This is a genomic window from Pseudomonas sp. CFBP2511, from assembly GCF_030209255.1.
GTDB classification, from domain to species: Bacteria; Pseudomonadota; Gammaproteobacteria; order Pseudomonadales; family Pseudomonadaceae; genus Aquipseudomonas; species Aquipseudomonas avellanae.
On the sequence record NZ_JARVSI010000003.1, the window covers coordinates 1 to 57,671 of the forward strand.

Below are 57,671 nucleotides of genomic sequence, written 5' to 3' on the forward strand. Positions count from 1 at the left end.
GCGAAGGGTTGCGAAGCGGCCCTAGAACAGGCCACCTTGATTTTACCGGGTGCACTGTGCTTACCTGTTTTGCTGCCGGTTCCCGGCAGTTCGCGGACAAGCGAAGCGTCGCCCGGTCCGCGGCAGAATCCGCACTTTCCGGGCTTCATAACTTACGTACCGAGCTGGAGCGAGAAGTGACGCACAACGCACCTACAGCTTCATCAACGGCTCCTGAAAGCGCAACAGACGCCCGGCATTGCCCAACACCAATAAGGTGCTGAGGTTGTGCAAAATGGCGGCGACCATCGCGCCAGCGGCGCCTAGCAGGCCAAAGGCGGCCAGGGCCACGATGGCCAGCGTCCAGCCCAGGCCGATGATCACGTTGACCTGCAAGGTCTGGCGGCACTGGCGGCTGAGTCGTACACAGGTGCCCAGGCGGCGCAGGTCGCTGCCGATCAGGACGATGTCGGCAGACGCCAGCGCGATGTCGGCCCCGCCCGCCCCCATCGCGACGCCGACCACACCGGCCTTGAGGGCCAGCGAATCGTTGACCCCGTCGCCGACCACCATCGGCCGGAAGCCGCTGGCGATTTCGCCCATCACCCGGTTGAGTTTGTCTTCCGGCAACGCCTGCGCATGCACATCAGCGATGCCGATATCACGCGCCAGGTTATCGGCCACGCTTTGCCGATCACCGGTCAGCAATAACTGCCGCCCCATGCCCAGCTCGCGCAGTTCAAGCAGCGCGGCCTGGGCTTCGGGCTTGACGCTGTCGGCCAGCAGCAGCCAGGCCAGAAATACACCGTCCAGCGACAGCCCGGCCAGCGGGCCGTCGTGTGCCGGTACCTGCGGCGTGACAATCCCCAGTTGTTCAAACAACTCAGGTCGGCCCAGTGCGGCATCGCCGTGCTCAGTCGCCGCCAGCACTCCCAGCCCCTGGCGCTCACGAGTATCGGTCAACGGTAGCAGGCGGCTATTATCCACAAGCCCGGCCAATGCCCGACTGACCGGGTGACTGCTGGCCGAGCCCAGGCTTGCCGCCAACTCCAGCAGTTGTGGATGTTCTGCACCCTGGGCCTGTACCGACTGCAAACGCAGACGACCGTAGGTCAGCGTGCCGGTTTTATCCACAACCAGCGAGTTCAAGTCAGCCAGCTCTTCAAGAAACGCTGAACTGCGGATCAAGATGCCGTGCCGTGCCGCGACGGCAATGCCGGCGATGGCCGTTGCCGGAGCCGAGAGCACCAGCGCGCACGGACAGGCCGCAACCAGCACAGCGAGCATTGCCTGCGCATCCTGGGTGATGAACCAGGTCAGCGCCGCGATCAGCAACACAAGCACCATGTAACTGCCTGCGTAGCGTTCCAGCAGGCGGGTGATGGGCGGTTTGGAGCGTTCGGCGCTCTGCATCAGCGCGATGACCTTGCCCAGCGTGGACTGATCGCCGATGCGGGTCACTTCGATACGCAGCAGGCCATCCAGATTGATCGCACCGCCAAACACTTCAATGCCGACACTGGCTTCCAGCGGCACTGACTCGCCGGTAATCGACGACGTGTCCAGGCTGGCCTGACCGAACAGTACCCGACCGTCTGCCGGGACCCGATCACCGGCGCGCACTTCAACCTGGTCGCCGGGTTTCAGTGTGGTGTTGTCGACCTCAAGAATGCTCCCGTCCGCGCTCAGCAACCGAGCCTGACTGCGGGTCAGACGACCCAGCGCTTCGATGGCTTCCTGCGAGCCAATCACGCTGCGTTCTTCCAGCACGTGGCCGAAGATCATGATGATCGGCAGCAGTGCCGCGGTCATCAAGTCGCCGGTGGCCCAGGCACCGAGCATGGCCAGCGCAATCAACTGGTCGGTGATGCCGTGCAGGCTTGGATGCCGCAGGCTGTGCCAACCGGCGCTGATCACCGGGATGGCCACCAACAGTGAAGCCGCACCCAGCAGCAACTGACTGACGCCGTTCTGCTCCGGGGCGATGAAGCGCCAGATCAGGCCCAGCCCCAGCAGGCCCAATGCCAACATCGCCAGCGTCAGTTGCCGGGCCGCGCTGCGCTGTTCTGCGTTGCTCAACAGGCTGCCGGCCGCTTCTGAGTGAACAGCGTCGTGGGTGTGAACGGCTTCGCCACTCATTGCGGTGCTCCCTGGATAATCAGGCGGGAATCGTCTCGGGGATCGACGGTGGTGACCGAACCTGCCTGGTGCAGAATACCCGGCACACGTTCTCGATAAAGGCGTTGCATGAGGCCAGGATCGCTGCGGTTCTGCGCCGACTCTGACAGGCTGACGACCGTCGCCGTAGCGGCTTGGGCCTTGGCCAGCCGTTCAGAGGCCTGGGCATGCGCCACCTGCAGGGTTCGGTCGGCTTGTTGATTGGCGGTCTGGGTCAGCTTCTCGGCCTCAGTGCGTGCGTTGGCCACCGCTTGATCCGCTTGCTGGCTGGCAGTCAACACGGCATTGAACGCATCGACCGCGGCCTTCGGCAGACTCGACTGCACGTCCACCCGCGCCACCTCGACGCCAATGCCCATCCCCGTCGCGTTGAGCTCGGCCAGACGTTGATTGATGCCGCGCACCAGATCGCCACGCAGTCGCTCGCGGCGTTCGGCCGCCTGACTGTCTGCGCCGATCAGCTCGGGCCGGGCCACCAGAATAGTGTCCAGATCCCGCGCAGCGGTGAGTGCCACTGCGCTGCGATTGACCAGCCGGTCCAGCGCGGGCAACACATGATCGCCCTGCAACACGAAGGCATTGGGGTCAGTCACTTTGTAGAACACCGTGACGTCCAGCTGCACGACCCCGGCATCGCCGGTCAGCAGAAAACCGGAACCTGCCAGTGCATCGCTCATCGGTGCCGACAGGGTCACGATTTCATCCGCTTTCAACGCAGCGGGCGAGCGCAGCAGGGTTTCCACGCGCCGCTCGATCACTCGATCCGCCGAGGGCAGCAGCACCACGTGCTCGAAAGGTTGCGGCCAGGCGGTCAGCAAACCCGCGTTTTGAACCCGCTCGAGCGCACCGAAGCGCATCACCACGGCACGGTTCTGCGGATCGATCTGGCGCACGTTGGACGTTACCCAGCCAAGCGCGGCCAGCAGTGTCACGCCATACAACCCGATGAACGCCAGACGGCTGGCCTGCAGCCACGGGCTGTTCACAGGCGGTCGTTGCGCCACGGGTTGGTCAGCCGCTTCGCTCATGGTTGTGTTCCACCCTTGCCGTCCAGCGTCGGCGGGCCGTCCACCAGCACACGGAATGGCGCAGCGTCAGTGCGCAAAATCAGTCGGGTGCCCGGCGTCACGATGGTGCCCAGCGTGTCCAGCGAGCGCAGCAGGTTGTACAGCTGTGGCGAACCGGCGTAAGCGCGACCGTAGATCTGCGCGGCTTCGACACGCGACTGCGCTTCGATATCGGCGGCTTTGACCGTGGCATCGGCTTCGACGATACGCGCGTCACGCTCGGCGGCCGAACGTATCTGCGCCGCTTCACGCTTGCCCGCGGCGGTGCGCTCGGTGGCGATGGTTTCGCGCTCGGCACGCATGCGGTCCACGGTCGCGTTGAGCGTCACCGATGGCAGGGTCAGTCGCTCGACGCCGACTTGCAGAACACGAACGCCATACGTCGCCAGCAGTTGCTGATCGATCTGCTGACGCAGCTGGTTTTCGAACGCGGTGATGTTCACTTTGCTCGCGTCGGTGTTCACCAGGCTGGACAGGTCAAAGCTGCTCGCCGTGGTCTCCAGCGCAGAACCGACAAAGGTACGGATCTGCCGCGCCGCTTCGTCAGGCTGGTTTTGTACCGCACGCATGAAGCGCTGCACGTTGTCAGCATCGCCCTGCACCTGCCACGCCACGTAGGCTTGAACGATGATGCGCAGGCCGTCGCGGGTGCCGACATCCTGCAAGCCGCTGGAGGTGGTGCGCAGGCGCAGGTCCACCGGAATGGTCGCCTCGAACGGCGCAGGCCAGCGCCAGTTCAAGCCGGGGTCGAGCAGTACACGGGACGGATTGCCGAAACGGGTGACCACCGTTGCCTCGCCAGAACGCACCTGCACCAGGCTGGCCGCGGCGATGGCAAAGGCAATCAGCAGCGCAGCCAAGCTCGCTCGCCGCCAGGGGAACACCGACGGCCCGGTCGCTGCGTGATGGTGGTGATGATGACCATGACCGCCATGCCCATGACTGGCGTGACTATCGTGGTCGCTGTGATCGTGATGATGATGGAACAGACTCAAGGGACGACTCCTTACTGAACGGCTTTACGCGGCGCCGTTGGGTCTGCCGGTGGGGTGAACGAACGCAGGTCGATGGTTGGCGCGTTGTCGCCGCCCAGTCGGTGGTCGAGTATCAGCAACTTCGCATTGCCCAGGCCCTCGGTGAGGCGGGCCAGGTATTGCTCGAGCAGAAACGCCTGCCCTGCCTTGGCGTAAGCCTGGCGCTCGGCACTGAAACGCAGGTCTGCACCTTGTGCGGTGGCCAGCACTTCCCGGGCTCCGGCGCTGGCCTGATCGCGGGCAACGCTGGCGTTGAGCTGAGCCTGGTTGGCCTTGTCACTGGCGGCGCCGCGCTCGCGCGCAATCAACGCCTGAGCACCGATCTGCGCAGCCTGCACGGCGTGATAGGCGTTGGCGGCACCGGCCGGCGGGTGGATCGCTTCGACCACGGTGGCGAGCAGCTCGACACCGCTGTCCAGGCGCTGCAAGTCAGCCTGCACAGCCTTGCCGATATCGTCGGCCAGGCCGCTGCGTTGCTCGCCGAGCAGCTCATCAAGGGTACGTGAGGCAAAATCGTGCACCAGCACGCGGCTGGCGGTGCTGCGGATCAGCGCGGGAATGTCGGCGCTGTTGTAGGTCGAGGCCATGACTGCCGAATCCGTCAGACCGATGCGATAGACGAAGCGCACGTCCATGTTGACGATCTGAAAGCTCTGCTTGTCGCCTGCGCTGCTGGCGATCACTTGAGATTTTTCGTTGATGTGGCTGGCGTCCCACAGGCGGTTGGCGCTGTTGGGCGGCGGTCCTTCGGCAGGGTCCAGGCTCTGCTCGGCGGCGTCGGCAGCAGACACACTGGTCGCCAGCTCATGCACTACACCGTTTTCCACCGCCAGAACCCGGCCGAACGGCCAAGGCAATCCTGCATGCAAGCCTGGCCCGAACACCTCGACCGGTTTGCCGAAACGCTCGTAGATGCCGCGCCCCTGCATCGGCACTTCGTGCACGCCGCTCAACGCCCAGCCCAGCGCCGCGACGACTGCCAGCACCGGCAAAAAGGCGCGACGCATGTAGGTGAAGGCCCAGATCTGACGCAGGTCGATACCAAAACGATTGTGCAGTTCGTGCTGCAAGGCCAGCAGCGGACGTGGCGGCCAGCGCAGCAGGTCGGCGACGAAGCTGCTCGCCAGCAGGCGCGGCTCGACAAGCGCAGTGCGCGGGCTGAACACCGACAGGCCCGCACGCAACACAAACTCCAGCGCAACGCCCAGCGGCAGCAGGCCGATCAATACTGCCAGCCGTGCAGGCCAGACTCTGTCCGCACTGGAGAAGAACAGGCACAGCGCGCCGATCAGCAGAACGATGAGGGTCATGCGCACCAGTTGCGCGAGCGGGCCGGCTTCTGGCGACTGGCCTTCTGGCTCGCTGCTCAGTTGCCGCTCGATAACCAGCAGGCCGAACGCCAACAGCAGCATGATGCCACCGACCAGACTGCCCGGCGCCGAAAGGTCAGTGCCGAGCAGGGTCAGGTTCCAGAAGGCGCGGATGATGATCAGCGCCAGCAATGCCCACCCGCCAAGCCACAGGGTCGAGCTGCCGATGTAACTGACCATCGACTGGCCTGCGTCGCTTAACCGGGCGAGCAGACGCTCGTACCAGCCGGTTTCATCAGGCGTTGCTGCGGTTTCAGGAGACTCTCCGCGGACAGGTGCGCCCCATGCGCGAGCCCGCCAAAGCGCCACGTGCCGTGCCGACTGCAAGCCTGCGCTGAGCAACAGCAAGGCCGCCGCCGCATTACCCAGCACTGCCATCCACAATGAGCCTGGCGAAAACAGATCAATGGACAGCGCCAGCAGCAGCGCGAACGCCGCCAACCCGCCGGTCACATACATCAGTCGCCCGAGACGCCGAACCTGCTGCACTGCCATCTGAAAACGCGGCAGACCTTCGAGGTCTGCGTGCTCACCCAAATCAACCCGCATCACTACCCCGGAACCCGCTGAATATTGCCCTGTAGAGAGCCCGATATCGGCTTCTATCAATGCCGCCGCATCATAGCGTTACGATATAACACGCAGAGTGAAACTTTCGTCAGGTTTCGCATTGGTCCAGCGTAGGGGGTGCAGCGCAGATTTGCGACGTGGAGCGCCGCGAAATGTCCGTCCACTCAAGCATTTGGCGGCAGAATCGTCTGCGCATTGAGACCTGTCGCACAAACACTGTTACGTAGTACCGGTCACATTATGTTTCACTAGCGCCTCGGCCCGCGCCGCTGCAAAGGGCGTTGAGCGTTGTAGTTATCCACAGACACGGATGCTCTTGCGTTGATTTCTATCTACCAGCTCAAACCGCGCTTTCAAAATCTGTTGCGCCCGCTCGTTCAGCACCTGTACGAGCGCGGCATAACAGCCAATCAGGTCACGCTCGCGGCGTGCGCCATCTCAGTGCTGATCGGTGCCGTCGTGGCCATGGCGATCCCGCATTACTGGGTGTTTGCACTGATCCCTGCGTGGATGATCGTGCGCATGGCGCTCAATGCCATCGACGGCATGCTGGCCCGCGAGTTCGGCCAGAAGTCCCGGCTTGGCGCCTACCTCAACGAACTGACCGATGTCATCGCCGACAGCGCGCTGTTTCTGCCTTTTGCGCTGCTTGTCGATGTCAGCCCGGGCCTGGTGCTGCTGGTGACCCTGCTGGCGATTTTCAGCGAATACGCAGGCGTGCTCGGCCCGATGGTCGGTGCATCACGACGCTACGACGGCCCGATGGGCAAAAGCGACCGCGCACTGGTCTTCGGCGTGCTCGGCGCAGGCGTCGCCATTGGCTGGCTGCCCGCCCTGTGGATAAACGTGATTCTGCTCCTCGTCTGTGCGCTGCTGGTGTACACCCTGTTCAACCGCGTGCGGCGCGGCCTGAGTGAAGCACCCTCCTCCCAGCAATAATCAAAACATCGTACTGGCATAAGGAAGTCGCAATGCGTGATGTGAATGATCAGCGCTTCACCACCCACGATGGCGTGGAGCTGTTCTACCGCCACTGGCCTGCTACACACCCGACGCCTGATGCGCCACGGCAAGCGGTGTTGCTGTTCCATCGCGGCCACGAGCATTCCGGGCGAATTGCGCATCTGGTTGATGAACTGGACCTGCCAGGCTTTGATTTTTTCGCCTGGGATGCCCGCGGCCACGGCCAGTCGCCCGGGGCCCGAGGTGACAGCCCGAGCTTTGCGACCAGCGTTCGCGACGTGCAGACCTTCGTCGATCACCTGCGCGTCACGTTTGATATTGCCGAAGAGAACATGGCGGTGATCGCGCAAAGCGTAGGCGCCGTCATTGCAGCGACATGGGCGCACGACTACGCACCGAAGATCCGCGCACTGGTCCTCGCCTCCCCCGCCTTCAAGGTCAAGCTGTACGTACCTTTCGCCCGCACGGGGCTGGCGCTGCTGCGCAGGTTCAAGGGCAATTTCTTCGTCAACAGCTACGTCAAGGCGCGCTTCCTGAGCCACGATCCGCAACGTATCGCCTCCTACGACAGCGACCCGCTGATCACCAAGGCCATTTCAGTGAATGTACTGCTGGGCCTGTATGAAGCCGCCGACCGTGTGGTTGCCGATGCCCAGGCGATCCAGATCCCGACCCAATTGCTGATTTCCGGCTCGGATTTCGTCGTGCATCGCGCGCCGCAGGAGCGTTTTTTCGAACAACTGGGCAGCTTGCGCAAGGAGAAACACATCCTGCCAGGGTTCTTCCACGACACGTTGGGCGAGCGCGACCGTCACTTGGCGCTGAGCCGCGCGCGGCGCTTTGTTTTGCAGAGTTTTGAAACGCCGATGCACCGCCCGTCGTTGCTGGACGCTGACCGGCTGGGCGCAACCTGTGCGGAGTCCGAAGAGCTGGCCGCGCCGTTGCCGCACAATTCGTTGCGCGACCTGTACTGGCGCATGACCCGCGCCAGCATGCGCCTTGGCAGCAAGTTATCCACAGGGGTGAAACTGGGTTTCGACACTGGTTTCGATTCTGGCAGCACGCTTGATTACGTCTATCGCAACCGACCCGCCGGCAAAGGCGCGCTGGGTCGCATGATCGACAAGAACTACCTGCAATCGATCGGCTGGCGTGGCATTCGCCAACGCAAGCTGCATGCCGAAGAACTGCTGCGCCTGGCCATGGCGCATTTGCGCAATCAGGGCAAACCGGTACGCATCGTGGACATCGCCGCCGGGCACGGGCGCTACATTCTGGAGTCGTTGCGGGGCGTAGAGCCGCTGCCGGAATCCATCCTGCTGCGCGACTACAGCGATATCAATGTGCGCGACGGCAGCCTGCTGATAGAGCAGAAAGATCTGGAAGACATCGCGCGCTTCGTCAAGGGCGATGCCTTTGACCGCAACGACCTGGCAACGCTGGACCCCAAACCGACGCTGGCGGTGGTGTCGGGGCTGTACGAGTTGTTTTCCAGCAACCAGATGGTCGGCGATTCGCTGGCCGGGCTGGCGGCAGCCGTCGAACCGGGCGGGTATCTGGTGTACACCGGGCAGCCGTGGCACCCGCAACTGGAGCTGATCGCCCGCGCCCTGACCAGCCATCGGGAAGGCCAGGCCTGGGTCATGCGCCGTCGCAGTCAGTCAGAGATGGACCAACTGGTGGAAGCCGCAGGCTTTCGCAAGATCACCCAGCGTGTGGATGAATGGGGGATTTTCACTGTGTCCCTCGCGCAGCGCATCCAGTGAGTGCGGTACGCGAGCGCGGCCTGTGGAAAAGAGCGGTCGTCTGGCTGGCGTTACTCGCGCCGTTCTTTTTCGCCAGTTACGGCTTTGCCACCTGGTATACGGCGCAGCGCACCGACGTCGGCAGCCTGGTGTTCGACTGGGAAGCACACATGCCGTTCTGGGCCTGGACCATTGTGCCTTATTGGTCCATCGACCTGCTTTACGGTTTTTCCCTGCTGGCCTGCCTGACCCGTCGGCAACTGGACACGCATGCCTTGCGCCTGTTCAGCGCGCAACTCATCGCCGTTACCTGCTTTTTGCTCTGGCCGCTGCGCTTTACCTTCGAGCGTCCGGAACTGGACGGCATCTTCGGCTGGCTGTTCGCGGTGCTGGCAGGCTTCGACAAGCCGTTCAATCAGGCACCGTCCCTGCACATCGCCCTGCTGGTGGTGCTGTGGGTCTGTTACGACCGCTACGCTCGGCACTTTCATGTCGCGTGGCGCTGGCTGCTGCACAGCTGGTTTGCCCTGATCGGCCTGTCGGTGCTGACCACCTGGCAGCATCACTTCGTCGACTTACCCACAGGCGCACTGGCCGGCTGGTTCTGTGTCTGGCTGTGGCCGGATGAGGGCCGTAGCCCATTGCTGGCGGCGCGCCTGACGCGACATCCCAAACGGCTCAGGCTGGCGTTGTACTACAGCACTGGCGCTGCGTTGCTGGCGATCCCGGCATTTGCGCTGGCTGGCGGCTGGTTGTGGTTGGCGTGGCCGGCACTGTCGTTGCTGCTGGTGGCGCTCAATTACCTGCTGTTCGATGCGGCCGGTTTTCAGAAACGTGCTGACGGACGCTTGTCTGCAGCCGCGTGCTGGTTGTTTGGCCCTTATATTCTCGGCGCGTGGATAAACTCGCGGCTGTGGACAAAAAAGCGGCCCGATCCGGATCAGGTTGTGGATAACGTATGGCTGGGTCGATTGCCCAGTGAGCAACAGATGCAGCCGTTTCAGGCGATTGTGGATATGTGCGCCGAGCTGCCAATCAATCCGGGCACGCGAAGTTATCAACAGGTCGCTGCAATCGACCTGATCCCGCCCGATATAGACAATTGCCTGCGCGCGGCAAAAGCCATCGAAAACCTGCGCCAGCATGGGCCTTTGCTGGTCTGCTGCGCACTGGGTTATTCGCGCAGTGCTACGGCGGTAGCGGCGTGGCTGCTTTATTCAGGCAGGGCAACGTCGGTGGATAACGCGGCGGCGCTGATCAGGGCAGCAAGGCCCGGCGTGGTTCTGCGTGAAGGGCATCTACAGGTTCTGGCTGATGTGCTGCGTAACCGCGAAGTCACTCGCACAGACACTCTGCCTATTGGCGCGCGATAGTTTATCCACAGGACGGACGGCTTATGTCACCTCACATGCACCTCTTGGTCACCGCCAGCCTGCTGCGTCGGGGTAAATCGCTGGATTATCTGTCCACAGGGCTGTTGCTGCTGAGCCTTGCGGCAGGTCTCGCGCAACTGTGGATAACGCCACTCAGCGCTTTGTTGGCGGTGTGGATCGTGGTCATGGTGCTGACCGGGCTGCTGGCAAAATCCAAGGCATTCCGGGTCGCTTTCGACGCAGACCTGTTTCAGATCATGGCCAGTCAGCCCAGCCAACTGGCTGATCGCACTCTGGAACTTGACCAGACCCTCAGCGAGCTGGGTTTGCAGCCTGTGGATAAAGGCGGTCGCGACTGGACGCTGCGCAGGCAGGGCGCGCTGCGGCAACTGCGCGTTCAGGTCGGGTACATCGCGCTTCAGTTGTTCTGGCTGGTCGGTTTCATCTTTCTCTTTCCCTGGCTGTCCTTTGCCCTATAGGAATTGTCATGTTCGAACCTCTGGTCGCCACGATCATCACCGCAGGCGCGCGCAGCATCACCGGTGCACGCAGCTTATGGCTGGGTTGCACGCCTGAGCTGCGGCAACGGATCTACTTTGCCAATCACAGCAGCCACGGCGACTTCGTGCTGCTCTGGGCCTCGCTGCCACCTGCGCTGCGCAAGACCGCCAGGCCGGTTGCCGGCGCCGATTACTGGCAGACCAGCCCGTTGCGGCGCTACATCATCAACCGCGTGTTCAACGGTGTGCTGGTGGATCGCAAGCGCAGCACGCCGGAAAGCAACCCGCTGCAACCGATGCTCGAAGCACTGGAAAACGGCGACTCGCTGATTCTGTTCCCGGAGGGCACACGCAACCCGGAAGACGGTTTGCTGCCCTTCAAAAGCGGGCTGTATCACTTGGCGCAGAGTTATCCACAGGTGGACCTGGTGCCCGTGTGGATTGCCAACCTCAACCGGGTCATGCCCAAAGGCCGCATGTTGCCGTTGCCACTGTTATGCACCACCAGTTTCGGCGCGCCTCTGCGTCTGGACAGCGAAGAAAGCAAAGAGCAATTCCTCACCCGCAGCCGTGACGCGCTGCTGGCCCTGGCACCGGAGCCGCTGTAATGGATAACCAGACTCAACTGTTGTTCATGGGCATCGGCATGGTTCTGCTGCTCGCCTCGCTGATCGGCTATGTGCTCAAGCGCAGGGCTGGCGGACCCAACTCGGTTATCGACAACCTCAACGCGCGCATCAATGCATGGTGGGTGATGGTGCTGGTGATCGGCTTCGCCTTCTGGCTGGGTCAGGGCGCGGTCATCCTGCTGTTCTACGCTGTTTCGTTCTACGCCCTGCGCGAGTTCCTGACCCTGACGCCGACCCGGCGCAGCGATTACCCGGCCTTGGTGGCGGCGTTTTACCTGGCGCTGCCGTTGCAGTACGTGCTGATCGCGATTAACTGGTACGGGCTGTTCTCGATCTTCATTCCGGTCTATGTGTTCCTGCTGCTGCCGATTCTGGCCTCTCTGGGCGGCGACAGTAAGCACTTCCTGGAGCGCGCCTCGAAAGTGCAGTGGGGCTTGATGATCGCGGTGTTCTGCGTCTCCTACGTGCCCGCCCTGCTGACCCTGGAGATCGCCGGCTACGAGGGCCGCAACCTGTTGCTGATCGCCTGGCTGGTGATCGTGGTGCAGATCTCTGACGTGCTGCAATACGTGTGCGGCAAGTTGTTCGGCAAACGCAAGATCGCGCCCAACCTGTCGCCATCAAAGACCGTCGAAGGCTTTCTGGGCGGCATAGCCCTCGCCTCGTTGATTGGCGGCGCACTGTGGTGGATAACCCCGTTCAATGCCTGGCAGGGCGTTCTGATCGCAGTGCTGATCAACCTGCTGGGGTTTGCAGGCGGCATTGTCATGTCGGCCATCAAGCGTGACCGTGGCGTGAAAGACTGGGGCCACATGATCGAAGGCCACGGCGGCATGCTTGATCGGCTGGACTCGGTTTGTTTCGCCGCGCCGATTTTCTTCCATCTGGTGCGTTACTGGTGGACCTGACGGCGCTTGCGATCTGCAAAATCGGTCGCCTGTAGGGGGGCCGACAGGCATTTGCCACGAATACCCGCCAGCAAAATGATTGCTGAATATTGCGTGGCAAATGCAGCGCTCGACGGCCAGGCACGCTATTGCCCTGATGACTCTCGCGCACCCGACTCCCTCGCAGGCCTTGTGCCAAGCGGCCACGAGCGTGATCGGACAGCTGTAATACGTTTGAAAAACGTCAGTTTTCAAGGCCTGACGCCGAATTCATTGCGCATGATTCGTGTTTTTTTTTGGCCGATTTCCGAACGGGATCTCGTCTTTGTTATCTGTTGTGGGTAGTTTGCGTTCGGCAAGGAGTCGTTGGCGCGCCATTTTTTGTGCAGGACGCACAGAATTACTCAGAGGCTTCACCCTTATGAATCGCAGAAATCTCCTGAAAGCGTCCATGGCGTTGGCCGCTTACGGCAGCGTATCGGCCTCAGGTCTTTATGCTGCGCGAGCACTGGCCGCAGCAGCCGATGGCGAGATCGAACACTTCGATTTTGCAGAGCTGCAAGCCCATGCCAAGAAGCTCGCAGGCAAAGGCTATGTGAGCAACAAGCAAGTGCTGCCACCCGTCCTGGCGAACATGACGCCGCTGCAATTCAATGCCATTCGCTACGACCCCAATCATTCGCTGTGGAAAGACGTCAACGGTCAGCTCGACGTGCATTTCTTCCACGTTGGCATGGGTTTCAAGACGCCGGTACGCATGTACAGCGTCGACCCGCAGAACAAGCAGGCGCGGGAAGTGCATTTCCGTCATGACCTGTTCAATTACGAAAGCAGCGGCATCGACAAGAACCTGGTCAAAGGCGACCTGGGCTTTGCCGGCTTCAAGTTGTTCAAGGCGCCCGAAATCGCCATCAACGACGTCGTTTCGTTCCTCGGTGCCAGTTATTTCCGGGCCGTGGACAGCAACAAGCAATACGGCCTGTCGGCCCGAGGCCTGGCTATCGACAGTTATGCCAAGCGTCAGGAAGAATTCCCCGATTTCACCAAGTTCTGGTTTGAAACACCGGACAAGAATGCCACGCGCTTTGTGGTGTACGCGCTGCTCGACTCGCCCAGCGCCACCGGCGCCTACCGTTTCGACATCGACTGCCAGGCCGGTCAGGTGGTCATGGAAATCGATGCGCACATCAATGCGCGTACCGATATCCAGCAACTGGGTATTTCGCCGATGACGAGCATGTTCAGTTGCGGCACCCACGAACGGCGCATGTGCGACACCATCCACCCGCAAATTCACGACTCCGATCGCCTGTCGATGTGGCGCGGTAACGGCGAGTGGATCTGCCGCCCGTTGAACAACCCGGCCAAACCGCAATTCAGCGCGTTCGCCGACAAGGATCCGAAAGGCTTCGGTCTGGTGCAAAGCGATCACGAATTCTCCAGCTATCAGGACACCGTGGTCTGGTACAGCCGTCGTCCAAGCCTGTGGGTCGAACCGATCACGGCGTGGGGTGAAGGCGAAGTCAGCCTGCTGGAATTGCCGACCACCGGCGAGACGATGGACAACATCGTGGTGTTCTGGACACCGAAGACGCCGGTCAAGGCCGGGGATTCGTTGAATTACGGCTACAAGCTGTTCTGGAGCCCGCTGCCGCCGGTGAGCACGCCGCTGGCTCAGGTCCACGCCACACGTTCCGGCATGGGCGGTTTCCTCGAAGGCTGGGCACCGGGCGAGCATTACCCGAAAACCTGGGCACGCCGCTTTGCGGTGGACTTCAACGGCGGCGGTCTGGATCGCTTGCCGGAAGGCACGGGCATCGAGCCTATCGTCAGCGTTTCTCATGGCAAGGTGCAGGACTTCAACATCCTCGTGCTGCCGGACATCAAGGGTTATCGCATCACCTTTGACTGGGTGCCGGACAGCGACTCGGTCGATCCGGTGGAAATGCGCATGTTCATCCGTACCGGCGACCGGACGCTGAGCGAGACCTGGATGTACCAGTACTTCCCGCCAGCACTGGACAGGCGCAAATACCCGTAAGGCGGGGGTTCCTCCTGAGAGGCCCGGAGAACGGGCTTCTGCCCGCAGGGCAAGGAGCGGACTTGTCCGCGAAGGGCTGCGAAGCGGCCCTAAAACAGGCCGCCTCGGTTGTATCTGCTGCACCGCGGCGGTAGGTTTTACTGCCGGTTCCCGGCAGTTCGCGGACAAGTCCGCTCCCACAAAAGCGAAGCGCCGCCCGGCCCGCTGCCGCGCAAAGCGTTTCTGCCCGCAGGGCGTAGGAGCGGACTTGTCCGCGAAGGGCTGCGAAGCGGCCCCAAAACAGGCCGCATCGGTTGTATCTGGTGCATCGAGGCGGCTGGTTTTGCTACCGGTTCCCGGCAGATCGTGGACAAGCGAAACGTCGCCCGGTCCGCTTCTAGAAAAGCCGAGTGCTCTACCGGATATCCACTAATCCTGACTAATTAATTGACAGTTCCCCGATCTGCGACTGATATACGTCTTGTCACGCCGTTGCGAGCATTCGCTCCAGACTTCGCTTCACCTCCCAGGCTCATTCGTATCGACGCGTTTATCCACAGCGTCGGGCGGTAGCTTTGTCCGCGTAATTTCCCTGATGCATATCAGAAGGCAGCCAGCATGGCGTTCAATCCTGCGAGCAGTGCCGACGCCAGGTCGTCGATGATTTCCTTTGATACATCCACTGCAGTGACATGGGTCGCTATCAGCCTGATGCTGGTCGAGACGTTTTCAGGTGCCCTGCGCTTCTATTTCGATCAGGCCGGCATCAGCCCCCTGCTCTATCTGCCCAAAGCCGCCTGCATCCTGTTGTTCATCCTCGAACTGCGCACGTTCAAGGCCGGGCGGCTGTTCTGGGCGTACATGATTCTATGGCTGATCTCAGGCCTGCTGGCGATGCTCCATCGCGCCAGTATCCACAACCTGGCGTTCAGTCTGTTTGCCTTGAGCCCGCTGCTGTTCGGGCTGGTCTGCGGCAAGCACCTGCTGCATCGCCGCACGCTGTTGCAATGGGCGATCGGTTTTTGCCTGCTGGCCTCGCTGCTGGGCGTGGCTCTGGACACATTAACGTCAGTGCCGTGGAAAGGTTACAGCTACACCCTCGGTGAAACCGAGCTGAGCGCCAACACCACATGGAGCGACGACCAGGTGGACCGCATTGCCGGGTTTGCCAGGGTGTCCAACGTGCTGTCGATCATGATCGCCTTCTACGCGCTGTACCTGCTCATGTTCCTGCGCTCGCGTCTGCTGAGGGTATTGCTGAGCGTGGTGGCGCTTTACGCTATCGTGCTGACCACCAGTAAAGCGCCGGCCGCAGCATTTGCCCTGACCATCGGCCTGTTGCTGATCCAGCGAATGAGCTGGACCTGCAGGACGCTCTGCGTGCTGGTGGTGTGCATCGGTTTGCTGCTGCCGACGCTGGGTCTGATCTTGAGTCCTGATGCACACACCGTGAGCAGCGGCGGCTCGCTGGCCTCGCTTTACGACCGGCTGATCAACACTTGGCCCACGCTGATCGACGCCATGAGCCGTGAAGGCTGGATGATCAGCGGCGCAGGCTTCGGCATGGTCGGCAGCACGATGGCCATCTTCCCGGTACAAGGTAGCGGCGTATTTTTAGGCATGGACAGCTCCGCCCTGTACCTGTGGGCGATGCTGGGCGTGGTCGGACTGCTCTTGTATGGGCTGCAGATTCCGCTGCTTTTCAGACTGCTCGATGACCCGACCCGCGTCGGCCGCATGCTGCTGGCCATCAGTTTTTGCTGGTGCCTGATCAGTTGGACCACCGACATGTTCGAGGTTGCGGTCGCCAACCTGTTTGTCGGTCTGGCGATTGGCTATGCCATTGCCCGCAGTGAAGCAGTCGCCTCACAAGGCCACTCTCCCGCGCTGCAGTTGATCACGCATGCGGAGCCACGCTGAGATGGCCGCCCTGAACGCATTTTCGTGCCGCACCATAGCGTGCCTGGCACTGCTCGCTTGCCTGAGCAGTGCTCCGGCTGTCCATGCCGAACCTGCTTTCATCGTGGGCGTCGGTACGCACCTGATGAATTACAACCGCCCCTTGCACAAACCGCTGATGCTCACTGCCGAGGCCGGTTTCAACTCGGTCAGGGACGATATTTTCTGGTCCACCGCAGAGTTTGCTCCCTATCACCTGCGGATCACCCCGCAATGGCGCAATTACCTGCGAACCGCCCAGGAGCGCAACTTGAGCCGGGTGGCGATCCTCGGTTACAGCACGTACTTCCACGACAACGCCAAGCCCCGTACACAGAAGGTGATGAAACCCTTTCTGAGTTACGTCGATTACGTCACCCGGCAGTTGGGCAATCGGGTGAGTTTTTACGAAATCTGGAATGAGTGGGACCTCGAAGCCCCCAAGGACCGTCAACTTGCCCTGGACTACGTCAGGCTGGTACAGAAAACCGCGCCGGTGATTCGCAAGAACACGCGCAGTGCCATCGGTCCACGGGCGAAGATTCTGGCCGGTGCAGTGACGCCTGGCGGCATGGATTCCGGTTTCGCTGACCCGTTGATCGAAAGCGGCGCGCTGGATCTGGTCGATGGTCTTTCCGTACACCCTTATGCCCATTGTGCCGCCAACGATGGCAACACCCCGGAAGCCTGGGTGCGCTGGCTAGCCGGTTACGAGCAGCATATTCGCCAAAAGGCGCGCCGCGCCGTGCCGATCTATCTGACCGAAACAGGCTGGCCAAGCCATCAGGGTGCGTGTGGCAAGAGCGAAACCACTCAGGCGCTGTACATGGCGCGTCTCTACTTTCTGGCCCGCACGGTGCCCAATGTCAAAGGCATGTGGTGGTACGACCTTTATAACGACGGGCCAGACCGCCGCGATCAGGAGCACAACTTCGGCTTGCTCAATGAAGACCTGTCGCCCAAGCCCGCCTACACCATGATGAAGGCGATAGCGCCGGTGGTTCGCGACTTCACCTATGACGTTCAGGCCAGCACGCTGACGCAGGACCTTTATCAGCTGTATTTCGACAAAGGCGACGAGCGCGTGCTGGTGGCGTGGGCCATCGGCAAACCGCGAGACATTCAGGTGACCAGCAAACACCCCATGAGCGGCCCTGTACGGCTGATCAATACCACTAACGCCGAGCGCGGCCAGGTCAACAGCGATCAGTTGTGGGCGTGTCATGACGATCATTGTTCAGCCTCGATCAGCCTGAGCGATTTCCCCAGGATCATTCGGCTGAGCCGTTAGCTGCCAGCCGCCGAATCTGCTTTTCCACCGCCCGCTTAACAATGGATGACTTTCTCAAATGGACTTCAGAAAAGACATCAATGGCCTGCGCGCCATTGCGGTTATCGCCGTGCTGCTGTTTCACTTTCACCCTGCCTGGCTGCCTGGCGGTTTTGCCGGGGTGGATGTGTTTTTTGTGATCTCGGGGTATCTGATTACCGGAATCATCATGCGCGGCCTGAGAAACGGCAGCTTCAGGTTGACGGCGTTCTATGCGTCACGGGCCAGGCGCATCGTCCCGGCACTGGCGGCGGTATGCCTGGCCTTGTTGCTGGCGGGCTGGTTTTACCTGCTGCCACTGGACTACAGCGCGTTGGGGACGCATGTGGCCAGCAGCCTGGGGTTTGTTTCCAATATTGTGTATTGGCGCGAGGCCGGCTACTTCACCGCCAGCGCCCATGAGAAATGGCTGTTGCACACCTGGTCACTGTCAGTCGAATGGCAGTTTTACCTGCTGTACCCGATCGCACTGCTGATGCTCAGCCGCTTCGTCGCGCTGCACAACCTGCGCTGGTGGGTGCTGGGCGGGTGCCTGACGGGTTTCATTTTTTGCGTATTTGCGTCGTCGCAATGGCCGGAGGCGGCGTTTTACCTGTTGCCGACCCGCGCCTGGGAATTGTTGTCAGGCGGCGTGGCGTGCCTGTTTCCGTTTCAACTGAGAGCCCTACAGCAGCGCGTTCTGGAACAGGTCGGGCTGGCAATGATCGTGGTCGGTTTCTTCGCGCTGTCAGTGCAGGACACATGGCCGGGGTACCTGGTACTGCTGCCGGTGCTGGGGACTTTCGCGGTGATCGCGGCAGCACGCAACGACTCGCTGCTGACCTGCAACCCGCTGTCGCAATGGACCGGCAAGCTGTCGTACTCGCTGTATCTCTGGCACTGGCCGGTGGTGGTGTGGATGAGTTACGCCGGCTGGCTGGGCGAGCTGCGCAACGTGTCACTCGGAATCGGCGTGGCCTTGATGCTGGCGCTGGCGTCGTGGCGGCTGATCGAGCAGCCCTTCGGCACACGCCAACCTGCGAGGCCCTGGAGGTTTGCCCCGCTCGGCACACTGATTGTTCTGGTATTCACGGGCGGCGCGCTGGTCAGTGCGACTCAGGGAGTGATATCGCCGGTGCGCCCGATCAGTCTTTCGGACAAGGCGCATTTCATCCAGGAATACGTTGACCGCCAGCACAACCTTTACGAACCTTACTGGCTGAAGTGTGACGCGTTTTCAGCCCAGACCCAGCGCGGTCAAACCGACATCGACGAGGCGTGCACGCGCAAACAGGGCACGGGGGGCGTGTTTCTGTGGGGCGACTCCCACGCGCAGGCGCTGTCGCTCGGGCTGCGCACGTTGTTGGCGCGCACTACGCCGTTCTATCAGGTAGCGTCGGCCAGTTGCCTGCCCAGCCTCAGCGACCATGACGGACGCGCGTCGGCGACCAGCCGGGCTTGTGATTATTCCAACCGCACCGCGCTGCAAGGCATCGAGAGGCTGCACCCGGATATCGTAGTCATCGCGCAAAAGGATAGCCACGACAAGACCGACTGGAACCGTATCGCAGCCCGGCTCAAGCGCCTGGGCGTGAAACACATTGTGTTGATCGGCCCGCTGCCGTCGTGGAATCCATCGCTGCCCAGCGTCATCGCCAACCGTCACTGGGGGCTGACCGAGTCATACATCAGCGATCCGGCGCTGGACCAGAACGTCATGGCGGTGGATCAGGCCACCCGCGAGCTGGCGGCGTCGGCGGGCATTCAGTTCGTCTCGCTGATCGACAAACTGTGCATCGCCGACGCCTGCCGGGTGCGTCCGGAAAACAGCACCTCACTGCTGCAGATCGACTCCGGGCACCTGAGCGCAGAGGGCTCGCTGTACGTCGTGCGCAATTACGTACTGCCGCGGTTGGTGAACGAGTAGACGCGAAGACGGTGCTTCAGACGTCTTACTTTCTGTGTTTTCGCCCGGTCCACTCCCACCAAAGCGCGTGGATACCTGGGCGTCGCCCGGTCCGCATGGCCTTCGGCCAGAATCAAAAGCGAACGAATGCGCGGACAGGGATCAATGAAGCTCTTTAAGCCGCTCGGCGAACTTGACCAGATCAGCCAGCGAGTCGGCTTCCATCTTGCGCATGACCGAGCCGCGTCGGACTTTTACGGTGATTTCACTCACGTTCAGTTGCGCGGCAATCTGCTTGTTGAGCAAGCCGCTGACGACCAGCGCCATCACCTGCTGCTCGCCCTGATTGAGGCTGGCGTGGCGGCGCTGCAAGCGGGCTTCGATCGCTGCGCTCTGGCGACGGCTGCGATCCTGCGCCAGCCCTTGCTGGATGGCATCCAGCAGGTCCTGCTCGCGAAAGGGTTTGGTCAGAAACTCAATCGCGCCCGCCTTCATCGCCCGCACCGACATGGGAATGTCGCCATGCCCGGTGATGAAAATGACCGGCAGAAAAATCCCGGATTTGGCCATATGCTCCTGAAAGTCCAGGCCGCTCATGCCCGGCATGCGGATGTCCAGAATCAGGCAGCCCGGCACATCAGGGCGTGAAGCCTCCATGAACGCTTTGGTCGAGCCGAACAACAGGCTGCGCAGGCCCACCGACGCCAACAGGTCTTCCAGCGACGAACGCACCGACAGGTCGTCGTCGATCACATAGATGATCGGCTCTTCGGCCTGCGGGGCAGCAGCGAGTGTGTTCATCAGGTTTCCATCTTTCCGGTGGGCAGCGTGAAGTGAAACGTAGCACCGATCGATGGGTTGGGCGTGACCCAGATGCGTCCGCCGTGGGCCTCGATGATCGATCGGCTGATCGCCAGACCAATCCCCATCCCCTCTTGCTTGGTGGTATAGAAGGCATCGAACAGCCGGTCGGTGTTGTCCGCCTGCACGCCGATGCCATTGTCGCGCACTGCGAAACCGATATCGCCGCCCTCGCGCCAATCGACCCGAATCTCCAGCTGTGCCTGATCCGTCTCGACCTTGCTCATTGCATCCACACCGTTGAGCATCAGATTGAGCAGCACTTGCTGGATCTGCACCCGGTCGGCCAACAGCGGCGGCAAACCCTCCGGGACCTCGACCGTCAGTGCGACGCCCTGCGCGTCTATTTCGCTGTGCGCCAGCGCCACGATCTCGGCCACCGTGTCGGCCACGCTGATCCACTCCTTGTAGGTCGACGAACGTTTGGCCAGCGCACGCACGCGCACGATGATATCGCCAGCACGATTGGCATCACCGATCATGCGCTCGACTGCCTGCCGGGCCTTTTCCAGGTTAACCGGTTCGGCGGCCAGCCAGCGCTGACAGGCGTTGCCGCTGATGACAATGGCCGACAGCGGCTGATTGACCTCGTGGGCAATGGACGCAGCAAGCTCGCCCAACTGATTGACCCGGGCGATCTGTGCCAGCTGCGAACGCGCCTCATGAACCGTACGGATGGCCCGAGCCAGGCGCAGCGCCAGCCAGGTGGTCATGGCGATGGCCGCCAGGCTGATGAAACAATTGACCAGCCCGGACGCCTCGCTGCCTCTGGAGGTGGTCAGCTCGTAACTGACCACCGTCAGCACCATGCACACCAGCGCAATGACAAGCACGCCCCTGACCGGCAGGAGCATGACGGCCAGCAAGACCACCGCGATCTGGAACACGCCCACGGCGATCTCCAGATCGGTCAGGGTGTCGGCGACCGCGATAACCAGCGCCAGCAACAGCAACGCGACCCACCTGACTGCCAGCGCAGCCTTGCTACAGGATTCCGGTTCGTGCATCTGCACCCTCTCGCTCTTCAAAAGGCCCGCCGAGTATGTCTTACAAACCTCAGGACGGGTTATCCAGGCTGAACTGATCGGCCAGCTCATCGTACGCGAACAGCTCGGCGTAGCGGCCCCATTGGGTAACAGCATTCAGGGTCTGCATGGCGTCGCTTTCGGACATGAAATCTTCCAGCTGATCACGAAAACGCCGCGCCGGTGCCGTGTGCGTAGGGCGATCATCCAGCACCCGCCGAATATGCGCGACCAGCGGCACGAAGCTCAGCAGATGCTGGGCAAACAGCTGCTTGCGCTCGTCCACATCCGCCAGTGCGTAGCGATTTGCAGCCGGCAGCAAACGTATGTCGCCCCCCTTCAGCTCGGCAAAACGCAGCAGTTGCAGGACTTCGGCAATCGGGAACAGCTCGTCGGCGTTGTAATGCAGTGCGCTGGCCAGTTCCGGCAGGTCGGCCTTGAGGCTGTAAGGCGGCGCATGGATCGCTTCGATCAGACCGGCCAGCGCATTGGTGGACACCTGCGGCAAGACCATGCCCAGACCGGTGCCCGGAAACACGCCCTGACGAATCTCGCCGGCATCGTTGTCCTGGGTCATCAGCACGTAGATTTCTTCCACCAATGCCCGGAAAATCGGGTCCTGACGATTGCGCGGCTGTGGCAGATCGACCTTGATCTCGCTGATCACCCGCCCCGGATTGGAGGAGAACAGCAGGATGCGATCGCACATCAGCACGGCCTCGGCAATGTTGTGCGTGACCATCAGGATCGACTTGATGGGCATGCGCCCTTCGCTCCACATGTCCAGCAGGTCAGTACGCAGGGTTTCGGCGGTCAGCACATCGAGCGCAGAAAAAGGCTCGTCCATCAGCAACACGTCAGGGTCGATCACCAGCGCCCGCGCCATGCCCACGCGCTGGCGCATGCCGCCGGACAGCTCTTTGGGGTAAGCGCTTTCAAAGCCGTCCAGGCCAATCAGGTCGATGGCCGCCAGCGCGCGCTTGCGACGCACGGCAGCAGGCACACGCTGCGCCTCAAGCCCGACTTCAACGTTTTCCAGCACGGTCAGCCACGGGAACAAGGCGAAGCTCTGGAACACCATGCCCACCGACATCGCCCGCCCCTGCACACGACGAGGGAAATTCACCTCGCCCTCGGTCGGCACCACCAACCCGGCGATGGAACGCAACAGGGTGGACTTGCCCGAGCCTGAGCGGCCCAGAAGACCGACGATTTCGTTCTCGTTGAGTTGCAGTGTCACGTCTTCCAGCACCAGGCGCTCCTTGCTGCCTTTGCCGTATACGTGTCGGACCTTCTGAACATCTACCAGGCAACGCGTTTCGACAGCCATCATCATGGCGCCCTCCCTAAAACAAAATCACACAAAATCACACCAGACTCAGACGTCGCTCGGCAAACCCGTACAGCGGGCGCCACAGCAACCGGTTGAACGCGATCACAAAAATCGACATGACGACAATGCCCAGCGCGACGCGTGGAAAATCACCCGCCTGAGTCGCGTTGGCGATGTAGGAACCCAGCCCGGCCGCCTGCAGATGCTGATCGCCCCACGACACGGCTTCCGCGACGATGCTGGCGTTCCATGAGCCGCCCGACGCCGTCAGCGCGCCGGTAACGTAGTAAGGAAACACGCCCGGCAGCGCCACACGACGCCACCATTGCCAACCGCGCATGTTGAACATGCTGGCCGCTTCGCGCAGGTCAGTCGGCAGTGCACTGGCCCCGGCGATCACGTTGAACAGGATGTACCACTGAGTGCCGAGCACCATCAGTGGCGATAACCAGATGTCCGGGTTGAGGTGCAGGCCGACGATGGCGATCACCGCAAAGGGGAACAGCACGTTGGCCGGAAACGCTGCCATGAACTGCGCAATCGGCTGCAACCGCTCGGCCCAGACCGGGCGCAGGCCGATCCACACACCGATGGGCACCCAGATCAGGCTGGCAATGACGATCAGCACGATCACCCGCAGCATGGTCGCCAGCCCCAGACCAAACGCGCCGACCATGTCGCTGAAGCCCAATGACGCCTCGATGAAATGGAACAGGTAGACACTGGCGGTCAGGCAACCCGCCATGACCAGCGCCAGCCACAGGTAGTCGATAACACGCACGACACCGGGCGTGGGCTTCACTTTCCACAGCCGGGAAACACCGCGCCCGTTGATCAGCATCAGGCCTTTCCACGGTGCCGCCAGCAGCGCGCTCAGCATGGGTGCCACACGCGAGCGGCCCAGCAGGCTGTACATCCAGGAGCGGGGACGCTTGGACGATGCGGTTTGCTCGAAGCGGAATTTGTCCGCCCACGCCACTATCGGGCGAAACAGAAACTGGTCGTAGGCCAGAATCACCAGCGCCATTGCGCCGACGGCCCAGGCAATCGCGGCAAGGTTTTTCTGCTCGATGGCCAGCGCCAGCCAGGAACCGATGCCGGGCAGGTTGACGGTGGTGTCGCCGACCGAAATCGCCTCGCAGGCCACCACAAAAAACCAGCCGCCGGACATCGACATCATCATGTTCCACACCAGCCCCGGAATGGCGAACGGCAGTTCCAGCCGGGTAAAGCGCAACACAGGGGACAGGCCGAACTGGCGGCTGACTTCACTCAGGTCGCTGGGCACGGTGCGCAGTGACTGATAAAAGCTGAACGCCAGGTTCCACGCCTGACTGGTGAAGATCGCAAAGATGGCGGCGCACTCGACGCCCAATTGCCGGCCAGGAAACATGCCCATGAAGAACGTCACCGTGAACGTCAGAAAACCCAGCACCGGAACCGACTGAAGAATATCCAGCGCAGGAATGATGACGTGCTCGGCCTTGCGGCTCTTGGCCGCCAGCGTGGCCACGACAAAGGTAAAGATCAACGACGCCGCCAGCGCAATGAACATGCGCAGCGTGGTGCGCAATGCGTACTCGGGCAACCGTGCAGGGTCGAGGCTCATCGGGCTTGAAGTGAGCACTTCAATCGGCTGCAGCATTTGACTGGCGCCAAACAGCACCAGCGCGACAAACAGCGCAAGTAAGGCCAGGCAAAGACCATCGGCCCAATACGTATTACGCGCACCGTGTTTTACAAAACGGGGCGCACGCAGGCTTTTACCGAGTTCAAATATAGAATGCATTGCTCACCTCGAATCGGCTGCACAGGCGCAGGCCAGTCGGCTTTACGAGCAGACGGGCTTTCAGCGATTACAGATAAAGGGCATTAATGGCTGCCGGATAATGAGGTAAAGCTTATAGGGATTTAAACAATAGATATAACCTGCAAAAGTAGGTCATGTTTATCTGTCAGTATGGGTTATATATACCAACGTATAGTGCTATGACTAACGTGCTAATAATGTGCGCAACAATAACCTCACTATCGTGCGACGCTCTGCGTCCGATCTTGAGTATGCGGCGCGGCGCAGAGTTGTGACGCAGAGCCTCGCGCAAGGCATTGCGACGCTGGAGCGTGCGCAACGATAATCTCAACTATCGTGCGACGCTCTGCGTCGAATGCCGTTCTGGACGCTCTGCGTCCGGTCTTGAATGAGCGGCGCAGAGGTGTGACGCAAAGCGTCACGCACGGCATCCGACGCTGGAGCGTGCGCAACGACAGGCGTCTCAACGCCCCCTCATCACACCCGGAAGTGGCTGACCATCATCTGCAACTGGCCACCCAGGCGGGCCAGTTCGACGCTGGATGCTGCGGTTTCTTCGCTGGCTTCGGCGGTCTGTTCGGACACGTCGCGAACGTTGACGATGCTGCGGCTGATTTCGTCGGCGACCGAGCTTTGTTGTTCGGCAGCCGCTGCAATCTGCTGGTTCATGGCCTGGATGTTCGACACCGTACGGGTAATGCTTTCCAGTGACGTACCCGCCTTGCGCGTCAACTCGACGCTGCTGTCAGTCAGCGTGCGGCTGCCCAGCATGATGCCCGACACCTGACGAGTACCGTTTTGCAAGGCAGCGACCAGGCCTTCGATTTCTTCGGTGGACTGCTGCGTGCGCTGGGCAAGACCGCGCACTTCATCGGCAACCACCGCAAAACCACGACCCGCCTCACCCGCACGCGCGGCCTCGATGGCCGCATTGAGCGCGAGCAAGTTGGTCTGTTCGGCAACCGCCTTGATCACGTCCATGACCTTGCCGATCTTGTCGCTGTCCTGCTCCAGCACATTCATCGCATCAGACGAACGGACGACTTCGGCAGCCAGTCGTTCGATCTGCTGGATGGCTTCGCCCACCACCTTGTCGCCCTCACGCGCCTGCTTGTCGGCATCCGATGCAGCAACGGATGCCTGCTCAGCGTTGCGCGCAACTTCGTGAACAGTGGCGGACATCTCGTGCATGGCAGTGGCGACCTGATCGGTCTCGACCTTCTGGCTGTTGACGCCAGCGCTGGTCTGCTCGGTGACCGCCGACAATTGCTCGGCAGCGCTGGCGATCTGCGTCACGCCGTCGCGAATCCCGGAAATCAGGTCGCGCAGGGTCGCGCCCATGCGCTGGATGCCCTGTTGCAACACGCCCAGTTCGTCGCGTCGGGTGATGGCCGCCGAATGGGTCAGGTCGCCGGACGCAATGCGCTCGACAATGGCCAGCGTATCGCGCAGCGGACGGGTGATCTGACGGGTAATGATGACGGCCGCCAGAATACCGAACAGCATCACCAGCACAACGCAGCCCAACTGCAAGTTTCGCGCTTTGGCGGTATCTGCCTTGGCGAGTTGCATCTGGATGCCATACAGCTCTTCGCCCAGTTTGACGATGGCCGCACCTTGCGTGGTCAGGTCTTTACGAACTGCGCCAGCGGTCTGGATCGTCACCTTGAACGCATCGATTGAGGCACGGTAGTTACGCAGAGCGGTTTCCAGTTGCGTAATCCGCTCGCGATTGCCCGCATCAAAAGCGGATTTCAGTTTGTCCAGATGGCTGATGGCAGTATCGAGCAGTTGGAAGACAGCCTTCTCGGTCTTTTCATCCGGCTTGGCGGTGTAACCACGCACTTCATTGCCCACCAACAGCAGGTCCTGCCTGGCGGTGTTTACCAACAAGGCCTGGTCGAAACGCGCCGGCTCCGAAGGGTCCATCTGCATCACGGCATTGTTCAGCGATTCAATGGTTTGAGAAGCAGCGCCAGCATGGGTGGCTATCTCGCCACGCACTTTTGCACCGGACTGATAAGCCGCGCGCATGCGGTTCAGCGATGCTTCGTAATCGCGGGTGATATCCGACAGCTCACCCAGAGGCTTCAGGTTGAGCGGGTTGGTGAACTGTGTCAGCAGCGATTGCTGGTGCGTGCGGAAGACGTCCAGTTTGCTCTGCATGTTCTGCGCGGCGGTCTCGTCGCCTTCGGTGAGCATGTATTGCAGACGCGCAACCCGCAGGTTGGTCAGGTTGTTGCTGAGTTCAGTGATGTTGCCGATTCTGTCGGTGCGATAGATGAGTTTGTCGAGGCTGGTCCAGCCGACGAAGGCGAGAATGGCAGTGAAAAAAAGAACTGTCCCAAAGCCCAATGCCAACTTCATGTTGACGCTGATATTCGCAAAGCCGCTGTTCATAAAATCTCCTGATTATGCTTTTTTAAGTGCACTGAAAGAGCTGAAGATTTGTTTTTATGGACAGCAAAACCGCGCGCCAGAGCTATCGGCCGCACAGGAGCAAAACTTTATAAAAAAGAAATCAGCGCCTGAGCGCTGATTCGGGGGAAGCCAGGGGGCTGAACGCCCCCGGCAGGTCAGGCAACCAGTTTGAAGCGCGCCACGACACTGCGCATGTCACTGGCAACCCGCGCCAACTCTTCGGCCGTGACCGCATTGTTGTCGATGCCCAGCATCAGGGTCCCGGAGCTGTTGCGAATCTCCATGACATTGCGGTTGATGTCCTCGGACACCGCATGCTGCTGCACCGCGGCACTGGCGATCTGGGTGTTCATCTCAACGATGCGCTCCACACCCTGGCTGATGCTCGACAGGCTGCCCGATGCTTCGCTGGCCGCACTGATACAGGCCTGCGCCTTGTGCTGCCCGGCCTGCATCTGTTGCACGGCGGCGTGGGTTGCACTTTGCAGTTGCTCGATGATGCTGCGGATCTCCTGGGTGGAAGCCTGGGTGCGCGATGCCAGGGTGCGGACTTCGTCAGCCACCACCGCAAAACCGCGCCCTTGCTCGCCGGCCCGGGCGGCTTCGATGGCAGCGTTCAGGGCCAGCAGGTTGGTCTGGTCGGCAATCGTGCTGATAACCTGGATAACGCCACCAATCGACTGACTGTGCAGGGCCAGGGCCTGGACTTTCTGGGCGCTGATTTCCACTTCTTCAGCCAACGCCTGAATGGTCGAGTGGGTCTGGCCCATGATGCGCAAACCGTCTCGCGACGCAGTGTTCGCCGCATCAGCCGCCATCGCCGCGCCTTCGGTATTCTGCGCCACGTCGGCGACGCTCGCAGTCATCTCGTTGATGGCCGTGGCCACTTGTTCGGTTTCAGCCTGCTGGGCGTTCATCGATTGCTTGGCCAGACCGATGGAGGTGCCCAGTCGTGCAGCGACGTCGGACAGCTCGTAGGAAGTGCGATCCATGTGCGAAATGGAGCTGGCGAACGCCTCTGCCATCACGTTCAGACCGTTGCCGATATCCGCGATTTCGTCTTTGCTGATCACCTGCGCACGAGCACTCAGATCGCCGTCTGCCAGACGCCGGGTAACACCCAGCAGACTGTCGATGGCAACGCGCAAGGCGCGATAAATGCTGCAGAACGCATAGAGCAGCAAAAGGCCCATCACCACGCACATGGCGATGACGACTTCGCGTTGAAGCAGGAGCGCGTCGTAGCGCGCATCCAGTTCGCCCTGAAGCGCGGTCTGAATTTCGTCCTGAGCCTTGTAGAGGCCCGCGACCACGATATTGCCGCGAGCACTCAGCGCCTGACCCTGCTGCACTGAAAACTCAGAACCTCTGACGTAGGTCGAGAGATCGTTGCGAAAGCTGTCCATCGTTGAGGTGGCAGTGGCTATCGGCTCGCCAATACGGGCAGCGAGTTCTGGAGCGCGACGCTTGAGCAGGCGAATGCTTTGCTCAAGCTCCGCGCGAAATTGCAGCTCGATCTTCAACAGGCTTTCAAGCGAACCGCGCATCGGTACGTTCAGGCCCTGCCCGGTGCTCAATCCCGCCGTAATGCCACGGATCTGACCGGCCACGTTGATTTCCCGAGGCATCCTGATGGTGCTCAGGTCGATCATAAACAGCGAGGCGTAATCTTCGTCCAGCACCATGCCCGAGGTGGCCGAAACGTAGTAGATAAAGTTGAGTGTCTGAGCCAGTTGCTCGTTCCACTGTGCAAAAAACTCGTCTTGCGCAAGGCCCGGCTTGACGCTATCCATCAACGAGCGGGCACCGTCACGCAGGCGCTGCACGCGATTCTCGGTTTCCAGCGTGAGGCCCTGACGAGCGTCCATGTCGGCAAGGTTATTGAAAGCGGTCTCGAGTTGGCCACGGTTGGTGACCAGATCTTGAGCCGCGGACGCATCGCCAGCGAGCAAACGGTTGGTTGCCGCACGCTGCAGCATGGACAGCCGCAGGATGGGCGTTACGACGTGCAGGTACTCTCGACCGACGCGCTCTTGGGCGACGGTGTCGATGCTCGAGTTCAGGCTGTTGAACACCCGCAACCCCAGGACGATGAGCGGAATGACGACGATGATGGCTAATACGGCGAACTTGGCAGGGAAGCGCAGGCGGTTGGTCAGGTAAACACCAGGCGAAAGGATATTCATAACGTTCTCTTTTTAATTAGGGTGCCTGATACGGCTAAAGAAAATCCCTTCTTCGCGTCGCGACAGGTGCTACGTCATCTTTGCCAAGGCTGAACAGGCATATTCGTTCAGATGAAGGCACTGTGACATCACCTCAGAGGCATGCCTCATCGAGAAGTTCAATGAGGGCCATAATCTGATACCCAGCTATCGGCCAGGGCATATGGAACGTGAGCTTGAGAAGGTGCAAGGGGACCGGCGGGGATGGCGCATGACGAACAGAGTCAGGGCCGGGTGTTGATTCAAACGGGGGTTTTTAGACAGATAACACGGGAGACACGCTGGTTTTGGCCGATCGACCGGTTTTTATGCATCAACCGCTACACCGTCGTGCGACATCGTGGCGCACGACGGCGAGCGTTAATGACCGAGCAGACCAAGGCTGTGTTTCAAGCCCTCGTCCACTCCACATTCGACAACCCGAGCTTTTCAGCCTGAGGCTTGCTCAGCTTGGGCACCGGATCGGAACGGTACTTGGGAATCGCACCGAACCCTGCATCCACCGACGCCCAATGCCAGGCCTCTTTGTTGTCCATGACACCCGCTCTTATGTAGAACGTCTTGTAACTGCCATGCAGCAGGTAATCGATACGGTAGTGTTTTTCATCAGCCATGGGAGTGCTCCTGCTTTGTCGACTCGCAAAACAGATCGCAGCCCTTTCGAAAAATTCAAAATATTAATACCGTCATTTAAGATGATGGCATGTAGCTATGCATCAACCCATTCAAATGGATAGAGTCGTGTTACAGGTAACTAATAGACTTTTTTTATAACGGCCGCACTGGAAGTTTCAGCCACGTTTGGACTTGTCCGCTGTGAGGCTCTTTGCGCGGGCCTCCAGCTCATAAAATTTCAAGTTTGTCGTTTACAGCAAATATGAAAATTCTATTGAACTCCATTTTTTAAACCGCTCATCCTGTCGAAGAAAAGTTACCTGCACGTTCACACGTCTGCTCTCTCATAGCCAGTGACTGCGTTGAATCAAGCCCATTCGTATGGGTTGACGCTTCCCAAGAGACAAAGCCTGAGGAAACGACATGTTCATTCATAACAAACGACTTCAATATACCGTCCGTGTAGCCCGTCCAAATCCAGGACTCGCCAACCTGCTGCTTGAGCAGTTTGGTGGTGCGCAAGGTGAGCTGGCTGCCGCTGGACGTTACTTCACTCAAGGCCTGAGCGAAGATGATCCAGGCCGCAAAGACCTGCTGATGAGCATCGCTACCGAGGAACTCAGCCACCTCGAAATCGTGGGCTCGATTATTGTCATGCTCAATAAAGGTGCCAAAGGCCAACTGGCTGAGGGCATCGAAGAAGAAGGCGAGCTGTACCGCGCCATCAACGGCGATGGCAACGACTCGCACATCACCAGCCTGCTGTATGGCGCCGGTGCGCCGTTGACCAACTCGGCCGGTGTACCGTGGACCGCGGCCTACATCGACACCATTGGCGAACCGACAGCCGACTTTCGCTCTAACATTGCCGCTGAAGCACGGGCCAAGATCGTGTACGAGCGATTGATGAACGTCACCGATGATCCAGGCGTGAAAGAAGCACTGGGCTTTTTGATGACCCGTGAGATCGCTCACCAGTTGTCCTTCGAAAAAGCCCTGCACGCCATCCAGCCCAACTTCCCGCAGGGCAAGTTGCCCGGTATGCCGGAGTTCACCAATAAGTTCTTCAACATGTCCGGCGAGCCCAATGTACGCGGCCCCTGGAATCAGGGCGGCGAGTGGGAGTTTGTCGAGTCGCCGCAGCCAGCCGTCGATGGCGGTGATGGTTCTGCGTCTGTGACGCTGGATGCCAACGATGCAGAGGTTCTGGAAATGTTGAAGGAACGGACTATGTCCGACCCGGACTCCAATCCCGTTACCGGTGCTGACCTTGGGTCGGGTTTTGTTCAGGGCGACGATCGTTAAGAAGTTCTCCTTCAAAGGGCTGCCTTGCGAAGGCAGCCCTTCGGGACGCTTTGAACAACGCTGACACCGCGATCAGGAGAAAGGATCATGAAGCAGTCACGCTCCAGCAAGCCCCTCTCGCCTGATGGCGAGTTTGAAAATGCACTGACAGGCGCAGTGTTCGTGAATGGGCTTCGTGCTTTCGAGGCACAGGCGCGTCTTGCACGCAAAGGCTTTCAGGTGGTCATGGCCATCAAAGTCTTCGGTGTTGGAACGTTGCTTGATAACAACTTGCCCAGACGCTGACGACCCGGTCTTGAGTCGCATTCTGCAACACCTTAATACCCCTGCACGCGAGGCTGAACTTCAGCTTCGCCTGTGGATAACTTAATGTTCGAAAAGGATTATCTACATGGCCACGCGTCTGGATATGAAAGACGCTGTGAAATTGCTGAGTGAAACGCTGGCAGAGGAAAAGGGCGCGGACGAGACACTGATCGCTTGTTCGTGCGCCACAACCTGATTGTTCGCACACGCCTGGTCAAATGACTTCTCGCGCATCTCCAGAATCATGGCCTTGGCTTTGTCCATCAGCATAGGGTCTTCAGACACCTCGAGCTTCTTGTCCTTGGCAATCATTGCCAGCTTCTCGTTGGCGGCTGTGTGACACACAGCTACGGCCCATACGAAAAACCTGCGTTCAGCCTTTCTGACGCACGCAACCTACAGCCGGAAAGGTTGCTAGAACGGCACAGGGGACCCGGTTTTTGTATAACAGGCCCAAGCCATTCGCCCTCAGGGAATAACGACGCCTGAAACCATTGCCACCTATCGGTCCCCGGCAAAATACGCTGAATTTTACCCGAGGTGCGGCACTCACTTGTCTACGTTGCATAGAACAGCTGCACAGAAAAACAGAAAGTCCCGCATGACCGCGTCAAGGGTGATTTTCAACTGCCGAGGTACGATTTTCATGACGTCTCTTCAAGTGATGGCCGGCAATGCCGTCGTCAAAACCGTTGTTGAAGAAGCATGTGCAAAAGTCATCTACCAATCATGGATGAATGAGCGTGCTCCAGAACATCAGCACGATGCGGCCATGTTTCTGAACCACTGTCTGGCCCAGGCCGAGCGGGAAAACTGTGATCTTCCGGCCCAGCCCGAGGCGCTTGAACAATGGATGGAACAGAACGTAGGCGTTGTAGCCGATCAATACGCGCAGTATCTGGAACAACGCCGCGCCGGGCAGCCACGACGTTTTTTCAAAACCAAAGCTCAGGCAATGTATTTCATCCAGCAGGTGGCACCGGCCAAACTGGTCGACGGTGCCTGGCTGTATGGTCTGTTGCCACATTGGGCGGACTACCGCTTTCATGGTTTGATTCGTACCTATCTGGAAGAATTGGGCGACGGTGAACAAGCGCAGAACCACGTGTCGCTGTATCGCAAACTGCTCGCCGACCTGGACTGCGACACCAGCGCCCCGCTGCCCGATGAAGCCTATCTGCAAGGTGCCATTCAGCTGTCACTGGGCCAGTTGAGCGAGCAATATTTGCCCGAAGTCATCGGCTACAACCTGGGCTACGAGCAACTGCCGCTGCACTTGCTCATTACCTCGTTCGAGCTGAACGAACTGGGCATCGACCCGTATTACTTCACCCTGCACGTGACCATCGATAACGCCAGCACCGGCCATGCCCGCAAGGCTGCGCAAAGCGTCATCGAGCTGCTGCCTGTGGGGCAGGAACGCGACGAGTTTTATCGCCGGGTCGCCAGTGGTTACCGATTGAACGAGCTGGGCATGGGTTCTACCGCCGTGATCCAGTCCTTCGATCTGGAGCAGGAAGTGGTCGCGATGCTCGAGCGCAAGCGCACGTTCGGTCAGCACATGCATTCCGACTATTGCCGGCTGGATGGCAAGACCGTCAACGAGTGGCTCGCGCAACCCGACCAGATCCCGGAGTTTCTCGACGTGCTGCAAAGCAGGGGCTGGATCAAGCGTCATGAAGACCCTGTTCACAGTCGCTTCTGGAAACTGTTCGAGGGCGTCGGCGCGCCGATGTTCGGGGTGTTCAACGGCTATGAGAAGCAGCTGATGCACGACTGGATAGCGGGTGACTGGCTGTCGGACGGCAGCGCGCCACCGACGGTTGGCAAACGACTGCCCGAAGCGTTTCGCTCGCGTTTTCGCAATCTGCAAAACGCTGGTCAGCCCTCTTCAATTGCTGGCGCACCCACGGCCACAGACGCCGACCCGGACGTACGCGAGCTGCACATGAAACTCGACGCGGCGGCCGCGTCCGAGAAGATGCCCACGCTGATCGAGAGCATGTCGCCCGCCAGGCACGCGACGGCTGCGGGATTGTGCGCCACACGCCTGTTTGTCAGCAGCATGGCTGAGCGAGTGACAGGGGTTAGTGCATGAGTGTTTCTCTACCAGACGCTTCTTTACCGGGCGCTTCTTTACCGGATCAGGCTGCACTGATTGCGTTGGCGCAGCGCCTCAAAACCAATGGTTATCGTTTTGTAACGCCTACGCCGTTGACTCATCAGCAGGTCAATCAACGCCCGGAAAACCGCACGGCCGCCTCGCTGCGCGACGTGTTCGGCTGGAGCCGCCTGATACCGGAAACCATGCTGCCGCTTGCCGAGGCACAAGGCCTGCTGGAAGCCGGCATTCTTGAGCGCAGCGAAGACGGCTTGAAGAGCCGGGTCAGGTTTTCAAGCCTGGATGATTTGCTGTTGATGCATTCCGCATTCCCGACCCTGGATGAAGACTCGGTCTTCTTTGGTCCCGACACCTATCGCTTTGCACAATCGATCAATCACCACCTGCAAAGCACCTCGCACCCGATCAAACGCGCAGCAGACATCGGCTGCGGCACAGGCGCTGGTGCGCTGCTGATCGCCGTTGCGCGCCCGGACGCGCAGGTCTACGCCGTCGACATCAACCCCAAGGCACTGCATTTTGCTCAGGCCAACGCCGTCGTGGCCGGGCTGCACAATATGCAGTGCTGCCACAGCGACATCCTCTCGGGGCTGACCGGCAATTTCGACCTGATCGTCGCCAACCCGCCCTACATGAAAGACGCCAAACGCCGAGCCTACCGCCACGGCGGCGACGCGCTGGGCGCGGACCTGTCAGTGCGCATCCTGCGCGAATCGCTGGATCGCCTCACTCGCGGTGGCTCACTGGTGCTTTACACCGGAGTGGCCATGGTCGGTGAACATGACCCGTTCTTCGAGGCTGTGCGGGACGACATTGATCATGCGGCATTGGCATGGACCTATCGCGAACTGGACCCGGATGTGTTCAGCGAAGAATTGCTTGAAGAGGGTTATGAGGACGTGGACCGTATTGCGGCGGTGGAGCTGGTGGTGACTCGTCGGGGCTAGTTGGGCTGGCCCTGTCTTTCAATAGCTGACGTACATGACGTAGATAAGAACCGAACATTGGCCAGCTCGTCGGCATCCAGAGTAAAACTTGCAAGGCGCCATCGATGATCAGCAACACGTGCTGATCATTGGCGATTTGTTGCAGAACCGAAAAGGATGACGACCGATGCCACGATTGAACAGAATCATAGAAACCGCGCTTTACGTAGACGACCTCGCGAAAGCCAAAAGCTTTTACCTCACCACCCTTGAACTGGACGTCATGTTTGAAAGCCCGACATTGGTCGCTTTCAATGTCGGCGATTCAAACACGCTACTGCTGTTCAAACGCGGCGCTTCGCTGCAGACGCAGTACCTGAGCGGCGGAGAAATTCCGCCTCACGATGCGCACGGGCGTATTCATGTGTGCTTCGCAATCGACGCCGACCAGATGCAACCGTGGGTAGACCGACTTGTTCTGGCAGAAGTCGCTATCGAAGGCCGGACCGAGTGGCCAAAAGGCGGGTCGAGTATTTATTTCCGCGATCCGGATGAAAATCTGGTTGAGCTGCTGACGCCGGGGTGTTGGGCGATTTATTGAGTTGTTATCGCTATAGCTTTTTTGATTAGCTATCTGCGTTCAAAAAGAGAAATTGTTGATCTTGGTTAGATTGACATTTCAGAAAGTCACAGGCAGTTTCCACACTTCACGTTCAGATGCGCGCGTGCCTTTAGCGTTTACCAAATAGGATGTTTGAATGCAATGTGGAATTACTGAACAGTCCGGCGTCTGGACTGTGCCTTTAAGCGCTAAACATACCGCTTACTCAAGCATCTTTTTCACGCGAGGACGGTCGGCACCTAACTATGTTGTGATTTTGGTCGATACCAAGAAATTTATCGCGATGTATGAGAACAACAACGACTCCCTATCCGCCATTCCTCGCGCTGATACCTGGCCCCCCCAACAACTCGCAGGACTCTCCAGCTTTCTTCAACCCACGAGCAGCCACCCAGAAATGCCGAGATTGACATTCAGCTTTGACGAGGTAAGGACTTGGCGATCTCTTTGGTTTAAGCAGAGACGTCCTTGTCTCACTTTCGGTAACGGGCGGCATCGGCTTAGATACCTCGAATACGCAGGAGCACCCTGCATACCGGTTGAGGTAGGTGTAAATGGGGCAAATTTTCTAGCAGACCTGTGTGGTTGCTGAACCATGGTGACCAGTTCAAGCTAATTTAATCATCTTCAGATAAATAGCCAGTTCCACGGAAGGGATCGTAAAAGACGGTTCCTTGGCCACCACAATATTCACATGAATCTGCGCCCATCGCCATCGCAGCTATTGCATTCTCGCAGCGTCTCAGCATACGGATCATATGAATAACCACCACCGCCACAGTCAGAACATCTGACATCATCACGGCCTCCTTAACAGGTTGAGCAGTTGGCATAACCATCTAAACAGTGTGGACACACTGTGTCGCTAGTGTGGTGTTTCAGAAACACCACACTAGGATGCCGGGATCTTTCTGAAAACTGCATCGGGAGCTGAGAGTAGAAGAATGGCAGCAAGATTTGCGAGAAATCGACAAAAAATCTTTGCACGGGATCCGTTACCCCAACCGTCAAGGGCTGATACCTAGTCAACTCGCTGTGTCACTGGTGACTGGGGTCAGGTCGTGGTGAACACGCAAGAGGCTTGGTTCAAGCCGACATCTTGTGCCGTTGGCACGGCAGGCTATCTTGCTACCCAGCCTGAAAGCACAGCACTATCAGCATGTCGCTCTTGTGCCGGTGCATCGGGCCCATGCGCTCATGCCAACTCTGACCTACCATGAAAAGCTCGGCGCGCTGCCAGCACAGCTACGCAAAGCAGCGGGTGTTCGCACGACACTCTCCAAATGTCACTTCAATGTGCTCTATGCAAGGGGGGTCGACATCTTCCGTACCGCTCCGCCCGGCAATCGACGGATTTTTGTGGGTGTGATCTGGCCCTGAGCCAACGCTTTCTCGATGGCCGCTACCTGAGGACCTACGGTGAATGACTCGGATTGCCGCACCTGACACCATGCCCACTCGCACCTTTTTTGCAAGGAGCCAGCCATGACCGCCGTTCTCTCGCAGACACACGCCACTACCAAGGCCGCGCCCTTGATCCTGCTGATGATAATTTTCATCGACGGCCTGGGCACGGCATTGCTGCTGCCGATGCTACCGATGCTGCTCGACCCGGGCGACCCTGCGGGGGTGGTTTTCGGCAGCGCACCTACTGCCGCTCGCACCGCCTGGCTCTACGCCTTGCTGTTGGCAGGCTACGCCTTTGCGATGATGGTGGGCGCGCCTCTGCTGGGTGCGCTTTCTGAACGCATCGGGCGGCGCCCAACGCTTCTGCTTGCGGTGGCCGGATCTGTCGCCGGGTATGCCCTGAGCACTTGGGCGGTGAGCCTGGGCAGCGTGGGCTTGCTGATCGCCGGCCGCTTGCTGGGAGGCACCTTCGCCGGTAGCGTTCCGGTAGCACAGGCCATGCTGGTCCAGACCCCCGACAGCGCAATGAAACGCATTGGCTGGGTAATGTTTGCCATGACTGCGGGGTTTTTCCCCGGTCCCGCGCTCACGGGCATCCTGCTAGCAGCTCATACACCGGGAGCAAGCCTGCTCCTGCCCTTGCAGATCGCGCTGACCCTCAGCGTGCTGTGCCTGTTGATGGCCTTCTTGCTGCCCTCAACCCCAGCTCCGGCTGCAACAATGGGCCCATCGCTGATCAGACAGGTCTTGAACGGCTTCACCTCGCCAGCCACGCGCAGACCATTGTTTGCGCTGCTCTGGCTGCAAATCGGCTGGAATCTCTTTTACCAGTACTTGCCCTGGATGCTCGCACGCCAGAGCCAGACCGTAGGCAGCATCAGCCTACTGTTAACAGTGGTCGGGATCGGCATGTGCATCGCCTTCCTCTGGGTGGCCGGAGCCTTGCAAACCCGGTATCCAGTGCCACAGATCGCGCGCGCTGCCATCCCCGTGCTGGTGGTAAGCTGCGCATTGCTAGCGGCCACGCTCGACAACTCGCTTGCCCTGGTTTTCGGTGCGCTTGCCGCGATCGCCTATGGGGTGGCCTACACTGCCTTGATCGGGCATGCCTTGGCATGCGAGCAGTCAAGCCTGCGTGGCACGGTGCTGGGCATCGCCGCTTCACTGGCTGCCGGCGCCGCAGCCGTCACGGCGTTGCTCGGCGGGATAATCGGCGTCTGGGGCAATCTGCCGCTGGCCTCGTTGAGCGTGGCTGCGCTGGCCCTGAGCTGGGTCATCCTGGTTTTGGGAAGAGATCGAGATGAGTAGCGACAACGCCACCTTGATCATCAAAGACCTGACCTTGCGCCTGCCAGACGGCAGGCCGCTGTTCTCGGGGCTCAACGCAACGTTCTCCAGGCAGTTCACCGGCATCGTCGGGCCCAACGGCAGCGGCAAATCGATGTTGGCGCAGATCATGGCGGGTCGCCTGAGCGCGAGCGAAGGCAGCGTCCAGTGTGCTGGCCGTGTCGGTTATTTGCCGCAATGGCTCGGGCCTATCGACGGGACCGTTGCCGACCTGCTGGGGGTACATAACGCTTTGCAGGCCTTGGCAGAGGTCGAGGCGGGCGCCTGCGACCCAGCGCTGTTCGACCTGATCGACGACCGCTGGAACCTGCCGGGCGATATCCACGCCTGTCTGACGCGCCTGGGCCTGGCCCATCTGCCGCTTGATCGGGCGAGCGAGGCCTTGAGCGGAGGCGAGACTGTACGCCTGATGCTCGCCGGTCTGCGCCTCGGCGGCGCGCGGGTATTGATACTCGACGAGCCCACCAACCATCTGGATCGCCAGGCCCGCGAGCAGTTGAGCAAAGAGCTGCGCCAAGGCAAGGAAACCCGCATTGTCATCTCCCACGACCGGGCGCTGCTGGAACATGCCGATCGTATCCTCGAGCTTCGCAGCGACGCGCTGGTTCAATACAGCGGCGGCTACAACAACTATCGCGAGCAGCGCCAGGCCGAGCAGGACAACGCACAGGCTGCACTGGTCAGGGCACGCGCGGCACGCGACAGCGTCGAGCAGCAGATCACCATGGCCCGCCAGCGCGAAGTGCAAAGTGCCAGTCATGGTCGTAAGGTGGCGCGTGCCACAGGCACCCCGGCCATCGTCGCCAATGCGCAGGCAGAGCGCGCCGAGCAGCACAGCGGCCATCAGCGCATCCAGCAGGCGCGTCTGAGCCAAATGGCGCGAGAGCGGGTCGACCAAGCCAATGCGAACGTCGAGCCGGTACGCCCAAGCCAACTGCTCGCCCCGACCGGCCTGGTCGCCAACGCGACCCAAGTGGTCACGCTCGAACACTGCGAGCTCCCCTACGGCCCACCCGAGAGCCGCTTCATCGATCTCACCCTGCACGGCCCGATGCGAGTCGCGGTGATCGGGCCGAACGGCTGCGGAAAATCAACCCTGCTGAAGGTGATAGCCGGGCAACTGGCGCCCGCCAGCGGCATCACCCGGCATATCTTACGCACTCACCTGATCGACCAGCACGCTCAAACCTTCGACCCCGAGCACAGTATCGAGCAGGTGCTACGCAATGAGCTGGGCACTGTCGAGGAGGGCCGCTTTCGCCAGGTCTTCGCCAACGCCGGGCTCGACGCTCGGCAGATGGCTACGCCATTCGGTCGGCTCAGTGGTGGCGAGCGCCTGCGCGCAACGCTCGCCTGGCTGGCAGGCGGCCCCGAACAGACGCAACTGTTGCTGCTCGACGAAGTGAACAACCATCTCGACATCGCGGCCCTGGAAGCAGTCGAGCAGTTGCTCGGACAATTCAAAGGCGCGCTCATAGTGAGTGCTCACGATCCTGATTTTCTGCAGGCCTTGGAATTGACGCACCAGTTCATCTGGCAACCAACAGGTTGGCGCTACGAGCCGTGGGATGATGGCGGGCAATGAATAGCGAAGGCTGAATTACGAATCCGGGCATCGACAGGTAAGAAAATTCCCGAATCTGAAGCCCGGCACCTCAAGGCATAGTGAGCCAGGACTGTCCTACGCGCGCTCCAGACGCTTCGCCGTTGTTGGACTTGGCAAGCAGAGCTGACTTCCCGGGATCGGGATTTGGCGAGCGGGCGTTAGAGACCGGCGATGCATCGTGCCAACGTTATTCATTCTGCCCCGATAAACGACTGGGGCAGAGCATATGAAGACCTCTATTTTTTGAAACCAGTAAAAACCACACCCTGTGGATAACTCACTCCACCGTCACCGACTTCGCCAGATTCCGCGGCTGATCAACGTCCGTCCCCTTCAACACCGCCACGTAATACGAAAGCAGCTGCAACGGAATGGTGTACAGAATCGGTGCCAGCGCATCGATGATGTGCGGCATGGCGATGACGTGGGTGCCTTCGCCGTTTTTCATGCCGGCTTGCTCGTCAGCGAATACGATCAACTCGCCACCGCGCGCGCGGACTTCCTGCAGGTTGGATTTGAGTTTTTCCAGCAGCTCGTTGTTCGGCGCGACGGTGACAACCGGCATGTCGGCGTCGACCAATGCCAGCGGGCCGTGTTTGAGTTCGCCAGCCGGGTAGGCTTCGGCGTGGATGTAGGAAATCTCTTTGAGCTTGAGCGCGCCTTCCATGGCCACCGGGAATTGCGCGCCGCGCCCGAGGAACAGGGTGTGGTGTTTCTCAGCGAACAGCTCGGCGACTTTCTCGATGGTGCCGTCCATTGCCAGGGCTTCACCCAGACGAGTGGGCAGGCGACGCAGTTCTTCGACCAGTTGTGCTTCGACGCCCTCCTCCAACGAGCCTTTGACCTGGCCCAGTGATAGAGTCAGCAGCAGCAAGGCGACCAGTTGCGTGGTGAAGGCCTTGGTGGATGCCACGCCGATTTCCGGGCCGGCCTGGGTGAGCAGGGTCAGGTCGGATTCCCGCACCAGCGAGCTGATGCCAACGTTGCAGATTGCCAAGCTGGCCAGAAAGCCCAACTCTTTGGCATTGCGCAGCGCGGCCAGCGTGTCAGCGGTTTCGCCTGATTGCGAGATGGAGACGAACAGGGTATCCGGCTGAACCACAACCTTGCGGTAGCGGAACTCGCTGGCCACTTCTACCTGGCAAGGTATGCCAGCGATGCCTTCAAGCCAGTAACGCGCGACCATGCCGGCGTGATAGCTGGTGCCACACGCCACGATCTGAACGTTACGCACTTTGGCGAACAGCTCGGCTGCCTGTGGACCAAATGCGTGGACCAACACCTGATGCTGGCCCAGACGACCTTCAAGGGTGCGCTGCACGACTTTAGGTTGCTCGTGGATTTCCTTGAGCATGAAGTGGCGATATTCGCCTTTGTCGGCGGCTTCTGCACCTTCGTGGTACTGCACCACTTCACGTTCAACCGGCAGGCCGTCAACAGTCCAGATCTGCACGCTGTCGCGACGGATCTCGGCGATGTCGCCTTCTTCCAGGTACATGAAACGGTCGGTCACCTGACGCAGCGCCAGTTGATCGGAGGCCAGGAAGTTTTCGCCCATGCCAACGCCGATCACCAGCGGGCTGCCACTGCGGGCGGCCAGCAGGCGATCAGGCTGTGCGGCGTTGATCACCGCAAGGCCGTAGGCACCGTGAAGTTCTTTCACGGCAGACTTCAGGGCAACCGCCAGATCAGGCGTGTCCTTGAGTTTGTGGTGCAGCAGGTGAACGATGACTTCGGTGTCGGTATCGGAAGCGAATACATAACCCAGGCTCTTGAGCTGTTCGCGCAGGGCCTCGTGGTTTTCGATGATGCCGTTGTGGACAACTGCCAGCTCGTCGGCCGAAAAGTGTGGGTGTGCATTACGCTCGCACGGTGCGCCATGCGTGGCCCAGCGGGTGTGAGCAATGCCCAGACGGCCAATCAGTGGCTCGCCGGCCAGCGCCTGTTCCAGCTCGCTGACCTTGCCGGAGCGACGACGGCGCTCAAGAACGCCTTCGTTAGTGAAGACAGCCACGCCTGCGCTGTCATAGCCGCGATATTCAAGGCGCTTGAGGCCTTCGAGCAAAATGGCCGTGATATTACGTTCAGCAACGGCGCCGACGATTCCACACATGGTTCTCTCCTAACTGACAGCGGCACAAATGAGATTGATGCCACGGGCCTGTATCTGATCGCGCGCTTCAACGGGCAGGCGATCATCAGTAATAAGGGTATGGATACTGCTCCAGGGCAGTTCCAGATTGGGGATCTTGCGGCCGACCTTGTCGGCTTCGACCATGACCACGACTTCCCGGGCGACTTCAGCCATGACCCGGCTCAAGCCCAGCAGCTCATTGAACGTGGTGGTGCCACGAATCAGATCGATGCCGTCGGCACCGATGAACAACTGATCGAAATCGTATGAGCGCAATACCTGCTCGGCGACCTGTCCCTGAAACGACTCGGAATGCGGGTCCCACGTCCCACCGGTCATCAACAGCACTGGCTCGTGCTCCAGGTCGGTGAGTGCGCGGGCGACGTGCAGGGAGTTGGTCATGACCACCAGGCCGGGTTGCTGGCCCAGTTCAGGAATCAACGCAGCAGTAGTGCTGCCGCTGTCGACGATGATCCTGGCGTGCTCACGAATCCTTGAAACGGCAGCGCGAGCGATGGCCTGTTTATAGCGGGACACCGGCTGACTGCTTTCACTGATCAACTCGTGGGGCAAAGGAATCGCACCACCATAGCGGCGTAATAGCAGGCCATTGGTTTCCAGTGCCGCCAGATCCTTTCGGATCGTAACTTCGGAAGTTTCAAAGCGCCTGGCCAGATCATCGACACTCACTTCACCCTGCTCGTTGAGCAAGGCAAGGATGTTGTGGCGGCGTTGTGGTGTATTGCGCTTCGTCATGACTGCCTTATGTTTCGTTTCGAAAGATAACGAAGGCAATCAAAACCTATTTTTGCGGATTGGTCAAGGCCAGAGGGTTTGGCAGGACACTTTTATTGGCTCCCTGCCGCTACTTTGTGTGCAGCAATTGTGGAGCAGAGTGTAATGCAAGGCACTCCCACTGGAGCATGAGGAACGAGATTCTCGTAACTAACGTTCCAGTGATCCGCTCTCAGAAGTATGCATAGGCCAGTTGGACCGATCCGGAATGCATTTTTGTGGGAGCGGACTTGTCCGCGAAAGCTATTCACAAAGATTCCAGGACGTGAGATGGCTTTCGCGGACGAGTCCGCTCCCACAGGGCATCATTTTTTCCGGGCTGTGGATAACTCAGTCTTTCCTGATTTTAACCGGCCGCTTCCAGCCTTCGATGTTGCGTTGGCGGGCGCGGGCCACGCCGAGTTGTTCAGCAGGTACATTCTGCGTGATGGTCGAACCGGCTGCAGTCGTCGCACCGTCCAGGATATCCACAGGCGCAACCAGAGAGTTGTTGGAACCGATGAAGACGTCTGCACCCAACGTGGTCTTGTGCTTGTTGGCACCATCGTAGTTACAGGTGATGGTGCCGGCACCGATATTGGTGCGTGCGCCAACTTCGGCGTCGCCCAGGTACGTCAGGTGGCCGACCTTGGCACCCTCGCCGAGGTTCGCATTCTTGAGCTCGACAAAGTTACCCACATGCGCCCTGGCACCCAGCACACTGCCAGGCCGCAAGCGTGCGAACGGGCCGGCATCGCTGCACTCGCCCAATAGTGCGCCGTCGATATGGCTGTTGGCTTTGACGACCACACCCTTGCGCAAGGTGCTGTCCTTGATAACGCAGTTAGGGCCGATCACCACGTCGTCTTCAATGATCACCTTGCCTTCGAGGATCACGTTGATGTCGATCAGCACATCCCGCCCGACACTGACCTCACCGCGCACATCGAATCGCGACGGGTCACGCAAGGTGACGCCTGCCGCCATCAGACGGCGTGCCTCGCGCAGTTGATAATGACGCTCCAGTTCCGAGAGCTGCTTGCGATCATTGGCTCCCTGCACTTCCATTGCGTCGTGTGGCTGTTCAGTCGCAACCACGAGGCCGTCATTGACCGCCATCGCGATGACATCGGTCAGGTAATACTCGCCTTGGGCGTTGTTGTTGGAGAGGCGCCCGAGCCAGTCCTGCAAATGGGAGGCAGGCACCGCGAGAATCCCGGTGTTGCCTTCGGTGATTGCCTTCTGCGCATCAGTGGCATCTTTGTGCTCGACGATAGCGCAAACGCGATGCTGATCGTCACGAACGATACGACCGTAGCCGGTGGGGTCATCCAGCTTCACGGTCAACAAGCCGAGTTGCTCGGGTGTCACCCGCTTGAGCAGACGCTGAAGGGTTTCCACTTCGATCAGCGGTACATCGCCGTACAGAATCAATACGGTTTCAGCCGTCAGCGCAGGCAATGCCTGAGCAACCGCATGGCCTGTGCCCAGCTGTTTATCCTGCATCACGAAATTCAGGTCGTCGGCCGCAAGCTGTTCACGCACAGCATCCGCGCCGTGGCCAATCACCACATGGATGCCAACTGGGGATAACTGACGCGCGCTGTGGATAACATGGCCGAGCATGGAATTGCCTGCCACTGGATGTAGAACCTTGGGCAGTGCCGAACGCATCCGGGTACCTTGGCCAGCAGCGAGAATAACGATATCGAGAGACATGATAGGACTACCAACTGAGCGGCAACCGGTACCGTAGGCAGGCTGACGTGGAAAAGGATATCTGAAAAAAGAAAAAGGGTAGCCGAAGCTACCCTTTTTCTCAATCGCGCACAGGAGTCAGCGGGTTAGCCGCCAAACTTCTTGCGAATTTGCTGAACGGTGCGCAGCTGAGCTGCAGCCTCGGCCAGACGAGCAGTTGCAGATCCGTAATCGAAATCCGCGCCTTTTTCGTTCAGGGCTTTCTCGGCAGCCTTGACAGCGGCCTGAGCAGAAGCTTCGTCCAGGTCGGCAGCACGTTGCACAGTGTCGGCAAGCACCTTGACCATGTTCGGCTGAACCTCAAGGAAACCACCGGAGATGTAGAACACCTCCGCTTCCCCACCCTGCTTGATCAAGCGGATCGGGCCCGGCTTCAGATCAGTGATCAGCGGCGCGTGGCCTGGAGCGATACCGATATCACCCAGGTTGCCGTGCGCAATCACCATCTCGACCAGACCGGAGAAGATTTCCCCTTCCGCGCTGACGATGTCGCAATGGACTGTCATAGCCATTTGCTTGCCTCAACCTAATTAGCGCCCGTTGCCGGGCGCCGGGATTACAGTTTCTTGGCTTTCTCGATCGCTTCTTCGATGCCGCCGACCATGTAGAACGCTTGTTCTGGCAGGTGGTCGTAGTCACCGTTGAGGATGCCTTTGAAGCCAGCAATGGTGTCTTTCAGGGAAACGTATTTACCCGAAGCACCGGTGAAGACTTCTGCCACGAAGAAAGGCTGGGACAGGAAGCGCTGGATCTTACGAGCACGGTTAACCAACTGTTTGTCGGTCTCCGACAGCTCGTCCATACCCAGGATCGCGATAATGTCTTTCAGCTCTTTGTAACGCTGCAACACGTACTGAACGCCGCGAGCGGTGTCGTAGTGTTCCTGGCCAATGACGTTCGGGTCCAGCTGGCGCGAAGTCGAATCCAGTGGATCTACCGCCGGGTAAATACCCAGGGAAGCGATATCACGGGACAGAACGACGGTGGCGTCCAAGTGGGCAAACGTGGTCGCTGGCGACGGGTCAGTCAAGTCGTCCGCGGGTACGTATACGGCCTGGATCGAGGTGATCGAACCATTCTTGGTGGAAGTGATGCGCTCTTGCAGAGTGCCCATCTCTTCAGCCAGGGTCGGCTGGTAACCTACTGCGGAAGGCATACGGCCCAGCAGTGCGGATACTTCAGTACCGGCCAGGGTGTAACGATAGATGTTGTCGACGAACAGCAGAACGTCGTTACCTTCGTCACGGAACTTCTCGGCCATGGTCAGGCCGGTCAGTGCTACGCGCAGACGGTTACCCGGCGGCTCGTTCATCTGACCGTAAACCAGTGCCACTTTGTCCAGAACGTTGGAGTCCTTCATCTCGTGGTAGAAGTCGTTACCCTCACGAGTACGCTCACCCACACCGGCGAACACGGAATAACCGCTGTGCTCGATGGCGATGTTACGGATCAGTTCCATCATGTTTACGGTCTTGCCGACACCGGCACCACCGAACAGACCGACTTTACCGCCTTTGGCGAACGGGCAGACCAGGTCGATAACCTTGATGCCGGTTTCCAGAAGGTCGTTGCCGCCAGCTTGCTCAGCGAAGGACGGTGCAGGACGGTGAATGCCCCAGCGCTCTTCGGTGGCAATCGGGCCAGCTTCGTCGATCGGGTTGCCCAGCACGTCCATGATCCGGCCCAGCGTCGCTTTACCGACCGGTACGGAGATGGCTGCGCCAGAGTCTGTTACTTCCAGACCACGCTTCAAGCCCTCGGTGGAGCCCATCGCAATGGTACGAACCACGCCGTCGCCCAGCTGCTGCTGAACTTCCAGGGTGGTTCCTGCCGCGCTTTTGACTTCCAGCGCGTTGTAGATACTCGGTACGCTATCGCGTGGGAATTCCACGTCGATCACGGCGCCGATGATTTGAACGATACGTCCGCTACTCATTAGCTGGTTCCTCTAATATTTGAACCGTTAAACCGCGGCAGCGCCGCCGACGATTTCCGAGATCTCTTGGGTGATCGCTGCCTGACGCGCCTTGTTGTAGATCAGCTGCAAATCACTGATCAAATCACCGGCGTTGTCTGTGGCGTTCTTCATCGCGATCATCCGCGCTGCTTGTTCAGCTGCGTTGTTCTCGACCACCGCCTGGTACACCTGCGATTCCACGTAGCGAACCATCAGGCCGTCAAGCAGCTCTTTGGCGTCGGGTTCGTAGAGATAGTCCCAGTGGTGCTTGAGCCCTTGATCCGGGGTTGCCACCAGCGGAATCAATTGCTCCACGGTGGGTTGCTGGGTCATGGTGTTGATGAACTTGTTGGATACCACGGACAGGCGATCAATACGGCCATCCAGGTAGGCATCCAGCATCACCTTGACGCTGCCGATCAAGTCGTTGATCGACGGCTCTTCGCCCAGGTGGCTGATCGCAGCGACGACGTTACCGCCGAAGTTGCGGAAAAATGCCGCACCTTTGCTGCCGACCACGCACAGATCGATCTCTACACCGTTTTCACGGTTCACCGCCATGTCCTTGACCAGAGTCTTGAACAGGTTGGTATTCAAGCCACCACACAGACCACGGTCACTGCTCACTACGACATAACCGACACGCTTCAAAGGGCGCTCGATCATGAACGGGTGGCGATACTCCGGGTTGGCGTTTGCCAGATGACCAATCACCTGACGAATGCGCTCCGCGTAAGGACGGCTAGCAGCCATACGCATTTGAGCCTTGCGCATTTTGCTGACCGCCACTTTTTCCATGGCGCTGGTGATCTTTTGCGTGCTTTTGATGCTCGCAATCTTGCTGCGAATCTCTTTTGCGCCTGCCATGTAACACCTATCAGGTTAGCAAGCGGGAGCCTTGCGGCCCCCGCTGCGGCTTACCAGGTTTGGGTGGCCTTGAACTTCTCGATACCGGCTTTCATGCCAGCGTCGATTTCGTCATTGAAGTCACCCTTAACGTTGATCTTGGCCATCAAATCGGCGTGATCGCGGTTGAAGTAAGCAATCAGCGCTTGTTCAAAGCTGCCGATCTTGGCGATTTCGACGTCAGTCAGGAACCCACGCTCAGCGGCATACAGCGACAGCGCCATGTCAGCGATCGACATTGGTGCGTATTGCTTCTGCTTCATCAGCTCGGTAACGCGCTGACCATGCTCAAGTTGCTTGCGGGTCGCCTCGTCCAGGTCAGAAGCGAACTGGGCGAATGCCGCCAGTTCACGGTACTGAGCCAGAGCGGTACGGATACCACCGGAAAGCTTCTTGATGATCTTGGTCTGAGCGGCACCACCCACACGGGATACCGAAACACCGGCGTTCACAGCCGGACGGATGCCGGAGTTGAACATGGCCGATTCCAGGAAGATCTGACCGTCGGTGATGGAAATCACGTTGGTCGGAACGAACGCGGAAACGTCGCCAGCCTGGGTTTCGATGATCGGCAGCGCGGTCAGGGAGCCGGTTTTGCCGGTCACTGCGCCGTTGGTGAACTTCTCTACGTACTCTTCGGAAACACGCGATGCGCGCTCCAGCAGACGGGAGTGGAGATAGAACACGTCGCCTGGGTAAGCTTCACGGCCTGGTGGACGGCGCAGCAGCAGGGAAATCTGGCGGTAAGCCACTGCTTGCTTGGACAGATCGTCATAAACGATCAGCGCGTCTTCACCGCGGTCGCGGAAGAATTCACCCATGGTGCAACCCGAGTACGGTGCAAGGAATTGCAGCGCAGCGGATTCGGAAGCACTTGCAGCCACGACGATGGTGTTAGCCAGTGCGCCGTTTTCTTCGAGCTTGCGAACAACGTTGGCGATGGTCGATTGCTTCTGACCGATTGCTACGTAGACGCAGAAGATGCCGCTGTTCTTCTGGTTGATGATTGCGTCGATGGCCAGAGCGGTTTTACCGATCTGACGGTCACCGATGATCAGCTCACGCTGGCCACGGCCGACAGGAATCATGGCATCGACAGCCTTGTAGCCAGTCTGTACAGGCTGGTCTACCGACTTACGCCAGATCACGCCTGGAGCAACTTTCTCGACCGCATCGGTCTCGGTGTTGTTCAGCGGACCTTTGCCGTCAACAGGGTTACCCAGTGCATCGACAACGCGACCCAGCAGTTCCTTACCCACCGGAACCTCGAGGATGCGGCCAGTGCACTTGGCGCTCATGCCTTCAGCCAGAGTCGTGTAAGCGCCCAGTACAACGGCACCTACGGAGTCTTGCTCAAGGTTCAGCGCCATACCGTAGACGCCGCCCGGAAACTCGATCATCTCGCCGTACATTACGTCGGCCAGACCGTGAATCCGCACGATACCGTCAGACACGCTGACGACTGTGCCTTCGTTACGGGCTTGGGAGGTTACATCGAGCTTGTCGATGCGACCCTTGATGATTTCACTTATTTCGGAAGGATTGAGTTGCTGCATTGCTCTGCTGCCCCTTCAAACTCAAGATTTCAATGCTTCGGCTAGTTTCGCGATTTTGCCGCGAACTGAGCCATCGATAACCAGGTCGCCGGCGCGGATTACGACACCCCCTATAAGAGAGGCATCCTCCGCAGCATGCAGGCGCACTTCCCGGCCGAGCCGTGCACTGAGAACCTTGGCGAGTTTGTCTTGCTGTTCTTGGTTCAATGCAAAAGCACTGGTGACATCCACATCGACCGATTTTTCCTGCTCGGCCTTGTACAGGTCGAACAGTTCGGCGATCTCCGGCAGAAGCGGGAGACGGTCGTTTTCAGCAACGACGTGAATGAAATTCTGTGCCTTGGCATCGAACTTTTCGCCACACACTTCAATAAAAGTGGTGGCCTTTTGTGCGCTCGTCAGTCGCGGGGCCTTGAGCATGCGCTGCATGGTGTCGTCTTGCGACACTGCAGCAGCCAGGCCGAGCATGGCTGACCAATTGGCCAGTTGCTGGTGGGCCTGCGCATGCTCGAAGGCCGCCTTCGCGTAAGGTCGGGCCAACGTGGTCAGTTCTGCCATGATCGCCCTCGCTTAAATTTCAGCAGCCAGTTTGTTAACCAGCTCCGCGTGCGCGTTTTGATCGATTGTGGCGCCCAGAATCTTCTCTGCGCCATTGACTGCCAGGCTACCCAACTGGGCGCGCAAGGCGTCTTTGACACCGTTCAGTTCCTGCTCGATCTCGGCCTGAGCCTGAGCCTTCACACGGTCAGCTTCAACGCGTGCCGTTTCACGGGCCTCGTCGACAATCTGAGTTCCGCGCTTCTTGGCTTGCTCAATGATCTCGGCTGCTTGAGCCTTAGCTTCGCGCAGTTGTTGACCCACTTTATCTTGGGCCAGCTCCAGGTCGCGAGCTGCTCGGGAAGCAGCGTCCAGTCCATCCGCGATCTTCTTCTGACGTTCGTGCAAAGCAGCGATGACCGGAGGCCACACGTACTTCATGCAGAACAGCACAAAGATGAAGAACGCAACGGACTGACCAATCAGGGTTGCATTAATGTTCACGCCAACACCTCGCTCGTTCGTTGTCCATCACACCAATCAACTCGAAAATTCGAGTGATCAGCCAGCGAGTTGACCAACGAAGGGGTTCGCAAAGGTGAAGAACAGAGCGATACCGACACCGATCATGGTCACGGCGTCGAGCAGGCCCGCAACGATGAACATTTTGACTTGCAGCATTGGGACCATTTCCGGTTGACGCGCAGCGCCTTCCAGGAACTTGCCGCCCAACAGGCCGAAACCGATTGCAGTACCCAGTGCGCCCAGGCCGATCAACAGTGCAACAGCGATAGCGGTTAGACCAACTACAGTTTCCATCTTTCCTCCCGACTTTTACGTCGTATTGGTTAGGTTTTTTTAATTGAAGCGGTAAAACAAAATCGTTTCTACATCAGCCCTTGCGGGCACCGCCTCGCCGATGGCGAGACGGTCATCAGACACGTCGTGAGACGAATCTCAATGGTTGTCTTCGTGCGCCATCGACAGGTAGACGATGGTCAGCATCATGAAGATAAACGCCTGCAGGGTGATGATCAGGATGTGGAACACAGCCCACGCCCACTGCAGAACAATACCCAGGCCGCTGAGCCACAACAGACCGCTGCCGAACATCACGGCGATCAGAATGAAGACCAGCTCGCCAGCATACATGTTGCCGAACAGACGCAGAGCCAGAGAAATCGGCTTGGCGATCAGCGTGACGAATTCGAGCAGGAAGTTGACCGGGATCAGCAGTGCCTGAACGAAGATGTTCTTGCTGCCGAACGGGTGAAGGGTCAGTTCGCCGATGAAGCCGCCAATGCCCTTGACCTTGATGCTGTAGAAAATGATCAGCGCGAACACCGACAGGGCCATGCCCAGCGTCGCATTCGGGTCGGTGGTCGGTACGGCGCGGAACGGAATGTGCTCGTCGCCCGAGATCATCATCGCCAGTTGTGGAATCCAGTCCACCGGTACCAGATCGACCGCGTTCATCAGGAAAACCCAGACGAAGATGGTCAGAGCCAGTGGCGCGATGACCGCGCTACGACCGTGGAAACTGTCTTTCACGCTGCCGTCGACGAACTCGACCAGAACTTCAACGAAGTTCTGCAGGGCGCCTGGCTGACCGGAAGTTGCCTTCTTGGCCGCCATGCGGAAGATCAGAACGAAAATCAGACCCAACGCAACCGACCAGCCGAGTGTATCGACGTGGAAGGCCCAGAAACCCATTTCCTTGGCTTCTGCTGCGGTGTGGGCAAAGCCCCAATCGCCATTGGGCAGGTGCCCGAATGTAAGGTTCTGCAAGTGGTGCTGGATATAGCCCGAAGCTGTTTGCTCTGCCATGGTTGCCTCAAACGCCCTAAGGTCTCGAAAGTCTTGTTCTCGTAAGCAGGGGAGCGAACCAGTTGACCACCTGGATCAACATGAACACGCCGAATACAGCCAGCGGCGCCAATGGCTTCACACCTGCGAACGTCAATGCAAAAAGCACTGCCGTGAAAATCAGTTTGCCAGCCTCGCCGGCGTAGAACGACCGCACGATGGCTTGCGCTGCCCGGGCCCCGGAAAACCGGAATGCCTTGTGGGCAAAGTATAAATTGGGTAGCCACGCTATCAGGCCTCCGCAGAGTCCCGAGTATCCCGCTACGACTCCTTGCCACTGCCACAGCACCAACGCGGCGATGAGCAGGACGATCAATTGAGCCAGCAATAACGGAAAAACCGCCAGGCGATAGAACGGCAAGCGGTCTGGCATGCGGGATTCCATCGCAACTGCTCCTCTGATGTCGGTCGCCATAATCAATAACTTGGCATAATTTGTGCCGACAAAATGCGCGCAGAGTATAGGGGCGGTTCAGCCCCTATTCAACAGGCGGGTAGTGATTTCCGACTACACGCTACAGAGCAATTGTTTCAGCGGATGTGAGCGAGCACTCCTTGCAGCTCATCCAGCGAGTTGTAACGGATGACCAATTGACCCTTGCCCTTCTGACCATGGCGAATCTGCACTGCAGAGCCCAGACGCTCGGCCAGACGCTGCTCGAGCCGGCTGATGTCCGGGTCGGCCTTGGCCGGTTCTGCCGCCTCGGGCTTGCCGCTCAGCCATTGCCTGACCAGTGCTTCGGTCTGGCGTACGGTCAACCCGCGTGCGACAACGTGTCGCGCACCTTCGACCTGCCGATCTTCACCCAGGCCGAGCAATGCACGGGCATGACCCATTTCCAGGTCGCCATGCGACAACATGGTCTTGATGGCCTCGGGCAGTGCGATCAGGCGCAACAGGTTGGCCACGCTGACCCGCGATTTGCCAACGGCATCCGCCACTTGCTGCTGGGTCAGCTGAAACTCCTGCTGCAAACGCTGCAACGCCATGGCTTCTTCGATGGGGTTGAGGTCTTCACGCTGAATGTTTTCGATCAGCGCCATCGCAATGGCAGTTTCGTCCGGTACGTCACGAACCATCGCCGGGATGGTCTCGACGCCAGCCTGCTGGCTGGCGCGCCAGCGACGTTCGCCGGCGATGATTTCAAAACGGTTGTTGCCGATCGGACGAACCACGATCGGCTGCATCACACCCTGCGACTTGATCGACTGCGCGAGCTCTTCAAGCGCTTGCGGGTCCATGTCACGACGCGGCTGATACTTGCCGCGCTGGATCAGGTCCAGCGGCACATGTTGCAACTCGCTGGGTGGTGCCTTGACGGCCTGCTCTTCCAGCGAACTGACGGTTGGACTGCTCAGAAGTGCGTCCAACCCACGTCCGAGACCTCGTTTCTTGACGGCCATGGAAATTCCTTAGGTTGGCTGAGCGCTTTTTGCGCCGCGACGTTGACGACGAACCAGCTCGCTTGCCAGGGCCAGATAGGCCAGCGCACCGCGAGACGATTTGTCATACGCCAGCACAGGCATGCCGAAACTCGGCGCCTCGGCCAGCCTGATGTTTCTGGGGATCACGGTGTCGTACAGCTGTTCGCCGAAGTGCTCCTGAAGCTGCGCCGAAACGTCGTTGATCAGGCTCAGACGCGGGTCGTACATAGTGCGCAACAGGCCTTCGATCTTCAACTGAGGATTGAGCAGTTCACCGATGCGCTTGATGTTATCCACAAGGTCGCTGAGACCTTCCAGCGCAAAATACTCGCACTGCATGGGGATGATCACGCCGTCGGCGGCAACCAGCGCGTTCAGTGTCAGCATCGACAGCGAAGGTGGACAGTCGATCAGAATGTAATCGTAATTTTCCCGGATCGGCGCCAGCGCATTGCGCAGACGGCTCTCTTTCATCTGCATTTCCAGCAGCACCACTTCGCCTGCAGTCAGGTCGCGGTTGGCCGGAAGCAGTTGGTAGCCACCGTGTTCGGAGAACTGCATGGCCTCGCCCAGATCGCATTCACCGATCAACAGGTCGTAGACCGAGTTTTCCAGCGTGTGTTTATCCACACCGCTGCCCATGGTCGCATTGCCCTGGGGATCGAGATCGATCAACAGCACACGGCGCTTGGTCGCAACCAGCGACGCGGCGAGGTTGATGCATGTGGTGGTCTTGCCTACCCCACCTTTCTGGTTCGCTATCGCGAATACCTTAGCCATTCTTGCTTGTGTTCCCAATCATGCCGTGCGGCGCAGTATCAGCAGATGGCGTTGGCCTTGGCAACCCGGAACGGTCAAGGCTTGTGCGCTATCGAGGTGAAAATCCGAGGGCAATGCTACCAGCTCATCAGCAGGATGCAGCCCTTTCATTGCCAACCAGCGCGTATTGACGTCGCCCATGTGGCGCGTCCAGCCAGCAAAGTCTTCGAGGCTGCTGAACGCCCTGGAAATGATCCCGTCGAACGGCACATCAGGCTGATAATTTTCTGCACGGCTGTGGATAACTTCAAGATTGTCCAGTTTCAGCTCCAGTTTGACCTGTGTCTGAAACCGGGTCTTCTTGCCGTTGCTGTCCAGCAGCGAAATATTTCGTTCAGGAAACAGGATGGCCATAGGAATACCAGGCATCCCGCCGCCGCTGCCTACATCCATCCAGCGCGTACCTTCGATGAATGGCACAACGCTGAGACTGTCGAGCAGATGTCTCGAGACCATTTCGTCCGGATTGCGTACAGCGGTCAGGTTGTAAGCCTTGTTCCACTTGATCAACAGCGCCAGATACGCCAGCAATTGCTCGTGCTGGGCCTCGCTGAGGTCAATGCCCAATTCACGGGCACCTGTGGATAACTCTTGGGCGTGTTGCGGGGTGACCATAGAACTCAAGCGCTTTGCTCCAACTGACGGCCCGCGCCGCGTTTTTTCAAATGAATCATCAACAGGGAAATAGCGGCTGGCGTGACGCCAGGAATGCGCGAAGCCTGGCCGAGTGTTTCCGGACGAGTTATCCCCAGCTTGCTCTGGATTTCTTTCGATAGGCCAGAAATACCGGTGTAGTCGATGTCTTCGGGCAGACGTGTGTCTTCGCTGGCGCGCAAGCGGGCAATTTCTTCCTGCTGCCGATCAATGTAACCAGCGTATTTTGTCTTGATCTCGACCTGCTCTGCGACCAGCGGATCATTGCAGCCCTGACCTGTGAGGGCAATCAGGCTGTTGTAATCGATTTCCGGACGGGTCAGCAGATTGAGCAAATTGTATTCGTGGGTCAGCGGCGTGCCGAAGTGGGCGGATATCGCATCACCCTGCTCGGTACCGGGGCGAACCCAGGTACTTTTCAGCCGTTGCTCTTCCAGCTCGATGCTTTCGCGCTTGGTGCAGAACGCTGCCCAGCGCGCATCGTCGACCAGGCCCAGCTCGCGACCTTTTTCGGTCAGGCGCAGATCGGCGTTGTCTTCGCGCAGGATCAGACGGTATTCGGCCCGGGACGTAAACATCCGGTAGGGCTCTTGCGTGCCGAGCGTGATCAGATCGTCAACCAGCACGCCGATGTACGCTTCATCACGACGCGGGCACCAGCTGTCTCGGCCTTGCGCCCGAAGGGCAGCGTTGGTTCCAGCCAGCAAACCCTGGGCTCCCGCTTCTTCGTAACCAGTTGTGCCGTTGATCTGACCGGCAAAGAACAACCCGCCGATGACCTTGGTTTCCAGGCTGTATTTCAGATCACGCGGGTCGAAATAATCGTATTCGATAGCGTAACCGGGGCGGACGATATGTGCGTTTTCCATGCCACGAATCGAACGTACGATCTGCAACTGCACGTCGAACGGCAACGAGGTGGATATCCCGTTCGGATACAGCTCGTGGGTGGTCAGGCCTTCTGGCTCGATGAAAACCTGATGGCTTTCCTTGTCGGCGAAGCGATGAATCTTGTCTTCGATCGACGGGCAATAGCGCGGACCGATACCTTCGATCACACCGGAATACATGGGCGATCGATCCAGGTTGGACGCGATGATTTCGTGAGTCCGGGCGTTGGTGTGGGTAATCCAGCAACTGACCTGCGCCGGGTGCTGCTCTTTGGAGCCCAGGAACGACATGACCGGAATAGGCGTATCACCTGGTTGCTCGGTCATGACCGAAAAATCGACAGAACGCCCGTCGATACGAGGCGGAGTTCCTGTTTTCAGTCGTCCTACACGCAGTGGCAGTTCACGTAACCGTTGAGCCAGCGCGATCGACGGTGGATCGCCTGCACGGCCCCCTGAATAATTCTGCATCCCGATGTGGATAAGTCCACCGAGGAACGTTCCGGTGGTCAACACCACGGAGTCGGCAAGGATGCGCAGGCCCATCTGGGTCACTACACCACGCACCTGATCCTGTTCGACGATGAGGTCATCGCAGGCCTGCTGAAATATCCACAGGTTCGGCTGATTTTCGAGGATCTCGCGAATGGCGGCTTTGTACAGCACCCGGTCTGCCTGAGCACGGGTTGCCCGTACCGCAGGGCCTTTGCGGCTGTTCAAGACACGAAACTGTATACCGCCCTTGTCGGTAGCCATTGCCATTGCGCCGCCCAAGGCGTCGATTTCCTTGACCAGATGGCTTTTGCCGATGCCACCGATGGCCGGGTTGCAGCTCATCTGGCCCAGGGTTTCCACGTTGTGCGTCAACAGCAGGGTTTTGACACCCATGCGTGCCGACGCCAGTGCGGCCTCGGTACCGGCATGACCGCCACCGATGACGATCACTTCAAAACGGGAAGGGAAATCCACCACGCACCTCGTGCCTGTTGTCGATGAGAAATTGGGATAGCTGACAAGTATAGGGACTTACCTCACCTGAATGAAACCCGTTGGACAAAATTTAACCAGCTGTGGAAAACTCGCGAATAAAGAAAATAAAAAGGAAAGAAAGTTTATAAAGCCTTATTTTTATGTTTATTCTTACTGAGCACAGTTTCTGTGGATAGAACGCTACAGGCCTTTATTTACGTTATGTACAGGGATTCAAAACTCTGTGTTCATGTGGGTATGAGGGGTTGGGATAACCGTCTTGAGCCTGTTGATAAAATGGCCACTTGTCCACAGGCTGGTTTATCTTCAGGTTTGCACCCTGCTTACCCACCGAGCTGAGGGGCAGTTATTCACAGGGCTTAATCCACAAAAAATTGCCTGGTGAGCAAAAAAGAGGCGCAAGAAATCCACTCGATGAAGATTTTCGTGCGACAAAAATCAAAACCCGAGCTGAAAAGCAGTGGTCTGTTGCATCGGGTGAGGAAGGGCGTAGCTAAAAGAAGGTTGTGCCAGGCAGGGAGGTATGACCGGAGCGGTCATACCTTCGTCAGGTGGCTATTATTTGCCGATACAGAAGCTGGAAAAGATTCTGCCGAGCAGGTCATCGGAACTGAATGCCCCGGTAATCTCGCCAAGCGCCTGTTGCGCCTGGCGCAGGTCTTCGGCCAACAGCTCTCCAGCGCCAGCCAGGGTCAATTGCGCCCTGCCGTGCTCCAGCGAGTCACTGGCGTGGCGCAGCGCCTCAAGGTGGCGCCGACGCGCGCTAAAGCTGCTTTCCGATGTCTGCTCATAGCCCATGCAGGCCTTCAGATGCTCACGCAGCAGCTCAAGCCCCTCTCCTCCTGACCTGGCGCTGAGGCTGATCGTGACATGGCCATCGGCGCTTGTTTGCAGGGCAATGCTGTCGCCACTCAAATCAGCCTTGTTACGGATCAGAGTGACCTTCGCAGGGTCCGGACGCTGCTCCAGGAATTCCGGCCACAAGGCGAACGGATCTGCAGCTTCCGGGGCGGTTGCGTCCACCACCAGCAGGATCCGGTCAGCTTCACCTATAGCCTTGAGTGCACGCTGCACGCCGATCATTTCAACCTGGTCCTGAGTGTCGCGCAAACCAGCAGTGTCCACGACGTGCAAGGGCATTCCGTCTATGTGGATATGTTCACGCAATACATCGCGAGTCGTGCCGGCAATCTCGGTAACGATGGCCGCTTCTCTGCCCGCCAGAGCGTTCAGCAAGCTGGACTTGCCCGCATTGGGACGACCGGCGATCACCACCGTCATGCCGTCACGCAGCAACGCACCCTGTCCTGCTTCTCGCAGCACTGTGGATAACTCGGCACGCACATCGTCGAGCATACCCAGCACATGGCCGTCGGCGAGAAAGTCGATTTCTTCCTCTGGAAAGTCGATGGCGGCTTCGACGTAGATACGCAGGCTGATCAATTTCTCGGTCAAGTTATCCACACGCTGCGAAAAAACACCCTGCAACGAGCGCAGCGCATTGCGCGCTGCCTGTGCAGAACTCGCCTCGATCAGGTCAGCAATGGCCTCGGCCTGGGCAAGATCGAGCTTGTCATTGAGGAACGCACGTTCGCTGAATTCACCCGGACGCGCCAGGCGGCTGCCCAGTTGCAGGCAGCGTTGCAGCAGCATATCCAGAACGATGGGCCCACCATGACCCTGAAGCTCCAGCACGTCCTCGCCGGTGAACGAGTTTGGCCCGGGGAAATACAACGCAATGCCTTCATCGAGCACCTGCCCCGACTCGTCGGCAAAAGGGCCGTAGTGCGCGAATCGTGGCTTGGGCATTCGACCGGTAATGGCTTGCGCGGTTTTGCCGGCCAAAGGCCCCGACACACGGACAATACCGACACCACCGCGCCCCTGGGCGGTAGCGATGGCGGCGATGGTTTCACGAGGAACGTTCATGGTCCGGCTCCAGGACAAATGACGGATAGCAAAACGCCCCACTAGGGGGCGTTTTGTATAGCGTGTTCACAGGTTAG

At 59.3% G+C, this 57,671-nt stretch carries 49 protein-coding genes and 3 pseudogenes; 20 read left to right on the plus strand and 32 right to left on the minus strand.

Going from position 1 to position 57,671, the window contains the following annotated elements:
• Nucleotides 1-180, plus strand: a 180-nt coding sequence (locus QRN38_RS02305) for a hypothetical protein (protein ID WP_285362361.1), incomplete at its 5' end; no start/stop codon positions are given.
• Nucleotides 181-192: 12 nt separating this feature from the next.
• On the opposite strand, the gene QRN38_RS02310 is transcribed toward QRN38_RS02305, so the two are convergent.
• Genes QRN38_RS02310 through hflK (QRN38_RS02325) form a run of 4 tightly spaced genes read right to left on the minus strand, consistent with a single transcriptional unit; the run spans nt 193 to nt 6,177 of the window.
• A complete protein-coding gene (locus QRN38_RS02310) occupies nt 193-2,118 on the minus strand; it encodes a cation-translocating P-type ATPase (RefSeq protein WP_005768304.1) in 1,926 nt (641 codons plus the stop codon).
• Entirely contained in the window at nt 2,115-3,185 is a 1,071-nt protein-coding gene (hflK, locus tag QRN38_RS02315) for a protease modulator HflK (protein WP_057419147.1), read from the minus strand. Before hflK (QRN38_RS02315) ends, QRN38_RS02310 begins: the two co-directional genes overlap by 4 nt.
• The gene (gene hflC, locus QRN38_RS02320; RefSeq protein WP_010206167.1) at nt 3,182-4,219 is read right to left on the minus strand and encodes a protease modulator HflC; all 1,038 of its coding nucleotides are present in this window, start codon (nt 4,217-4,219) and stop codon (nt 3,182-3,184) included. The genes hflK (QRN38_RS02315) and hflC overlap by 4 nt, the downstream gene beginning before the upstream one ends.
• Nucleotides 4,220-4,230: 11 nt before the next feature.
• Nucleotides 4,231-6,177, minus strand: a complete 1,947-nt coding sequence (gene hflK / locus QRN38_RS02325) for a protease modulator HflK (RefSeq protein WP_054090624.1) — start codon at nt 6,175-6,177, stop codon at nt 4,231-4,233.
• 342 nt (nt 6,178-6,519) lie between these two features.
• On the opposite strand from hflK (QRN38_RS02325), the gene QRN38_RS02330 reads away from it, so the two are divergent.
• The 10 genes from QRN38_RS02330 to QRN38_RS02375 all read left to right on the plus strand — a co-directional run bounded on the left by QRN38_RS02330 (nt 6,520) and on the right by QRN38_RS02375 (nt 19,489).
• Complete coding sequence (locus QRN38_RS02330; protein ID WP_005768296.1) at nt 6,520-7,137, plus strand: CDP-alcohol phosphatidyltransferase family protein; 618 nt, start codon at nt 6,520-6,522, stop codon at nt 7,135-7,137.
• A 32-nt stretch (nt 7,138-7,169) separates the two neighbouring features.
• Nucleotides 7,170-8,927, plus strand: coding sequence for a bifunctional alpha/beta hydrolase/class I SAM-dependent methyltransferase (locus tag QRN38_RS02335; RefSeq protein ID WP_007244973.1), 1,758 nt, complete (start codon nt 7,170-7,172; stop codon nt 8,925-8,927).
• Entirely contained in the window at nt 8,924-10,279 is a 1,356-nt protein-coding gene (locus QRN38_RS02340; RefSeq protein ID WP_057419146.1) for a phosphatase PAP2/dual specificity phosphatase family protein, read from the plus strand. Before QRN38_RS02335 ends, QRN38_RS02340 begins: the two co-directional genes overlap by 4 nt.
• Nucleotides 10,280-10,302: 23 nt before the next feature.
• Nucleotides 10,303-10,758 (plus strand): hypothetical protein, encoded by a 456-nt coding sequence (locus QRN38_RS02345; protein WP_054090626.1) that lies wholly within the window; start codon nt 10,303-10,305, stop codon nt 10,756-10,758.
• A gap of 8 nt (nt 10,759-10,766) precedes the next feature.
• Complete coding sequence (locus tag QRN38_RS02350) at nt 10,767-11,387, plus strand: lysophospholipid acyltransferase family protein (protein ID WP_054090627.1); 621 nt, start codon at nt 10,767-10,769, stop codon at nt 11,385-11,387.
• Nucleotides 11,387-12,316, plus strand: a complete 930-nt coding sequence (locus QRN38_RS02355) for a phosphatidate cytidylyltransferase (protein WP_057419145.1) — start codon at nt 11,387-11,389, stop codon at nt 12,314-12,316. The genes QRN38_RS02350 and QRN38_RS02355 overlap by 1 nt, the downstream gene beginning before the upstream one ends.
• Nucleotides 12,317-12,716: 400 nt before the next feature.
• On the plus strand, nt 12,717-14,336 hold the full coding sequence (locus QRN38_RS02360) for a glucan biosynthesis protein D (protein WP_057419144.1): 1,620 nt from the start codon (nt 12,717-12,719) through the stop codon (nt 14,334-14,336).
• Nucleotides 14,337-14,933: 597 nt separating this feature from the next.
• The gene (locus QRN38_RS02365; RefSeq protein WP_057419143.1) at nt 14,934-16,235 is read left to right on the plus strand and encodes a hypothetical protein; all 1,302 of its coding nucleotides are present in this window, start codon (nt 14,934-14,936) and stop codon (nt 16,233-16,235) included.
• Nucleotide 16,236: 1 nt separating this feature from the next.
• The gene (locus QRN38_RS02370) at nt 16,237-17,544 is read left to right on the plus strand and encodes a glycoside hydrolase family 113 protein (protein ID WP_057419142.1); all 1,308 of its coding nucleotides are present in this window, start codon (nt 16,237-16,239) and stop codon (nt 17,542-17,544) included.
• A 58-nt stretch (nt 17,545-17,602) separates the two neighbouring features.
• Nucleotides 17,603-19,489: an acyltransferase family protein gene (locus QRN38_RS02375; protein WP_057419141.1), complete on the plus strand. Its 1,887-nt coding sequence runs from the start codon at nt 17,603-17,605 to the stop codon at nt 19,487-19,489.
• A gap of 141 nt (nt 19,490-19,630) precedes the next feature.
• On the opposite strand, the gene QRN38_RS02380 is transcribed toward QRN38_RS02375, so the two are convergent.
• The 9 genes and pseudogenes from QRN38_RS02380 to QRN38_RS02410 form a co-directional block, all read right to left on the minus strand.
• Complete coding sequence (locus QRN38_RS02380) at nt 19,631-20,269, minus strand: response regulator transcription factor (RefSeq protein ID WP_005768277.1); 639 nt, start codon at nt 20,267-20,269, stop codon at nt 19,631-19,633.
• Nucleotides 20,269-21,336, minus strand: a complete 1,068-nt coding sequence (locus QRN38_RS02385; protein WP_005768275.1) for a sensor histidine kinase — start codon at nt 21,334-21,336, stop codon at nt 20,269-20,271. The genes QRN38_RS02380 and QRN38_RS02385 overlap by 1 nt, the downstream gene beginning before the upstream one ends.
• Before the next feature lie 49 nt (nt 21,337-21,385).
• Nucleotides 21,386-22,690, minus strand: coding sequence for an ABC transporter ATP-binding protein (locus tag QRN38_RS02390; RefSeq protein WP_005739694.1), 1,305 nt, complete (start codon nt 22,688-22,690; stop codon nt 21,386-21,388).
• 31 nt (nt 22,691-22,721) lie between these two features.
• Nucleotides 22,722-24,476, minus strand: coding sequence for an ABC transporter permease (locus tag QRN38_RS02395; protein WP_057417695.1), 1,755 nt, complete (start codon nt 24,474-24,476; stop codon nt 22,722-22,724).
• Nucleotides 24,477-24,974: 498 nt separating this feature from the next.
• Nucleotides 24,975-25,838 carry a methyl-accepting chemotaxis protein gene (locus QRN38_RS28110; RefSeq protein ID WP_407719243.1) on the minus strand — a complete coding sequence of 288 codons (864 nt, stop codon included), beginning with the start codon at nt 25,836-25,838 and terminating at the stop codon, nt 24,975-24,977.
• A gap of 39 nt (nt 25,839-25,877) precedes the next feature.
• Nucleotides 25,878-26,897: pseudogene (locus QRN38_RS28115) on the minus strand (methyl-accepting chemotaxis protein); the annotation flags it as partial.
• 176 nt (nt 26,898-27,073) lie between these two features.
• Entirely contained in the window at nt 27,074-27,943 is an 870-nt protein-coding gene (locus QRN38_RS28120) for a methyl-accepting chemotaxis protein (RefSeq protein WP_371245728.1), read from the minus strand.
• Nucleotides 27,944-29,104, minus strand: a pseudogene (locus QRN38_RS28125) (methyl-accepting chemotaxis protein); the annotation flags it as partial.
• Between the two features lie 428 nt (nt 29,105-29,532).
• Nucleotides 29,533-29,757, minus strand: a complete 225-nt coding sequence (locus tag QRN38_RS02410) for a DUF6555 family protein (RefSeq protein ID WP_007244962.1) — start codon at nt 29,755-29,757, stop codon at nt 29,533-29,535.
• 424 nt (nt 29,758-30,181) lie between these two features.
• On the opposite strand from QRN38_RS02410, the gene QRN38_RS02415 reads away from it, so the two are divergent.
• The 3 genes from QRN38_RS02415 to QRN38_RS02425 all read left to right on the plus strand — a co-directional run bounded on the left by QRN38_RS02415 (nt 30,182) and on the right by QRN38_RS02425 (nt 31,565).
• Entirely contained in the window at nt 30,182-31,063 is an 882-nt protein-coding gene (locus QRN38_RS02415) for a manganese catalase family protein (RefSeq protein ID WP_057415336.1), read from the plus strand.
• A gap of 87 nt (nt 31,064-31,150) precedes the next feature.
• Nucleotides 31,151-31,348 carry a hypothetical protein gene (locus QRN38_RS02420; protein WP_057417692.1) on the plus strand — a complete coding sequence of 66 codons (198 nt, stop codon included), beginning with the start codon at nt 31,151-31,153 and terminating at the stop codon, nt 31,346-31,348.
• A gap of 124 nt (nt 31,349-31,472) precedes the next feature.
• Nucleotides 31,473-31,565 carry a hypothetical protein gene (locus tag QRN38_RS02425; protein WP_235814507.1) on the plus strand — a complete coding sequence of 31 codons (93 nt, stop codon included), beginning with the start codon at nt 31,473-31,475 and terminating at the stop codon, nt 31,563-31,565.
• On the opposite strand, the pseudogene QRN38_RS02430 reads toward QRN38_RS02425, so the two are convergent.
• Nucleotides 31,532-31,711, minus strand: a pseudogene (locus QRN38_RS02430) (DUF4142 domain-containing protein); the annotation flags it as partial. The gene QRN38_RS02425 and the pseudogene QRN38_RS02430 overlap by 34 nt on opposite strands.
• 304 nt (nt 31,712-32,015) lie before the next feature.
• Here QRN38_RS02430 and QRN38_RS02435 point away from each other — a divergent pair.
• The 4 genes from QRN38_RS02435 to QRN38_RS28130 all read left to right on the plus strand — a co-directional run bounded on the left by QRN38_RS02435 (nt 32,016) and on the right by QRN38_RS28130 (nt 35,631).
• A complete protein-coding gene (locus tag QRN38_RS02435; RefSeq protein WP_057417690.1) occupies nt 32,016-33,467 on the plus strand; it encodes an iron-containing redox enzyme family protein in 1,452 nt (483 codons plus the stop codon).
• On the plus strand, nt 33,464-34,438 hold the full coding sequence (locus QRN38_RS02440) for a methyltransferase (protein WP_057417689.1): 975 nt from the start codon (nt 33,464-33,466) through the stop codon (nt 34,436-34,438). Before QRN38_RS02435 ends, QRN38_RS02440 begins: the two co-directional genes overlap by 4 nt.
• 166 nt (nt 34,439-34,604) lie before the next feature.
• Nucleotides 34,605-35,018, plus strand: coding sequence for a VOC family protein (locus QRN38_RS02445; RefSeq protein WP_057417688.1), 414 nt, complete (start codon nt 34,605-34,607; stop codon nt 35,016-35,018).
• Between the two features lie 157 nt (nt 35,019-35,175).
• Nucleotides 35,176-35,631, plus strand: a complete 456-nt coding sequence (locus QRN38_RS28130) for a plasmid fertility inhibition factor family protein (RefSeq protein ID WP_007244955.1) — start codon at nt 35,176-35,178, stop codon at nt 35,629-35,631.
• Between the two features lie 25 nt (nt 35,632-35,656).
• On the opposite strand, the gene QRN38_RS02450 is transcribed toward QRN38_RS28130, so the two are convergent.
• Nucleotides 35,657-35,839 (minus strand): hypothetical protein, encoded by a 183-nt coding sequence (locus tag QRN38_RS02450; RefSeq protein ID WP_057417687.1) that lies wholly within the window; start codon nt 35,837-35,839, stop codon nt 35,657-35,659.
• Nucleotides 35,840-36,524: 685 nt separating this feature from the next.
• Here QRN38_RS02450 and QRN38_RS02455 point away from each other — a divergent pair.
• Both QRN38_RS02455 and QRN38_RS02460 read left to right on the plus strand, forming a co-directional pair.
• Nucleotides 36,525-37,754, plus strand: a complete 1,230-nt coding sequence (locus QRN38_RS02455; protein WP_285362362.1) for an MFS transporter — start codon at nt 36,525-36,527, stop codon at nt 37,752-37,754.
• Complete coding sequence (locus tag QRN38_RS02460) at nt 37,747-39,378, plus strand: ATP-binding cassette domain-containing protein (RefSeq protein ID WP_057417685.1); 1,632 nt, start codon at nt 37,747-37,749, stop codon at nt 39,376-39,378. The genes QRN38_RS02455 and QRN38_RS02460 overlap by 8 nt, the downstream gene beginning before the upstream one ends.
• A 298-nt stretch (nt 39,379-39,676) precedes the next feature.
• Here QRN38_RS02460 and glmS read toward each other — a convergent pair whose 3' ends face one another.
• From glmS to mnmE, 17 genes are all read right to left on the minus strand, one after another.
• Nucleotides 39,677-41,512: a glutamine--fructose-6-phosphate transaminase (isomerizing) gene (gene glmS / locus QRN38_RS02465; RefSeq protein WP_057417684.1), complete on the minus strand. Its 1,836-nt coding sequence runs from the start codon at nt 41,510-41,512 to the stop codon at nt 39,677-39,679.
• A 9-nt stretch (nt 41,513-41,521) separates the two neighbouring features.
• On the minus strand, nt 41,522-42,289 hold the full coding sequence (locus QRN38_RS02470) for a DeoR/GlpR family DNA-binding transcription regulator (RefSeq protein WP_005768245.1): 768 nt from the start codon (nt 42,287-42,289) through the stop codon (nt 41,522-41,524).
• A gap of 369 nt (nt 42,290-42,658) precedes the next feature.
• On the minus strand, nt 42,659-44,026 hold the full coding sequence (gene glmU / locus QRN38_RS02475; RefSeq protein ID WP_024667331.1) for a bifunctional UDP-N-acetylglucosamine diphosphorylase/glucosamine-1-phosphate N-acetyltransferase GlmU: 1,368 nt from the start codon (nt 44,024-44,026) through the stop codon (nt 42,659-42,661).
• Nucleotides 44,027-44,151: 125 nt separating this feature from the next.
• Nucleotides 44,152-44,577, minus strand: coding sequence for a F0F1 ATP synthase subunit epsilon (locus QRN38_RS02480; RefSeq protein WP_004882435.1), 426 nt, complete (start codon nt 44,575-44,577; stop codon nt 44,152-44,154).
• 44 nt (nt 44,578-44,621) lie between these two features.
• Nucleotides 44,622-46,001 (minus strand): F0F1 ATP synthase subunit beta, encoded by a 1,380-nt coding sequence (gene atpD / locus QRN38_RS02485; protein WP_003377898.1) that lies wholly within the window; start codon nt 45,999-46,001, stop codon nt 44,622-44,624.
• 27 nt (nt 46,002-46,028) lie between these two features.
• The gene (gene atpG / locus QRN38_RS02490) at nt 46,029-46,889 is read right to left on the minus strand and encodes a F0F1 ATP synthase subunit gamma (protein WP_003377897.1); all 861 of its coding nucleotides are present in this window, start codon (nt 46,887-46,889) and stop codon (nt 46,029-46,031) included.
• Between the two features lie 50 nt (nt 46,890-46,939).
• Entirely contained in the window at nt 46,940-48,484 is a 1,545-nt protein-coding gene (atpA, locus tag QRN38_RS02495; protein ID WP_003377895.1) for a F0F1 ATP synthase subunit alpha, read from the minus strand.
• A gap of 21 nt (nt 48,485-48,505) precedes the next feature.
• Nucleotides 48,506-49,042, minus strand: coding sequence for a F0F1 ATP synthase subunit delta (locus QRN38_RS02500; protein WP_003315956.1), 537 nt, complete (start codon nt 49,040-49,042; stop codon nt 48,506-48,508).
• Nucleotides 49,043-49,054: 12 nt separating this feature from the next.
• Nucleotides 49,055-49,525 carry a F0F1 ATP synthase subunit B gene (locus tag QRN38_RS02505; RefSeq protein ID WP_005613564.1) on the minus strand — a complete coding sequence of 157 codons (471 nt, stop codon included), beginning with the start codon at nt 49,523-49,525 and terminating at the stop codon, nt 49,055-49,057.
• A gap of 57 nt (nt 49,526-49,582) precedes the next feature.
• On the minus strand, nt 49,583-49,840 hold the full coding sequence (atpE, locus tag QRN38_RS02510) for a F0F1 ATP synthase subunit C (protein WP_002555987.1): 258 nt from the start codon (nt 49,838-49,840) through the stop codon (nt 49,583-49,585).
• A gap of 138 nt (nt 49,841-49,978) precedes the next feature.
• A complete protein-coding gene (gene atpB / locus QRN38_RS02515; protein WP_003377888.1) occupies nt 49,979-50,848 on the minus strand; it encodes a F0F1 ATP synthase subunit A in 870 nt (289 codons plus the stop codon).
• A gap of 16 nt (nt 50,849-50,864) precedes the next feature.
• On the minus strand, nt 50,865-51,272 hold the full coding sequence (locus QRN38_RS02520) for a F0F1 ATP synthase subunit I (RefSeq protein ID WP_003377886.1): 408 nt from the start codon (nt 51,270-51,272) through the stop codon (nt 50,865-50,867).
• 146 nt (nt 51,273-51,418) lie between these two features.
• Complete coding sequence (locus tag QRN38_RS02525) at nt 51,419-52,291, minus strand: ParB/RepB/Spo0J family partition protein (RefSeq protein WP_003377885.1); 873 nt, start codon at nt 52,289-52,291, stop codon at nt 51,419-51,421.
• Nucleotides 52,292-52,300: 9 nt separating this feature from the next.
• Nucleotides 52,301-53,092: a ParA family protein gene (locus QRN38_RS02530; protein ID WP_003377884.1), complete on the minus strand. Its 792-nt coding sequence runs from the start codon at nt 53,090-53,092 to the stop codon at nt 52,301-52,303.
• 18 nt (nt 53,093-53,110) lie between these two features.
• Nucleotides 53,111-53,755, minus strand: a complete 645-nt coding sequence (gene rsmG, locus QRN38_RS02535) for a 16S rRNA (guanine(527)-N(7))-methyltransferase RsmG (RefSeq protein ID WP_003377883.1) — start codon at nt 53,753-53,755, stop codon at nt 53,111-53,113.
• Complete coding sequence (mnmG, locus tag QRN38_RS02540; protein WP_057417698.1) at nt 53,752-55,644, minus strand: tRNA uridine-5-carboxymethylaminomethyl(34) synthesis enzyme MnmG; 1,893 nt, start codon at nt 55,642-55,644, stop codon at nt 53,752-53,754. Before mnmG ends, rsmG begins: the two co-directional genes overlap by 4 nt.
• Before the next feature lie 579 nt (nt 55,645-56,223).
• A complete protein-coding gene (gene mnmE, locus QRN38_RS02545) occupies nt 56,224-57,594 on the minus strand; it encodes a tRNA uridine-5-carboxymethylaminomethyl(34) synthesis GTPase MnmE (RefSeq protein ID WP_007244945.1) in 1,371 nt (456 codons plus the stop codon).
• Nucleotides 57,595-57,671 lie beyond the last annotated feature (77 nt).

Bases quoted from the DNA above. Each gene is read 5' to 3' on its own strand.
- atpG (WP_003377897.1), bottom strand. From the start codon at position 46,889: ATGGCAGGCGCAAAAGAGATTCGCAGCAAGATTGCGAGCATCAAAAGC.
- QRN38_RS02455 (WP_285362362.1), top strand. From the start codon at position 36,525: ATGACCGCCGTTCTCTCGCAGACACACGCCACTACCAAGGCCGCGCCC.
- QRN38_RS02420 (WP_057417692.1), top strand. From the start codon at position 31,151: ATGAAGCAGTCACGCTCCAGCAAGCCCCTCTCGCCTGATGGCGAGTTT.
- QRN38_RS02390 (WP_005739694.1), bottom strand. From the start codon at position 22,690: ATGATGATGGCTGTCGAAACGCGTTGCCTGGTAGATGTTCAGAAGGTC.
- QRN38_RS02460 (WP_057417685.1), top strand. From the start codon at position 37,747: ATGAGTAGCGACAACGCCACCTTGATCATCAAAGACCTGACCTTGCGC.
- QRN38_RS02360 (WP_057419144.1), top strand. From the start codon at position 12,717: ATGAATCGCAGAAATCTCCTGAAAGCGTCCATGGCGTTGGCCGCTTAC.
- QRN38_RS02310 (WP_005768304.1), bottom strand. From the start codon at position 2,118: ATGAGTGGCGAAGCCGTTCACACCCACGACGCTGTTCACTCAGAAGCG.
- QRN38_RS02355 (WP_057419145.1), top strand. From the start codon at position 11,387: ATGGATAACCAGACTCAACTGTTGTTCATGGGCATCGGCATGGTTCTG.
- hflK (WP_054090624.1), bottom strand. From the start codon at position 6,177: ATGCGGGTTGATTTGGGTGAGCACGCAGACCTCGAAGGTCTGCCGCGT.
- QRN38_RS02375 (WP_057419141.1), top strand. From the start codon at position 17,603: ATGGACTTCAGAAAAGACATCAATGGCCTGCGCGCCATTGCGGTTATC.
- QRN38_RS02365 (WP_057419143.1), top strand. From the start codon at position 14,934: ATGGCGTTCAATCCTGCGAGCAGTGCCGACGCCAGGTCGTCGATGATT.
- atpE (WP_002555987.1), bottom strand. From the start codon at position 49,840: ATGGAAACTGTAGTTGGTCTAACCGCTATCGCTGTTGCACTGTTGATC.
- glmU (WP_024667331.1), bottom strand. From the start codon at position 44,026: ATGTCTCTCGATATCGTTATTCTCGCTGCTGGCCAAGGTACCCGGATG.
- QRN38_RS02335 (WP_007244973.1), top strand. From the start codon at position 7,170: ATGCGTGATGTGAATGATCAGCGCTTCACCACCCACGATGGCGTGGAG.
- QRN38_RS28120 (WP_371245728.1), bottom strand. From the start codon at position 27,943: ATGGCAGAGGCGTTCGCCAGCTCCATTTCGCACATGGATCGCACTTCC.
- QRN38_RS02395 (WP_057417695.1), bottom strand. From the start codon at position 24,476: ATGCATTCTATATTTGAACTCGGTAAAAGCCTGCGTGCGCCCCGTTTT.
- QRN38_RS02370 (WP_057419142.1), top strand. From the start codon at position 16,237: ATGGCCGCCCTGAACGCATTTTCGTGCCGCACCATAGCGTGCCTGGCA.
- QRN38_RS02450 (WP_057417687.1), bottom strand. From the start codon at position 35,839: ATGATGTCAGATGTTCTGACTGTGGCGGTGGTGGTTATTCATATGATC.
- QRN38_RS28130 (WP_007244955.1), top strand. From the start codon at position 35,176: ATGCAATGTGGAATTACTGAACAGTCCGGCGTCTGGACTGTGCCTTTA.
- QRN38_RS02440 (WP_057417689.1), top strand. From the start codon at position 33,464: ATGAGTGTTTCTCTACCAGACGCTTCTTTACCGGGCGCTTCTTTACCG.
- hflK (WP_057419147.1), bottom strand. From the start codon at position 3,185: ATGAGCGAAGCGGCTGACCAACCCGTGGCGCAACGACCGCCTGTGAAC.
- QRN38_RS02385 (WP_005768275.1), bottom strand. From the start codon at position 21,336: ATGCACGAACCGGAATCCTGTAGCAAGGCTGCGCTGGCAGTCAGGTGG.
- atpA (WP_003377895.1), bottom strand. From the start codon at position 48,484: ATGCAGCAACTCAATCCTTCCGAAATAAGTGAAATCATCAAGGGTCGC.
- QRN38_RS02470 (WP_005768245.1), bottom strand. From the start codon at position 42,289: ATGACGAAGCGCAATACACCACAACGCCGCCACAACATCCTTGCCTTG.
- QRN38_RS02415 (WP_057415336.1), top strand. From the start codon at position 30,182: ATGTTCATTCATAACAAACGACTTCAATATACCGTCCGTGTAGCCCGT.
- glmS (WP_057417684.1), bottom strand. From the start codon at position 41,512: ATGTGTGGAATCGTCGGCGCCGTTGCTGAACGTAATATCACGGCCATT.
- QRN38_RS02410 (WP_007244962.1), bottom strand. From the start codon at position 29,757: ATGGCTGATGAAAAACACTACCGTATCGATTACCTGCTGCATGGCAGT.
- QRN38_RS02530 (WP_003377884.1), bottom strand. From the start codon at position 53,092: ATGGCTAAGGTATTCGCGATAGCGAACCAGAAAGGTGGGGTAGGCAAG.
- QRN38_RS02480 (WP_004882435.1), bottom strand. From the start codon at position 44,577: ATGGCTATGACAGTCCATTGCGACATCGTCAGCGCGGAAGGGGAAATC.
- QRN38_RS02380 (WP_005768277.1), bottom strand. From the start codon at position 20,269: ATGAACACACTCGCTGCTGCCCCGCAGGCCGAAGAGCCGATCATCTAT.
- QRN38_RS02425 (WP_235814507.1), top strand. From the start codon at position 31,473: ATGAAAGACGCTGTGAAATTGCTGAGTGAAACGCTGGCAGAGGAAAAG.
- QRN38_RS02345 (WP_054090626.1), top strand. From the start codon at position 10,303: ATGTCACCTCACATGCACCTCTTGGTCACCGCCAGCCTGCTGCGTCGG.
- QRN38_RS02520 (WP_003377886.1), bottom strand. From the start codon at position 51,272: ATGGAATCCCGCATGCCAGACCGCTTGCCGTTCTATCGCCTGGCGGTT.
- atpB (WP_003377888.1), bottom strand. From the start codon at position 50,848: ATGGCAGAGCAAACAGCTTCGGGCTATATCCAGCACCACTTGCAGAAC.
- atpD (WP_003377898.1), bottom strand. From the start codon at position 46,001: ATGAGTAGCGGACGTATCGTTCAAATCATCGGCGCCGTGATCGACGTG.
- QRN38_RS02350 (WP_054090627.1), top strand. From the start codon at position 10,767: ATGTTCGAACCTCTGGTCGCCACGATCATCACCGCAGGCGCGCGCAGC.
- QRN38_RS02435 (WP_057417690.1), top strand. From the start codon at position 32,016: ATGACGTCTCTTCAAGTGATGGCCGGCAATGCCGTCGTCAAAACCGTT.
- QRN38_RS02525 (WP_003377885.1), bottom strand. From the start codon at position 52,291: ATGGCCGTCAAGAAACGAGGTCTCGGACGTGGGTTGGACGCACTTCTG.
- QRN38_RS28110 (WP_407719243.1), bottom strand. From the start codon at position 25,838: ATGGGCGCGACCCTGCGCGACCTGATTTCCGGGATTCGCGACGGCGTG.
- mnmE (WP_007244945.1), bottom strand. From the start codon at position 57,594: ATGAACGTTCCTCGTGAAACCATCGCCGCCATCGCTACCGCCCAGGGG.
- QRN38_RS02500 (WP_003315956.1), bottom strand. From the start codon at position 49,042: ATGGCAGAACTGACCACGTTGGCCCGACCTTACGCGAAGGCGGCCTTC.
- QRN38_RS02445 (WP_057417688.1), top strand. From the start codon at position 34,605: ATGCCACGATTGAACAGAATCATAGAAACCGCGCTTTACGTAGACGAC.